The sequence below is a fragment of the Lyngbya sp. CCY1209 genome, assembly GCF_035615495.1.
In the GTDB taxonomy this organism is placed as follows: domain Bacteria; phylum Cyanobacteriota; class Cyanobacteriia; order Cyanobacteriales; family Microcoleaceae; genus Limnospira.
In genome coordinates this window covers 1-57671 of sequence record NZ_JAJENU010000638.1, presented here as the reverse complement: position 1 = coordinate 57671, position 57671 = coordinate 1, and the positions used below count along the sequence as shown (strand labels likewise).

Below are 57671 nucleotides of genomic sequence, written 5' to 3'. Positions count from 1 at the left end.
GGAGATTACGGGGGCTTAAATTCCGTCACCAATAAAGAAGCAGAAGAGCAAATCAATCGCGCCATACAGTTTTTAGAATTGGCGGAACAACAGCTCGGTTCTTTTGATATCGAAGATCGTTAAATAAAAAATAAATTAAAGTAAATTATCGTATAATATTCGATTATTTTACCGCATAATCTTTCCAATCCTCTTCAGAGGATTTTGGCTGGTAGGGGCCCCTGGCTTGCGCCCTCGGGGAATTGATTCACAAGCGGTGCGGATATATAACCAGCTTTCTCCGGGTATTTAATCAAATTTGATTCAACCCAACTGTGGGGGCAACCGTCTCTGGTTGCCAAAAAAACACATCACGCCCAAAAAAAAATCGATCAATCACTTTCGCTCATACCTCATCCCCGGAAGCTGCGTCACAAACCCCAACAATTCCAACTGTAATAAAAGACCCGAAACCGTCCCCGCATCCATCCCAGACTGTTCCACAATCAGATCGAAAGGCGTCGGTTCGGGCGCGATCGCATCCAATATCTTCAACAACTCCGGCGCCAAATTCGGCCGTTCCGGTTCCGATTTCGGCGGCGGTTCCGGTTCAAACAAAGGCAATTGGACGGGGACATCCAACTGCGGAATCGCCCCCAACTGTTCCAAAAGCTGGTCGAGATCCACCGGAATTACCCCCGCCCCGCCGTCAATTAACTTCAGACAGCCGTGGGATTTTTCATCGTCCAAACGTCCCGGCAAAACGTAGACATCCCGACAAAAATCGTTGGCGATGTGGGCGGTAATTAGAGCACCCGATCGCTGCGGGGCTTCCATTACAAATACCGCCCGACTCAACCCGGCGATGATGCGGTTGCGGCGGGGAAAATTGCGGGCGTTCGGTTTGGTTCCGCTGGGAAATTCACTGATTAATAAACCCGACTCCATCACCCGTTCGCAAAGGGGTCGATTTTCCTTGGGGTAGGCGATGTCAACCCCCGTCCCCAAAACGGCGAGGGTTCGCCCTCCCGCGTCCAAACAACTGCGGTGGGCTTCCGTGTCGATGCCCGCCGCCATGCCCGAGACGATCGCGAATCCGCTGCGGGTGAGGGTGGTGCTGATTTTGCGGGTCCAGCGGCGTCCGTATTCGGTGGGGTTGCGGGTGCCGACGATCGCAATTGTCGGTATTTTCCCTTGAATTTCGTCGGGGTTCGTGATGCCCCGGTAGTACACAATGGGCGGCGGGGAGGGAATTTCTAGCAGCAAACGGGGATAGTCGGCGTCGGCGGGAGTCCAGAATTTTGGGTTTTTTTCCAGGTGTTTCTCGAACAGTTGGGCAGGTTCGAGTTGCGATCGCTCTCCGGCGACTTTCTCCACCGTCTGTTTTCCGAACCCTTCCACGCGACGCAATTCGGCGGCGGGGGCTTCCCAGGCAGCTTTGAGTGTGCCGAACTGTTCCTGGAGTCGTTGCAGTGCGATCGGGCCGATTCCCGAAATTTGCGACCACGCCAGCCAGTAGACCCGTTCTTCGGACATTTTTCCCAGTTGATTCTGAACCCTTAGATTAATTTATCGCAATTTGATGGAATTGGGGAATGAACCACAGAGGCACAGAGGACACGGAGGATTGATGGGGAGAGTATAATAAATGGACGATCGCGATCGCATTTTACCATGACTCAAGCTAAACTCGAAAATCCTCCATCTTCCGATCAGCGGATCATCCATTCCGGTCTGAACTGGGAACAGTTTAAACTGATTCAGGCGGGTTTCGCAGAGTCGCGGCGGGTGAGGCTGTTTTACTCGGACAATACCATCGAAATTATTATGCCGGGGCGGGAACACGAGTTTTTTAAAACTATCATAGGGATGTTGATAGAGTTGTTTTGTTTGGAAACGGAAACGGAATTTTATCCCCTCGGTTCCACTACCCAAGAACGGGAGGGGGAAGTCGCCGTCGAACCGGATGAGTCCTACTGTTTTGGCGAATTGAAAAATAGACCGGATTTGGCGATCGAGGTCGTTTTGACCAGCGGCGGCCCCGACAAGTTGCACCGCTACCGATCGCTCGAAATTCCCGAAGTTTGGTTCTGGCGAGAGGGTACATTTCATCTCTATCACCTGCGGGGTTCGGATTACGAAGACATTGTCCGCAGCGAAATCCCGGAATTGATTAAGCTGGATTTGGAGTTATTCGGACGTTGTGTCTTGATGGCACAAACCTCTCGCCTGGAGGCGGCGAAAACCTTGCGAAATGGATTCAAATAAAATAGAATAGACAGAGATTCCTTGAAAATAACTGCAACCATGACCGCATCCGCCAACCCCCGCAACTGGGATGAATTTTGTGCCGAACTCGGCGATATCGAAACGATCCGCGATCGCGCCCAGGTGGCGAAACTGTCCCAGGACTACAACCATTTCAGCCCGATTTTACAATCAATTCTCCAGGAAAAAATTGGGGATGTCGTCGTCCGTCCCACCTCGGAGGCGGAAGTATTGAAAGTTGCCCAACTGTGTGTCAAACATCGAGTTACCCTCACGGTTCGTGGGGCGGGAACGGGCAATTATGGGCAGTGTGTCCCCCTGGAAGGTGGGGTAATTTTAGACCTGTCAAAAATGAATCAAATTCGCCGCATCGAACCGGGTGTTGCTTGGGTGGAACCGGGGGTTAAACTGGTGGCGATCGACAAACAAGCCCGGGATATGGGGTGGGAATTGCGGATGGTTCCTTCCACCTACCGCATGGCGACTATCGGCGGTTTTATCGGCGGTGGAAGCGGCGGCATCGGTTCGATTAATTACGGACAATTGCGCGATCGCGGCAACCTCCACGCTGTCCGCATCGTCACCCTGGAAGACGAACCGCAGATCGTCGAATTGCGGGGGGATGAGGTGCAAAATGTCAACCACGCCTACGGCACGAATGGGATTATCACCGAGTTAGAAATCCCCCTCGCACCGGCCTATCCCTGGGCGGAATTGATTGTCACCTTCGACGATTTTATGACATCGGCGAAATTCGGTCAAGCCCTGGGCCGGTCGGACGGAATTATCAAAAAATTGGTTTGTATTTGCGCCTGGCCGATTCCGTCTTATTTTGCCCCCTTTCGCGATATTCTTCCCCAGGGCAAACACGCGGCATTGTTGATGGTCGCCGAACCCAGTTGGGAGCCGTTTCAAGAATTGGTCAAAGAATTCGGGGGGGATATCTGCTATCACAAATCGGCTCAAGAAGCGACCAAAGGCACGGCGATCGCCGAGTTTACCTGGAATCATACCACGTTGCACGCCCGCAGCTCCGACTCGTCTCTGACCTATTTACAAACCGGATTTCCCGAGGACCCGGAGTTGAAACTGGTCGAACATTTTTACCATCATTTCGGGGACGAAGTGATCCCGCATTTGGAGTTTGTGAGGTCGGGGGGAAACCTGCGGCCGTCGGGGTTGCAAATTGTCCGCTTTACGGACGAAGCGAGACTGAATGAAATTATCCGCTACCACGAGGAACGGGGGGCGATAATTTTCAATCCCCACACCTATATTTTAGAAGATGGGGGGATGAAAGCGATCGACGTGCGACAATTGCAGTTCAAACAAAAGTACGACCCCCACGGGTTGTTGAATCCGGGTAAAATGCGAGGTTGGTGGGAATCTCAATCTTGATTGAGAAAAAACCAGCTATCCCGGTCTAGGTGGGGCGCGAATCGTTAATTTTTTTAAAACTTTCTGAACGGATACTGAAGCCATAGTAGGATTCTGTTATGCTTTCAGTGATAGAACGTTCATGGCTAAATCTCGCAATTCCCTTCGCTTACTTTCGTTCTTAACCCACACCTCCCTCCGCACTGTCCTGCTGTTGCTTCTGAGTCTGACCCTATCCGCCGCGGCGAAATCTCCCTCGGTTCGCGTCCCGATTTTCGGGTTTCACGACATTATCGATACCACCGATGCGGACAAACAGATGACCCGGCGTCCCCCGGTGAGTACGGATTACCAAAAACGGAATCTCTATCATTTTCTCAATTACCTGGTGGTGAACGATTATTGGTTCCTGTCCAGCCAGGATTTATTCGTCTATTTTATTCAAAAGTCAAAACCGATTCCGCCCGAGTATCGGGGGCGAAAGCCGGTGATGATCACCTTTGACGACGGTTATTCCGGAGTTCACGAAAATGTGCTGCCGATTTTGAAGGATTTGGAGTATATTTATCGAGAAAAAGTCAAAATTGTCGTCTTTGTCAATCCGGCTTACATGGGAGTCAATATCCCGGAATATGTCCCCCACATGAGTTGTGAGGATTTGCGGTACGGATTTAAAAATGGATTTTACGACATCCAATCCCACGGTTATTCTCACCAAAATTTGGCGCGGCTGAATGCCCAGACGTTGCAGTTGGAGTTGGAAAAAGGGAAGTCTAAATTGCGGGAATGTACCCGAGATCTCGATCGCAACCAACTCGTCGGCGCCCACATCGCCTATCCCTTCGGCGCCCTGACGCGACGGGTGGAACGCTACCTTCCCGGCTATCACCTGACGGGGTATCTTTACGATGATATCGTATCCAGACCCGCCCTTCTGAAAAATCCCTTCCGCATTTCCCGTATTCCCGTCAATCTCCGCACCACTCCCCGCGAATTGGTGAATCTCGCCGAAACGGCGACACCGGCGCGGTTCTAATGCATGAAGCGACAGATTTGTCAAATCCCGCAATATAAGTTTACAATCCCCCCTTCAAAATTCGTGTCTCCGGAAACGGGTTTTGCGACAAACTGATTCACCTGTTGACGAAGATATAGGGGTTTCGGGGGAGGGTTTGGAGCGATCGCACACCAAGCCTGAGACTATTATGTTATCAGAACCGCTGAAATGACGCAACTTCGTGGCTAATTGAGAATTATTTTTACACATTTCGTTTTGTTAAGGAGCCAGTTTGATAGAAATATTAAAACTTTAATGCCATAAGTTATTTTTAAAACTTATGGTATCCGATAGGGGATTGAGAACTCGGTTGAACACCTTTTATCTATCTCTAATTTTGACCAAAAATGGCTTTTGTTCGGGGATAATCGGATGGGACTGAACCATCCCTCTTCATCAAACCAGGATGCAATCTTTACGATCAAAATCCGGGATTAAAAAGAGGGATGTATCACAATGGAAGGATAGATGATTTTTTTCCTTATTTACCCGCACAGGGATTGGCACCCGCACAGGGATTGGCACCCGCACAGGGATTGGCATTGTTTGCGGTGCTGCCATCCATAGATGCGTAACCCATAGTCACATTAAATTCCCGACACCAAATCACCACTGAACCATAGTCGGCTGGGTTCACATCATCTGGGATGGCATAGCGTTGAGTTCCATTCAAACTCCAATCGCTTTGTATAATCGGGATCGACAAAAGCATAGACGATTACCCCATCCTGATTGACAACATAAGTTGCAGGTATGGGTAATTCAAAGGTTTGATTTCCGTTAGCCGCCTCCAGATCGATGCCCAACTTTTGATAAATGGGTCGGAGTTTTTCGGGGAGAGTAAACACCAAACCAAACTCCCGGGCGATCGCATTGCCAATATCACTGAGTATTTCAAAAGATAATTGTTTCTTTTCCAGGGTTGAAAGGGCATGACTTGGAGTTTCCGGAGTCAGGGCAACTAAAGTTGCCCCGAAAGTTTTAAACAGGGGAAGCGATCGCTGCAATGCACGCAATTCCAAACTACAGTAGGGACACCAACCGCCCCGATAAAAAGACAGAACCACGGGACCCGATTTCAAGATATCTTGAATTTTAATCGGTTGACCGATCGCATTAGGTAAAACAAAATCAGGGATGGTATCTCCGGGTTTCAAGGCGCGATCGACCCTGGCGTTGTCAGGCCCCTGTCATCGAGGGTTTGAGAATTTCTCAGCCAAAACTCAGGTGAGATCGAGCAATTGATCAGTTTCGGCGACGACGATCGCAGATCAGATCACCTTCTAGAACAGTTGACGGGGTAGAACAGTTATGGTAAACCGAGATCGGTTGGTCATGGATGACGGGCAATGTGTGGAAGTCGAGGCGGTCGAGAGCGATCGCCAGTGGGTGCGTCCCTATCGGCTGTATCGGTTTCTCACCGATTTAGAAGATCTGCTGATAGGAGTCGAAGACAACCCAACCCGACTGCACCTGATTCGTCCCCTGGTGCGGCAGTTGTTGAACAGTTCCGAGTGGCTGCACTATAATTTTTTACCACCCGATACGGCTACAGGCTGGTCTGTTTTGATGCTCTATAATGAACCCGAATTTCCAATCACAATTCAAACAGTCGTTTGGTCCCCCGATCGCGTTTCACCCATCCACAATCACGGCACCTGGGGAGTCGTGGCGATGTTGAGCGGGCAGGAAAAAAATACCTTCTGGCGGCGATCGCCGACCGCCGACCATCCCGATCGCATCGAATGGGTCGGAGAAGAACTTTTAACTCCGGGAGACATTCTCTGTTTGATGCCCGATGCAATTCATCAAGTCGAAGCGATCGGAACCGAACCGACCATCAGCTTTAATCTATATGGCGAAACCGACTTTCAACGACGATTTGAGTTCGATCGCGATCGCCACACCGCCAAAAACTTTTAAAAACCATGAAAAAACCCCAATTATTGCTTACCCTTCTGATACTATTATTGTGCCTCCTGTGGAGTCCGATCGCTCGGGCGGCGACGTCAGATTTGACCCTGGATGAACTCCTGAATCGCGCCTTTTCCACCAGTCAGGCGGGGCAGTTCGCCCGGGCTGAGGACTACTGGAGTCAAATCATCGATCGCTATCCAGACAACCCGGCAATGTGGAGCAACCGGGGCAACGTCCGGGTCAGCCAAAACCTGCTACAGGAGGCGATCGCAGATTTTAACCGAGCCATTGAATTAGCCCCCGATGCCCCCGACCCCTATTTAAATCGCGGCATCGCCTACGAAGGACTCGGACGCTGGGACGACGCGATCGCCGACTATAATCGAGTCTTAGAACTGACTCCCGACGACGCCATCGCCTACAACAACCGGGGCAACGCCGAAGCCGGACGGGGCCGGTGGGAAAATGCGATCGCGGACTATTCCAAAGCCACCGAACTCGATCCCGGTTATGCCTTCGCCCGGGCTAATTATGCCCTCGCCCTGTACGAAACCGGCCAAACCGAAAACGCCATTCGGACTATCAAAAATTTGATTCGGAAATATCCCAATTTCGCCGATATGCGGGCGGCATTAACTGCCTGTTTGTGGGAGAATGGAAAAGTAGGAGAAGCCGAAAGCAACTGGGTGGCCGTCGTGGGACTCGATCCCCGCTACAAAGATCTCGATTGGGTTGCCAACGTGCGGCGCTGGCCCCCGACGCTGGTCGTCGCCCTGGATCGGTTTCTGAATTTACGATCAATGGCGTTTTAATGCTTCCAAGCGGGTTTCAAGTTCGGTCAATAATTGTTCGAGACGGGCGTCCGAGCTCAGTTGGGGGGGCGTATTTTTGGCGATCTGCGACAAATTCTCGGCCACCGAATCCGAAACCGGAAATTGCAGCAGATGCTTGCCCCAGTGGCGACTCGCGGCGATGCCGGAACGGATGCCCCGTCCGTAGCGGGGATAGGGGCTCAGGGGGGGCAGATATCGGGGGCGGTAGGGAACCTCGACGGACCCACACCAGTCCCGCCATTTGAATTCCAAAATTCTGGGGCTGGTGACGACGGGTATCCACCGCACCCGCAGGGCGTCGGCAACGATCGCCCCGTGCATGGCCTCGGCTAAGAGCACCTCGGTTTCGGAAATGGCGGAAATGACGGTTTCCACGGGGTCGGTGGGGTCGATATACCGCCAACCGAGGCGATCGCAAATTTCCTGCCAAACCGGTTTGGCGAAGTTGGCGTGGTGGACGTGGGGCATGAAGGCGAAAGAGTCGCGTTTTTTGGGGGCCGGTTGAAACAGATGCCGGACCAATATTGCCCCGTCAGTGACGGCCATTTGGGGAGGTAAACCGAGCATCCCGGCGGAAAGGGGGCCGCGGACGCAGTGAATTTCCCAGTGGGGCGCGATCGCTTTCAGGGGTCTTTCGTAACCCGCCCCGGTGCTGAAAAAGATGACCCGTTTTGCAGTTTTAACCCGTTCGGGAAGCAAGTCATTTAATAAGGTTCCGAACCCCACAAATATTTCCGTTTCATCCCCGTCGAAAAAACCGGGGAGGAGGTGGGACCACAACTGGGCGTTGAGTTCGTCCCCGAAGTTGGGGAGGTTGTCCCGGCGTCGGTAGTAATAGAGTTTCATGGGTTCCCCACCAAACTGGGAATTTTCAGTTTCGATCGCCCCTTGTCGATGGCGAAGGATAAAAAGTCTGCGGTCAATTTTTTCTGCTGTTCCCAGAAGGATTGAACGCGCCAATTTTCCCAGGCGGGGACGGCGATGGTGGTCAGAAATTTGCGCCATTCTGAGGCGATCGCGTCGGTGCGGATGCGGTGGGTTTGGGCGCAGCCGTTTTGAACCAGTCGATGTCTCAATTCGCGATCGGCTTTCAACCGTTTTAAAGCGGCGATCAATTCCGATGGCGAAGTCACTTCCAAGTAATCCCGATCCGACCATCCCTCAGCGCGAAATGCCGATTCCCAACCCAAAATTGCGGGCACTCCCGCCAACCAACAATTATATAATTTTGTCGCCGGTTTGTAAAGGTAATAATTCTCGGTGCCGAAACTGCGGACGGCGACCACGGCATCGATTTGGGAGTAGTCGTTCCAGGGCACCGTGATGCCCCGGTAGTCGGACCAGTGGTTGCAGTTGATCGCCGGACGCCAGTTCAAACCCAGTTCCTTGAGCTGCCGCTCCCAAGTGGGGTCCAGCAGTTCGGGGGCGAGGTTATTTTGGTGTCCGAAAAAGCCGATATTTTCAAAGCGATCGCCCCGGTGGCGATCGCGGGAAATCAACCCCGGTTGGGTCCAGTGGGGGATGTAGTAGCTGTTGGGAACCGTCAGCATCTCTTGCAGGTTCTGCACGACGTGAAGTTGGGCGTAGGGGTACGGGTCGCCGTCCGCTTTGATGCAGATCAGCAACAAATTTTTCCCCGGTCGGAATCGATATTTGTACTGGTGGAGGGTGTTTCGGTGGGCGAGAACGATCCCTTCCGAGGGCATTTCCGTCACCAGTTGGCAGGGAAAACCGTCCGCTTTCAAACGCAAATAGGTTTGCAGCGTCCAGGCGTGAATGCCGAGTCCAAATCCCGGCCAATTACTTTCGACATCGGCGGGAATTTCTGCCGGCAAATAGCGGGCGGGAATGTAAAAAGAGATGGGCGGTAACATTCGATGATTAAATCAATTCATTGTTGTTTCGTAACTTAGACAGTTGCTGGGAGATTGAAACTGAGTCTTTGCCACGGTTAAAGCTTTTTCGATAATGATAAAAAGGGCTGACAATACTTCCCCGTAAAAGCTCGAACTGACATTGCTCGATGACATCCCGATTCAAAGATTTGTGGGTTTTAAAATAGTAGGCAATCAGCTTGCAGCTATCGACCATAAGATAGGCGAGAATGACGAGGAAATGTTGCCATCGGGGGCGGTAAACGGTGCGGGTGGCAAAGCGACTCAAGCCGACCCCATGACAGAGTTTTAACAAATAGGCTTTTTGAAAGCGACTGCTGGGAATGTGGTGCTCGATGATCAGGTCGGGATTGTGCCAAATTTGCCACCCCGCTTTTCTGAGGTAAGACAGGGTTTCGATATCCTCCCCTTTATTGGAGAGAGATTGACCCGAAACGCCGCTGAGTTGGGGACGGTCCGGGACGCATTCCAACCAAGCCCGACGGCGGACGACCATCCCCGCCCCCGCCGGGAACAGCCACCGGTCGAGGAGGTCGTAGCGAAAGGCTTCCGTCCCGCGATCGGAAACCGCCAACAAGCTGGCAATTCGTTCAAAATTTTTGGGGGGCTGCTCGTCGTACTTCCCGAGAATTCTGCCGCCATATCCTCCCGCTTGGGGGTGTTTTTTTCCGAAGTCACAGGCCGCCGCCACCCAGTTGGGATCGGGATAGTTATCGTCGTCGAGAAACCCGATCAATTCCCCAGGGACTTCTCGAATGGCACGACGGCGGGCGTAGGCTAATCCCTGGCGGGGTTCAAAGCAATATTTGAGGGGGACAATTTCGGAAAATCGAGCCTGATACTTTCGGATGATTTCGGCGGTCTGGTCGGTACTGTTATTATCGACGACGATAATTTCCCAACTCAAATTTTCGGTCTTTTCTTGGGTGAGTAAGCGTTCCAGAACGTTGGGCAGACGCGATGCACCGTTGTAGGTGCAAATGACCACTGTTAAATCGAGCATTTTAAGCAAACATCCCCGGTTATAATTTTTGAAAAATGAGACTTTTAGAATAGGCTTTAAGTTGGACGGAAATCCGCGATTCCCTTCGACGCCCATCCCTTCCCGAGGGGTCGAGTCCGAATCGCGACACCGCCGATCGCCGCACAGGCAATGTCTGTAAAATAACCCAAAATCAAGATATTCAATGCTGCTATCGATGATCATCCCGAAATTTTAACAAAATTTGATGCTTTTTCTAAATTCGCTTTAAAAAAGGGGGGGTAATGTAAAGATAAAAGCCGATCAGGTGCCGAGCATCTGCAATTGGTAGAGGCCGGCGTACAGTCCCCCCCGCTGCAGCAGTTCTTCGTGGGAACCGGACTCCACCAGGTGTCCCCGCTGCAAGACGAGGATGCGATCGACATTTTTGATGGTCGAAAGGCGGTGGGCGATGATGATGGCGGTTTTGCCCTCCAAAAGGCGATCGAGGGCCTCCTGAATCAGGGCTTCTGTCATCACGTCCAAATTCGCCGTGGCTTCGTCCAACACCAATATTTTCGGGTTGCGGATGGCGACCCTCGCGAACGCCAAAAGCTGTTTTTGACCGGTGGAAAGGTTGGTGCCCCGCTCCCGCAGTTCGGTATCGTAGCCTTGGGGCAAATTCTCGATAAATTGGGCGACATTCGTTTTTTCCGCCGCCGCCCGGATTTCCTCCATCGAGTAATTTTCACCCAAAGTGATATTACTTTTGACATCCCCGGCGAACAAAAATCCGTCCTGCAAAATCACGCCGACGTGGCGCCTCAACTCCGCCTGACGCAAATCGCGGATGTCGATGCCGTCCACCAAAATTCGCCCGTGGCTGGTTTCGTAGAGGCGACAGAGGAGGCGGATGATCGAACTTTTTCCGGCGCCCGTCGGCCCCACCAAAGCGATTTTTTCGCCGGGACGGATGGTGAAGTCTAAATTGTGGAGGACGTACTCATCCTTTTTGTAGGCGAAATTGACATTTTCAAAGCGAATTTCCCCCACCGCATCGGAGGTGTGAGTCGCCAAAACGCCGGCATTTTCGGCTTCCGGATCGCGGATTTCGATGGGTTCGCCGAGGATGCCTTCGATCCGCTCGATCGCCGTCAAACCCGCCTGAATTGCCGTGAATTTGTCGGCGAATTGTCGCAGGGGATCGAAGAGTCGCTGGGCGAATAAAATAAAGGTGGAAAGGACTCCGAAACTCAGGTCGCCGCCGAACACCTGCCGGCCCCCCACCCACAGCACCGCCGCGATCGCGACCAGGGCGATCCATTCCAGGGTCGCCGATACGGCGGAATCGTAAAAAATGGTGCGATCGACGGCCTGGACGTAGCGGTTATTCGTCGTCCGAAATAACTCGGTATTGTACCGTTCCCGCCGAAATAATTGCACGACTCCGATGCCGATCAAGTTCTCCTGAAGCTGGGCGTTTAAATCGGAGAGTTCCTCCCGGGCTTTATAATTTGCTTTGCGATATTGTTGTTGGAAATAGACGATCACCGCCGTGACCGGGAAGATCGACAGCACCAGCATCAACGCCAATTTCCACTGCATGGTAAACATGGTGACGGCGATGACCAGGATAGAAAATAAATCGCTGATAATCCCGATCGCCCCCGTGGAAAAGACATCCCCCAGCGCATCCACGTCGCTGGTCAGGCGGGTGATCAATTTCCCCACCGGAGTCCGGTCAAAAAATCGCACCGCCAAAGACGTGACGTGCTCGAATAAATCATTCCGAATGTCGGCGGTCATTTTCTGCCCCACCGTCTGCACGACGTACCCCTGCAACGCCTGCAAAATAAACCGCAGGGAAATGGTCAGCAACAATAAAAATGCCAGCAAGTTCAACCCCGCCGACAGGGACAATCCCTCCAAAAATTGATAGGTTGGTTCTTCCCGGATCAGCGAGATCGTCTGTCCGATCAAAATCGGTTGAATCGCCCCGCACAGCGACAGGGGGACGAGCAAAATTAGCGCGATCGCCAATAACTTTTTGTGGCGTTTCGCGTATTCTCGCAGCCGCCAAATCAGCCGCCAGTCCGCCTCCTGGGGACGGCGATCGTGCAATTGTTGGATGGGGGACGATGAAGGTGTCATTGACTGCAATCCGCTCTGAGTATTTCCGGGGTTGGGGATGCACCCCTTTTAATCCGTCCTATAATTTAGCACTTTTTTTGATAACCGGGCGATCGCCATCGCCTGCCCCACCGCCAAGCCGCCGTCGTTGGGGGGAACTTGAGAATGGCAATAAACCGCAACCCCGCCAGACCGCAACCGGGCGATCGTCCGTTCCGACAGATAACGATTTTGGAAACATCCCCCCGTCAACGCCACCGGAATTCCCGGAAATCTCCCCGCCATCGATACGATCGCCTCCGCCAAACTGTTGTGAAACTTCGCGGAAATAAAACCGGCATCTATTTGATTATCCAAATCGGCGATAATTCCCAAAACCATCGGTTTCCAATCCAAGATGAAACTGTCGAAATTTTCGATAACATCCACCGGGTAAAATTCATCCGTCTCGAAATCGGCGATCGCGAATTCCAACCCCATCGCCACCTGCCCTTCAAAGCTGATTGTCTCCCCCAGCCCCACCCAAGCCGCGATCGCATCGAACAGCCGTCCCGCACTCGACGTTTGCGGGGAATTGATATTCCGCCCCAGCATTTGCAGCATCAACTTGAGATCCCGCGATCGCCAAGATTTCAATAATTTTAAATTCCCCCTTTCCAAAAGCTCATCGCCCCACAATTCATACAGCAGCCCCACCGCCGCCCGTCGCGGTTCCAACACCGCCTTATCGCCCCCCGGAAGTCGGAACGTCCGCCAATGTCCGACCCGCTCAAAATCGGTATCCGAAATTAACAGAAACTCGCCCCCCCAAATCGTCCCGTCCAAGCCGTAGCCCGTCCCGTCCCAAGCCACCCCCAGCACCGGCGGCGACAGTTGATTTTCCGCCATTGCAGATAACACATGGGCGTAATGGTGTTGAACCGGAATCACCGGAACTTCCCGATTTTCACGATAAAAAATATCCGCCGATAACTGATATGCGAACTGCGTCGAATAATAATCAGGGTGGGCATCGCAGGCGATACAATCCGGGCGGAAATCGTAAATTTTACTCAAGCTTTCTATTGCTTCTTTAAATGCTTCTATCGCCCGGGGATTCTCCAAATTTCCGATATGTTGACTCAGGAAAACTTGCCCCTCCAACGCCACGGCGACCGTATTTTTTAAGTGTCCCCCGACCGCCAAAATTTTGGATAATTTGCAATCGGAAGCCCCTTGTGATAGAATAAAATCAGATAAGGTATTGTGGCTATTCTCCTGCCAAATGACGGCGGGGAGTGGCGCGTAGCCCCTAGCCCGACGGATGACCGTGACGCGATCGCCAATCACCCGAACCACCGAATCGTCCACCGGGCGGGCGATAGGGCGGTCGTGAACCAGGAAGCGATCGGCGATTTGCCCCAGCCGTTGCAACGCCTCCCCCTCCTCCGTGCAGATGGGTTCGTTGGAGAAATTGCCGCTAGTGGCGACCACCGGAAAACCCAATTCCGCCATCAGCAAATGGTGGAGGGGGGTGTAGGGCAGCATCACCCCCAAATTCGGGTTATTCGGGGCGACTTCCGCCGCCAAAATGGAAGATTCCCCGGATCGCCGCGACAGCAGAACCACGGGAGATTCGGGCGATCGCAACAACTCCTGCTCAGTATCCCACAGGCGGCACTCCCGGCGAACCTGTTCCCAACTCGGATACATCACCGCGAAGGGTTTGTCGGGTCTGTGCTTGCGAATCCGCAGTTGACGCAGCGCCGCCGCATTTCGGGCGTCCGCCAACAACTGAAAGCCGCCCAACCCCTTGAGGGCGACAATTTCGCCCCGGCGGAGGGCGTCCGCCGCCGCCGACACCGCCCGATCGCCCTCGGCCAGAATTTCCCCCCGACGGTCCCAAAACTGCAATTTCGGGCCGCAGACCGGGCAGGCGTTGGGCTGGGCGTGAAAGCGGCGATCGCGGGGGTCGCGGTACTCTGTCTCGCACTGCGGGCACATCCGAAATTTGCCCATCGTCGTGTTGCCGCGATCATAGGGCAGAGTTTTGATGATACTGTAGCGGGGTCCGCAGTTCGTGCAGTTAGTGAACGGGTAGCGGAAGCGGCGGTTTTGGGGGTCAAAAATGTCCCGCAGGCAGTCCGGGCAGGTGGCCAGATCCGGCAGCACCACAGCCGATTTTGAACGGCGATCGCCCGACTCCGAAACCTTGATTTCAAACTCGGAATAGCCGACAATAGGAAGCCAGACCGCCTCCAAAGACCGGATCTGCGATCGCGGCGGCTTTTCCGCTTCGATGCGATATCGGAACCGGTCCAGAACCTCGGCGGCGCCCTCGACTTCCACGAACACCCCCGCCGCGGAATTATTCACCCACCCCGCCAGGTGCAACTCCGTCGCCAGACGGTACACGAAGGGCCGGAACCCCACGCCCTGAACCGCACCCCGAATGGCGAGGCGGAGGCGGCGGGGGTCGGATGGAGAGGATGGGGCAGAAAAAGACATATCGATCGGCGCTTGACGAATGGCTCGGTTCTTCCTTAGTCTAAAGGCATTCCCAACTGATGTGTTCTCAAGAGACGGGATTTTCAATACTCAGGAATTTGCCATGAACTGGCTTCCCAAAAAGGCGGCACTCAACTCCAAATTTCCCATCAAAGGCGTGGCGGCGATCGCGAAAAATCTGCCCGTCCCCAATCCAACCGGCGGCGATCGCGACCCGGAGACACCGCAGCCGAGCCCCAACTTTACCACCCCCCTGGCGATCGCCATTGTAGCCAGTTTGACCCTCTTCGGCATCCTCCTGGGGGTGGCCGCGATAATGAAAAATAACCCATTGGGCGATCGCACCCAGACCGAGTCCGCCCCCGCCCCCGCCGCCGTCCCAGTTCCCACCGCCCTCCAAAAACAGAAATTGCAGCAAAAAACCCTGGAAACCCGCCAGTGTCCCGAGTGCGACCTGAGCAACAGCAATTTCAAGCAGGGCAACCTCGCCGGCGCCTACCTCTGGAAAGCCAACCTCAAAAACGCCGACCTGCGACAATCCTACCTCAAAAACGCCGACCTGCGCGGCGCCAACTTGATCGAAGCCGACCTCGGAAATGCCATCTTAGAACAGAGCAATTTGGGCTACGCCAACCTCTTCCAAGCCCGGTTGGGAAAAGCCAATTTGACCGGGGCGAATTTGTGGCATACAAACTTGAGAGAAGCCCATCTCGCCTACGCCCAACTCGAAGGTGCCGACCTGCGGGGAACCCACTTGGGAAAAGCCGATTTAGCCTCCGCCCAACTCCGAGATGTCAACCTGGGGCGGGCAGAATTGCAGGGGGCAAACCTGGTCTTTGCAGACCTGCGAAATGCCAATTTGAAACAGGCGAATTTGGAAAAAGCAAACCTGCAAGATGCCAACTTGGAAAACGCCAACTTGCAACAGGCGAATTTGGGGGACGCCAGCCTGGAACGGGCCGACCTCGGCGACGCCGATTTGCAGGAGGCGAAACTGTGGGTGACGAGATTAAATGAAGCCAATTTGGACGGGGCGAATTTGCAGAAGGCAACCCTAGGATACGCCAATTTGGAAGGGGCGAGTTTGCGGGAAGCCGACCTGACAGACGCGGTTATGGAAGGCGTCAACCTGGAAAATGCCGACCTCAAAGAAGCCGATTTGGAGGGGGCAAAATTGCAGCGATCGCGACTTTTGGGCGCCTATTTAGAAAAAGCCGATTTGGAAGGAGCAAACCTGGAACAAGCCGACCTGCGGGGGGCATTCCTAAAAAATGCCGACCTCAGAAACGCTTACCTCCAAGGGGCAAACCTGCGGGGTGCGAACCTGCGGGGGGCAAAAATAAAAGGCGCCAACCTCCGAGATGCAGACTTGAAAGGAGCGACATTACCCAACGGAAAAACCGTAGATTGAATGCCAGTCCGGTTGAATCATCTCTCCGCGTCCTCTGTGCCTCTGTGGTAAAATTTTCGGAATTTACGCATTACAAAATAATGATAGAATCTATAAACTCCAAAACGATTAAAAAACCCACCATGTCCTCCCAACTCCACCTCCGTCCCGCCACCCCCGCCGACGTCCCCGCCATCTTTTCCCTCATCCGAGCCCTGGCAGAATACGAAAAACTCTCCCACCAAGTCACCGGCGATGCCGACACCTTGAAACAACACCTCTTCGGAACCCGTCCCTACGCCGAAGTTATCCTCGCCGAATGGGAACAAAAGATAGTCGGATTCGCGTTATTTTTCCCCAACTATTCCACCTTCCTCACCCAACCGGGAATTTACCTCGAAGATCTCTTCGTGCTCCCCGACTACCGGGGACGGGGAATCGGCAAAGCGTTGTTGAGGGAAGTGGCGAAACTGGCGGTATCGAGAGGATGCGGACGCCTGGAGTGGAGTGTGTTGGATTGGAACGAACCCGCGATCGCATTTTACCAGTACATGGGGGCGGCGGTGTTGCCCGACTGGCGAATTTGCCGCGTCACCGGGGAGAGTTTGCGGCAGTTGGGGGATATTCGGGAAGGTTGAGAAATACTATTCCAAATATCAGCAACCTCGCAGTTTGCGAATAATCGCCAAAATTTCACCCCTGCCAGCAAAAGCACCGTAGTAAGCCAAAACGACTGAGTTATAGCTATCCTCAAAATTTTTGTCTTTGGGAACAGAACTGATGTATAGTGTTGTCCTCCCAGTGGATGGCTGAAGTGATACGAGAAAAGATCGTATCCCGCCGGGTTTCATCTTTTCGGGAAGCCGTTGTGGCGATCGCATTTGGCTAATCAGCCGATCGCGCCATCGATATAATATCCTCTATTATAGTATCAATCTCCAAATTATTCAAGAGATTCTGAGTCGGTGACGGCGAGGATGCCCAAACCTCTCCCGTCGGTGTTGCCAGGTGGAACGAACCCGCGATCGCATTTTATAAACAACCCATGCTAAATCAAGACACAACCACCCATCGGTTAATTGAAGGAGACGCGAGAAACCTAAGCTTTATATTGCGACTTGGCGGCAAATTTGGTTCAGGCAGAAGTTGGTATTTTTGCCGATACCAAAATTTCCCTTGAAAAAGCCGCGAATTTTTCGGCTTGATGCGGCGGCGAAAAAGTTGGGAATGGGGGTTGACAAAAACTGTGGAAATGGTAGAATGAGTTTGTCGGGGGCAACTCGCCTATTGACTTGACTTAAAATTCAACACCCCGACAATTAAAGATTGCCCTCACCCCCAGCCCCTCTCCCAATTTTGGGCGAGGGGAGTCAAAACCAAACCGAGGGCTATTATTTAAAAATCGATTTTAACCGATCGCAAAAATTCCGCACTTTCTTCCGGTAAAGAAGTATTGATAAACATCCCGCTGCCCAGTTCAAAACCGGCGGTGAGGGAGACGCGGGGGATGATGGCGATGTACCAGTGAAAATAATCGGTGCGCTGCTCGGCGGTGGGGATGGAGCGGATGGTATAGTTAAAATCCGGATTATTTAGACCGAAATAGAGTTGGGAAAGGACGGTTTTTAACGTGATCGCCAAATTCTCGATTTCCTCGTCGGTGATTTCGTCGAAGGACGAGGCGTGGCGGCGGGGAAAAATCCAGGTGTGGAAGGGGGAGAGGGCGGCGTAGGGGATGAAGGCGACGAAATGTTCTCCCTCGTAAATAATGCGATCGCCCGCTTTCAGTTCGTCCTTGAGGGTGCGGCAAAACAGACATTCCCCCGTATCGTCATAGTAGCGAACCGACTCTTTGCCGCGATCGCGCCACTGGTAGGGGACGATGGGGAGGGCGGCGATTTGGGAGTGGGGATGCTCCAGAGAGGTTCCGGCGCCGCGGCCGTGGTTTTTGAACAGGATGATCGTTTCCACCCGGGGATCGTCCCGCAATTCGCCGTAGCGTTGGCGGTAGATGCGGAGGATGTTGGCGATGTCTTCCGGCGGCATCAAAGCGGTGGTCAAATCGTGGCGGGGATGTTCGACGATCACCTCATGATAGCCGACGCCGGAGAGCGATCGAAAGATGCCGTCGGCTTGGCGGACCCGTTCCCCCACTTTCGAGAGGGCGGGATATTTGTTGCCCACCACCCGCACCCGCCAGCCGCGATCGTCAGCCAGCCGCAGGGTTTCGGCGGAACCCGTCAGGTGTTCGTTTCCGGGGCAGAAGGGGCAGTCTTCCCGGTATTTGGGCGGGCGGGTTCGCTTGCCGTCCGGGGGGGCAAATTCGTGGGGTCGTTTGGCCCGTTCCGTGGCGATGATCACCCAGTCTCGGGTGACTAAGTTTTGTCGCAGTTCAGTCATGGGTGTTTTGAGGATGGGATGGGGGGGGCACCTACCCGAATCGAAAAGGTGGCTCTAGCATACCATTTGGGGCGATCGGGGCGGGAATTTTTACCACAGAGGCACAGAGGACACGGAGGGAGTAGCCGCCTCAATCCTCAATTTTGGGGGTTCTGAGCTGACAAATTTTCACGAATGATTTCACACTGCTATAGCAACTGACAAGGCGATCGGAACACTCTATGTCCAACCGAGTCCACGCAAGCGTGGACTTTTGCTGTGAGCCTTGAAATTGATTTCAAGGCGGGTTCGTTCGGAGACGGTTCCTCGAAAAAAAACGGGTTGGATATCCGCACCGCTTGGGAATCAATTTCCGAGGGCGCAAGCCAGGGGCTCCGACTCGCTCAAATTATCTGAAAATGATGTGTATAACTGTTATAAACTCTGCAACGATTTAACTTTCATTAATCGTCGCATCCCAGAGCGCATCGATGCCATGTCCGATAGATTCCGAGTCCGAGTTGCGATCGAGCCATTCGAGGATTTGGTGGCGGACGGCATCAGAGTTTTTACCCCATTGACCCAGAGTCCCGGCAGCACTCCCCCGCACAGATGAGTCCTCATCTTTCAAGGATGGGAGCAGGGCCGTTACGACTCTCTCCGAACCTTGACCTACTCGACCCAGAACCCCAGCAGCGCTCCCCCGCACCAATGAGTCATCATCCTGCTGCAAGGATTGAAGCAGGGCCGTCACCACCGCCTCCGAACCTTGACCCAATTCACCCAGAGCCTCAGCAGCGCTCCCCCGCACAAATGAGTCATCATCCTGCCGCAAGGATTGGAGCAGGGCCGTCACCACCGCCTCCGAACCTTGACCCAATTCACCCAGAGCAAGAGCAGCCCTCCACCGCACAAATGAGTCTTCATCCTGCCGCAAGGATTGGAGCACGGCCGTCACCACCGCCTCCGAATCTTGACCCAATTCACCCAGAGCAAGAGCGGCGGCTCCCCGCACAGATGAGCCTTCATCCTGCTGCAAGGATTGGAGCACGGCCGTCACCACCGCCTCCGAACTTTGACCCAATTGACCCAGAGCAACAGCAGCGGACTTCCGCACATCTGAGTCTTCATCCCGCAAAGATTGGAGCACAGCCGTCACCACCACCTCCGAACCTGGACTCAATTCACCCAGAGCAAGAGCGGCGGCTCCCCGAACAGATGAGCCTTCATCCTGCTGCAAGGATTGGAGCAGGGCCGTCACCACTGTCTCCGAACTTTGACCCAATTCACCCAGAGCAAGAGCGGCGCGCTCCCGCACAGATGAGTCTTCATCCCGCAAGGATTGGAGCACGGCCGTCACCACTGTCTCCGAGCCTGGACTCAATTCACCCAGAGCAAGAGCAGCAGACATCCGCACATCTGAGTCTTCATCCTGCTGCCAAGATTGGAGCACGGCCGTCACTACCGCCTCCGAACCTTGACCCAACTTACCCAAAGCAAAAGCAGCAGACATCCGCACAGATGAGTCTTCATCCCGCAAGGATTGGAGCACGGTCCTCACCACCGCCTCCGAACCTTGACCCACTTCACCCAGAGCAGAAGCAGCGTTCCCCCGCATTAATGAGTCTTCATCCCGCAAAGATTGCAAGAGTTCGGCAATAACGACTTCTTTTTCTCCCAGTTCGGCTCGATATTTTCGCAATCGATCTTCTTCGATACTTTCCGATCGCGCCTTCAGCAGTTCCAATGCCTGCTCCTGAAAATCCGTTTCTGAGAAACTGCGAAGAACTTGAAACACCTGTTCGCGAACTTTCCGACCCACTCGCTCGTCCGTTTGAACCTCCAACGCCACCAACTGCGTCAAAATCTCCTCCCCCGAACGGCTATCGGCAGCGTCGAGATTTTGGGGATCTTCCGCCAGAGAGTACCCCGCAAGTAACAGATCTCGGTGCAACCATTTTTCGTATCTGTCGCCCCACTTTTGTCCGTTTGGCTTCGTCGGTAATTTCATCGAGTCCGTCCCATCAAATGAGCGATCGCCCGCAACCCGCCTCGTCTCGGCCGTTCCACGTCATTTTTCTGGAATGTCGCCGGGACGCGATCGCTGGCGCCTTTTCAAACTATATCCGCAACTTTACCAATTGCCAATTCTACCACCTGTCCCGTTGTTGGGCTTTGGCCCCAGCCAGAGGCGCTAAAGCGCAACACCGGAAAATGTGCGATCGTCCGATAGATTCCGAGTCCGAGTTGCGATCGTCGATGTGACTGATAGTCCGTAGACTTATCGTCAACAAAGAGTCATGATGAGTTGATGGAAAAGTCGAAAGCCAAAATTTTAAGAGCCTTTGGTTTACTGATGAGACAGCATAGAATAGCTGCTGGTTTCTCTCAAGAAGAACTGGGCTTACGTTGTCACCTCGATCGAACATATATATCGGGAATTGGCAGATAGAATTTTAGAATTTTATGATTATAAAGATGTGATTGAAAATCGAAAAAGACCGGCTCATGAATTGGTTATCGACCATCGTTTTCCGATGGAGCGTTGGGATAAAATCGAATCCAATCATGATGTCAACATGAACGAAGCAGAAATTAAAAGAAAGTTTCAGCTTCTCAAAAAAGATAGTTCTGGAAATCATAATTTACTAAAATCGAGAAGTTGTGAAAGATGTATTAAAACTGGCAAAAGAGGCGAACCGATGGGAATCCGCTTCTGGTATTCTGGTGGAGAGGACTGGCTCGAAAACATTCCGCAATTTGGAGCCGAAGCAGAAGCCGGTTGCGTCGGTTGCGGTTGGTATGATTTTGAGTCATGGCGTAACGCTCTCAATGCAACGTTAGCTGAACGTCAGTAAACAGCTTTTCAGAGACGACAAAACTGCGATCGTTTGTAACGATCGCATTTAAGCATGGGATGAGTGCATAAGCAATACATTCGGCCAGACGTGGAGGTACAGCATTTCCGATTTGCCACATTGCTTTTTTCATCGTTCCCTCAAAAATAAAAGAGTCCGGAAATGTCTGCAATCGAGCCATTTCGCGTGCCGAAATAACCCGATTTAGATGGGGATGAATGTGAGTGCCACCGTGATTTTCTTTGATGGTCATACTGGGTTTTCCCGGATACTGTCGCTTGAAGGCATCAACATAGGTTTGATACAAAGAGCCTCCCGGAGGGACTTTTGATATCCGTTCCATATATTCGGGAGAATGACGAGTCCATTCATGGTTGATACTTGGAATGGGTTCGTAAGCTGGCAGATCGGAAATTGCCGATTCAATCGGCTTATACTGTTCGGGCAGTAATTGAGGATTTGGATAAGGATTCTGCATTTCAAATCGATTGGCTATAAAAATAGTTCTCGGTCGAATTTGTGGAACGCCGTAGGCCGCAGATTCAAGTATTGCAACTGAAACGTTTGTGTAACCGATCGCTTCAAAAGCTTCAAAAATAGTCTGTTTAATTCGTCCTTTTTTCAGGGTCAAGATTCCCGGAACGTTTTCCATGACGACATACCAGGGACGAACTTCGGAAACAATGCGAATAAATTCTTTAAATAAATGATTGCGAGGATCGTTTGGATCGCGCTTTCCGGCAACAGAAAATCCTTGGCACGGCGGGCCGCCAACCACGAGATGAACAGAAGGAGAACCAATTTGGGAAAGCCACTCGCGAGTCTGGAACTCCTTTATATCTCCGCAGAAATGATGACTATTTGGAAAATTTCTCTTATGAGTTGCCGAGGCAATTGGGTTAATTTCTGCGCTGGCTACCGGATTAAAACCGGCCTGTGAAAAGCCTTGGGTAATCCCCCCTGCGCCACAAAATAAGTCGATAAAATTATAAGTTTTAATTGGCTTTATTTCGGCATTAATATCGACAGAGATCTGGTGGGGATCGCGCCTCGTTGTCGCGAGTTCACGCTGAATTTTTTCGTAACGCCCTAACTTGGCTTTTTTATGTTTCCTAACACTGTTATCTTTTGGCTCATCTGGGAATAAGGATAATTGTAAGTCCATCACTTGAAAAACAAACATCTACACGGCTATATCGTGACAGATAGCCTACAAAATGTCAAGGCTTAATCGACAATGTTGCAAAGTTCAAAGTCCCCCTTTCAAAGGGGGATAATGGTGGATTTTTATCAAATCAATCCGCAACCTGCCAAACTTCAATCGTCTTGTCCGGATTGCCGCTGGCTAAAAATCGTCCGTCCGGAGAAAAAGCGATCGCGTAAATTCCCGAGGAATGTCCCCGCAAAGTGGCGATCGCATCTCCGGTTTCCAGATCCCACAATTTCACCGCGTCGTCATCCCCGCCGCTGGCCAAAGTTCGCCCGTCCGGACTCACCGCCAACGCTTTGACGGACTCCGAATGTCCCCGCAAAGTCGCGATCGCTTCTTTTGTCTTCACGTCCCACAATTTCACCGTGCGATCGTCGCTGGCGGTGGCGAGGGTTTTTCCGTCCCGGCTGAAGGCGATCGCGTTGACGGTTTTATCGTGGGATAACAGCGTCGAAACCGCTTCCAGGCGCTCCAAATCCCACAGTTTGACCGTGTTATCCCCGGCACCGCTGGCGAGGGTGTTTCCATCCGGAGAAAAGGCGACGGTGAGCACGTCCCGTTTGTGTCCTTTCAGGGTCGTAATCGCCTCGTTGGTTTCCAGATCCCACAGCGTAATCGTATCGTCCTTGGAACTGCTGGCGAGGGTGTTTCCGTCGGGAGAAAAGGCGAGGCTGAGAACGTCCCCTTTGTGCCCTTCCAAGGTGGCGATAGTTTCCTTCGTTTCCACATCCCAAAGTTTGATGGTTTTGTCGGAACTGCCGCTGGCGATAACCGTCCCGTCGGGGGAGAAGGCGACGGAATAAACGACGGATTCATGTCCGGGTAAGGTGGCGAGGTGTTCAAAAGTTTCCATATTCCACAGCCGCACGGTGCGATCGCTGCTACCGCTGGCGAGGATTTTGCCGTCGGGACTCGCCGCCACCGTCATCACCCGGGAATCGTGTCCCGCCAGGGTTTCCCCCAACCGCGCCTGATTCCACGCCACGGCGGGGGCCAGCCAATTCGTCCCCGCCGGCGAGAAACGCTTCAGCAGCCAACTGCCGCCGAATCCCAACAGCAATAATGCCACCCCCGCGATCGCGATTTTTTTCAACGGTCGGCGGCGGGGTGACACCATGAACGGCGGTGCGGCGGGAGAGACGGCGGGGAGGGGGTGGGGGGAGGAGTTGAGGTCCCCCAAAACGGCAGCGGCGGCGGAATAGCGATTTTCGAGATCTTTTTGCAGGAGGCGATCGAGAATTTGCCCCAATTCCGGACTGACGGGGGTTTTCAGGTGGTCCCGCCAGTGCGTCGTCCAGCCGTAACCCCGTTCGGTCCACAATTCAAAAGGTTCGATTCCTGTTAACAGGTAAAAGCAGGTGACACCCAAACTGTAGAGGTCGCTGGCGGGGCACGCTTCGCCGCCGCGCATCTGTTCCAAAGCCGCGTAACCGTCGGAACCGACTCGGGTTCCTCGGCTATTGATTATTACGGTTTCCGAGAGTTGTTTGGAGACGCCGAAATCGATCAAAACCAGATCGCCGATGGTGGTGGTTTGGGTGGCGGTGCGATCTTGAATTAAAGTGTTTTGATTGGCGGCGGCGGTGTGGCGGTCGCGCAGCGGTTGCGGCAGGCGATCGCGGTGGATGATATTCTCGGGTTTGATATCCCGGTGGATGATGTCGCGACTGTGGATGAAGTCGAGGACGGGAAGTAAGTTTAATAGCAGTTGGCGAACTTGCATTTCGTTCCAAAGTCCCCGTTTTTCCACCCATGCGGCGAGGTTTTCTCCGTCGATATACTGCTGCACCAAATACAGGCTGTTATCCTCCTCGAAATAGCCGTAAAGTGCTGGGATTTGCGGGTTTCCGTCCAGTTGTCGCAGTCGTTTGGCTTCCGACTCAAACAGGTCGGCGGCTTTTTGCAGGGCCCAATTTCCCTTGGCGTCGGCGACCAGTTGTTTGACGACGCAGCGGCGATTGAGGTTGTCGGTATCTTCCGCCAAATAGGTGCGGCTGAACCCGCCTTTTCCGAGGGGTTCGAGGATGCGGTAACGTCCCCGCAGCAGGGGAATGAGGGGGGTGTTGCAGGTCCGGCAGGATTCGATCCCGTCCGGGTTGAGGGGGTGGGGACAGTTGGGGTTGAGGCAGCAAGTCATGGCGATCGCTCGTTCGGGACATTTTGTCTATTTTGCCTCAAATTTTCGGATTGTGAAGTGAGATGCGATCGCGATCGGATCTCGAAAAAATTCGCATCGAGGTGCTGATTTCCCGAATCCGTTCGATCCCCACCCCCATCGAATGCATCAAGTTGGGCAAATCCTCCAAGAGGTAGTCCAGGTCGATTTCCGCCGCATTGTGGATCAGGTTTTCCCCCGGTTCCGGATAGGTTTCTCGATACAGTTGCAAATGCCCGATCAAATCTTCCAGGTAGTCTTCGGCGGCATTCAAATTGCCGGCGATGAAGCCGAGGGGATTGTTAATTTCGTGGGTCATTACGGTCGCAGATAGAGGGCGGCGATTTTGGATTTCTTCCAGTCGATAAAAAACTCGGCTGCGAGTTCGTTGGCGAGGGCCGATTCGCGGATGTATCGATTTTTTTTTGCCTCGGCGATCGCCCGATCGTAAAGGTCGATCGCCTCGCCGAACTGTCCGGATATCCGGGCGAGTTCCGCTTTCACCAAAAAATATTGATGCCGATAATTTTCCGGGTCGTCCCCCGCCAAGTTTTCTAACTGTTTCAGATGAGCTTCAATCCGAACCTGTTTTTTGAGATGAGGGTGAGTTAACAACGCCAGGGACTCATAAAATATCGATGGATTTGATGTCATGGATTCTCCGAGGACTACCTGATATCGCACGGCCCGTCCCCGGAGTCGGGGAGGGCGACAGAAACGGTTTCTACCTTCTTTTATTATGCCGAAAAGCCGTGATTCCGGATCGATCGCCGCACCGCCGCGATCGCCGGATTGAGTTCCCAACCCCGCCGTCCGGGGTTTTTCTGATAGGCTTGCTGTTCTTCTTCGATCATTTTGACATCCTGTTCGACGAGCCCATCGAGGAGTTTTTGGGCGGAACCGAACAGGCGATTTTTGACGAACCGCCGAAAGGGAATCGGCAGTTTGTGCAGCCTCCGGAAGGCGTGCAGGGAGGTAAAATGGATCAAATAGGCGCGGGTTTCCGTCAGGCTGACCGGACAGATCAGGCAGTAAATTTTGAAGTCTTTGCCGAGGGTGGAAACCCAGTGGGGATAGATATAGCTGACGGTGAGGGGTTCCGGGTGCAGCCGCCGCAGGGCGGGGAAAAAGAGTTGGGAGATCGACCAAATTTTATCGATTTTATAATAGCTTTGGGCGTTATAGTGGGCATCGACGCGATCGCCCGTTTCCACAATATTCTCCAGTTTGGCATCCGTCCAAGCCTGCCAGTCCCGGTGCAAATGTCCGTGGTACATATCCATCAGGTTTTCGACTAAAAATGAATAGTGCGATCGCACCCGAATCGTCGAGACGGTGGCGATATAGTTCAGGTGCTCCCATTCGGGAATTGCCATCGGTTCGACCGCCGGTTCTTTCTCCCCCGGAAATAGCCAGATCAACCCGTCCGATTCCCGCACCGGATAGGTTTTGATTTGACAATCGGGCAGTTTTTGGTTATCCTGTAAATAAGGGATAAAAACACAATTTCCGTCGCGATCGAACCGCCACCCGTGATAGACACATTCGAGACTGTCCGCGATCGCGCTCCCGTGACTGAGTTTGACCTGGCGGTGGGGACAGCGATCTTCGAGGGCGTTAATTTTCCCCCCGCCATCCCGAAATAAAACAATGGGTTGATCCCACAAAACGACACCAACAGGGCGGGCTTTCACCTCCCCGCTGCGGGCGACGACATACCAGCGATGGGGGTCGATTCCCAATTGTCGGATATCGGCGGTTTCTTTAGATATTTCGGCCATGCGATCGCGTCTCAATTCTCAGTTCTTGATCTTAGGCGAATCCGGCTTATTCAAGAGGATTTAACCGTCGGTTTTCATCTCCACCCACTCGACAATCCCATCAGCCAACGCCGCCGCCAACTTCCGCTGTTCCGCCGGATCGACGATCCATTCAAACTCTTCGGGATTGATCATAAATCCCAATTCCAACAGCAAAGAAGGCGTCACCGACGGGCGGGTTAGGGCGAGATTATTCCAGAACACCCCGTAGGACGGGCGGTCCAATTTTTCCACCAAATAATTGTGGAGGAAAACCGCCAAACTGTGGGCTTGGGGGTGATACCAAAACATCCCGACTCCCTTGGTGGCGATCGCATCTCCATTATCCGGCAAAGCATTATAATGAACCGAAAGGGACAAATCCGGCTCCTGTTCTTCGATCATTTCCACGCGATCGTGGGGCCACAAATCCTCCTCGGCTTTGCGGGTCATAAACACCGTCGCCCCCCGCTGGATCAGTTCCGCCTGCAATAAATAAGACACGATCAAATTCACATCTTTTTCGGGATAACCCGTCGGCCCCCTCGCCCCCAAATCGTTCTCGCTGCCGTGTCCGGGGTCGATCAAAATCCTGATTCCATTTAACGGTTTATCCCGGCGAATGGGGGCGAGAAATCCGTCCGTTTCCGCATCGCTTCCCACCTCTGGGGGATGTTTGATAGACAACACCAAAGTCGTCCCCTCGTAGCGGACTTTATAACCCCACTGTTGGGGGGTTTTGAAGTGGAAGGTATATTGAACCGCTTCCCGGGGTTCTCCCATCGGCGACAGGACAGGTTTCCAATCCATCCGTTCGATCAGGGGACTGTCGTCGAAGCGGATCGTGTCAGTTTGGGCGATCGTATTGTACAGGGTGAGGGTGAGGGTGCGATCGCCCTGTTCGACTTCGATGGGTACGGGCACCTGGAGGGGAAAAGAAACCTCCGTCCACTCCCCGACCCGGCGGGCTCCGGCGCTGCGGATGACGGAATTGGGGGGGGCAGGTTCGGTGACGATGCGGGTTTCGTCAGCTTTAATCCAGCCGCCATAGTCCAGGCGGAGATAGTCCCCCTCCCGTCCGGTGATGCGGGCGCGGGTTCCCTTGGGCAGGGGGGTGAGGCGGGAATAGGTGGTGCTCGGTCCGGTTCTGGCGACGCCTGCCTCGGCGGTGACTTCGGCGACTTCAAATTGGGTGGGGGAGAGGACGGACACGGTGCCGGGGGCGGTTTGGGTGACGGTTTCCCCGCCGAGGGTGAGTCGATATTCCGGTTGTCCCCAGGCGATCGCTGTTTCGGCTAAATCACTATTGGGGGAAATCGTCGCGCACCCCCGATACCGTCCGGCGGGGGTGGCGATGGGTTGGTTGTTCCCGGTGAGGACGGCTTTGTTGTCGGGAAGTTCGGGAATGGCGGTTTCCGCAAATAGGGGGATGGTTTGGCCGGCCAATTGGACGGATACGGTAGCCCCGGGGGGTGCGATCGCGCCGAAACAGAGGATTTCCCCCGGCAGTCGGGCGATATCCGCCGCGGGTGTCAGGGATTCGGGGACGAAGGCCACGCCGTCGGGGACGGGGGGTTGGTTCGATAGGCGGGTGATGGTGCGGCGAATTTCGCCGTCCCCGTAGCGGATGATAAATTCATTTTCCCCCAATTCCAGGGGGAAGGTGGGGGCGAAATGTCCCCCCGGGCTGCGGTCGATCGCTTCCCCATTGATTAAAACTTCCCCTTCGGGGGCGGCACTGCCGATCAGAAAGATGCGATCGGACCGGGTTTTGTGTCCCTCGGGGGGATAGGCCAGAAATAACGGCTGTTGAGCCCATGCCGGGGCTGCGATCGCGATCCAACTCAACGCTGCCAATCCCAATATCCGTTTCATCACCGATCCCGAATTTCCTATCCTCACGAAATTAGATTATAAGTTAAAAATGAAAAGTTCCCTATTCCCCATGGATCATAGACCCTTCCCCATTCCCTTCCGCCACACCGTAAATCGCCGCCAACAGCAGCCACCCCAAAGCGTTCACCCGCAAATCGAAGATCGTCACATCCGCCAAATTGAACAGGATACAGGCGCCGAACGCCGCCAAATAACTGAAGAAAATTAAACGTTCCCACCCGTCTATTTTTCCCTCCGATAAACGCCGGACTCCGACCGCAAAAACCCACCCCACCCCGGCGAAAAATGCCAGAGTTGCCGGAATTCCCACTTCCGCCGACATCATCAACAAAAGATTGTGGGGGTGTCCCATCCAAACCCCCATTTCGGCCTCGTAGAGGGGGGTGAAATTTCGCAGTCCCCACCCGGTCATCGGGCGTTCCCGGGTCAGGTCCGCCGCGAATTTCCACTGGGTGATTCGCAGGGTTTCCACGGGGCGATCGAAATTTTGATCCGTCAACCGCTGCCAAAAATAGGCGGGCACCACCACCCGCAACCCCTCCCGAACCGGCGACGGGGCGAAGGCGGCGCCTCCGACGGCCGCGACAACGACTCCCACGATTCCCAACAGCCAATTCCAACCCAAATACACCGCATAGGCTAAACTGACGCAAACTGCCATTAGCCAAGCGTTGCGGGAGTTGGTGACGAGTAAACCCACCCCGGTGGCGAGGACGGCGGTGCCCGCGGCAGCTAGGCGGACGGTTTGGGGTACTTTTGCCAGCATTTCCGGTGGTTCGGGATTTTCGACCCACCCCAATTCCTGAATCAGCAACGCCGAGGCGAGGGCGAAAATAATGACCAGATAGGCGGCGAGGATGTTGGCGTACATGAATACTGAAGACATCCGGTCGGGGGGAGATCCTCCGGCTTCCAACACCCAACCCAGAATTCCGCGTAGGGCTTCGATGCCGGACCAGTTGAAAAATTGCTGTCCGAGGCCTAAGATCACCACGGGAATGGCCGGGATGGTTAATAGCCAAGACAGCCATTGCAGTTGGGCGGGAGTTCGGATCAGAACTGCCAATCCTGCAAATAGGCCGAAATAGGGGATAAAATTGCCTAATCCCAGGAAGGCATCGGCGCGATTTTCCGCGAAACAGGCGGTCAACAAAAATAGCCCCGCGACTCCCAGCAGTGCCCGGATGATGGGTCGGTTGAGGATTTGCGAGTATCGGCGTTTCCAGGTGAGCACCAGTGCCAGACCGATCGCGATCGCCCCGAACGTCGGCAGCAGGGGCAAAATGAGGACTCCCAACTGCGTCCAATTCCAGGGTTTGTGCAAATCGCGATCGCGGTGGGGTTGAAACAGCATCAGGCCATCTGCCAACTGTAGTCCGAACGGGTCAGCCGAATTTGGGCTAGGGCGAAAATGGTGGGGATGATGCGGGCGTAGTTGGTGGAAATCGCCCGCCAGCCGAGATCGGCCAGAAACCAGGTCCACAACACCGGACCCAAAAATCCCAAAACGCTGCGGGTGACGCCGTAGCGGGCGGCGGTGACGGCCATGCCCCGGTTGGCGGCCTGGACGGCGAGATGTCCCTGGATTTGGGTAGCCGCGGCCGCCCCGCCCCGGATCAGGGTTTGTCGGGCGACCTGATATTGGGCAAAATGGAGGGCGAACTGGCGGGCGATGTGTCCCAGCAGGAAGGGCCGGATCAGGGAGCTGACGGCCAGGGCGCTGCCAGCTTTGAACAGCAACCCCAGGGGATCTTTTTGAACGGAGATCGGCAGGGGTGTCATGGGTTCGGATTTGGCCAGGGCATCTTGAACGCGCCCGGTGAGGGCCTCTTGTTCCGAGGCGGGGAGGCGCTTCCAGGCCCGACCCAACAGGGACAGAAAGATTTCCGCTTCCAAATCGGTGGTGGAGAGTTGTTTGGAATAGGGGATTTTCAAATAGCGGCAGACCTGGATCAGGGCTTGGCGGTAGGTGACTTGGCCGGTTTTGCCCCGCAACACGGTGATGCCGTCCGCGGCCAGGTAGCGGAAACGCCGTTCCAGGGCGTCCAACCAGGCATCGCGATCGCGACTCTGCACGTCGATGGGTTGGGGCGTGTTTACATAATCTAACGGATTGAACCGGCGGCCGAACAGAAGTTCGGTGAGTTGCTGCAACTCCTCTTCTGTCGCCAATTCCAATGCTGCTCTCAGTTCATCCAAAATCGATGCCCTCCTCAGCCGCGGATGAGATTATACCCATATTCTAGTGCGAATTTGTCCGCCCAAAACCAATTGTCCGCCGCTCGGACTCGCCCGGTGTGGGGACGAGGGGATTTTAGATTTTAGATTTTGGATTTTAGATTTTTCCCGACTCCCTAATACCGACTCCCGACTCCCCATCAATCCCGACTCCCCCTCAAAACGGGCGAGATTCCGCTTTCAGGCGATCAACCACCCGACGCAGGACCCCGTTGATAAACCGGTAGCTGTCCTCGTCGCCGTAGCGTTTGGCCAGCTCCACCGCCTCGTTGACGGCGATCTGTTCCTTGGCGCCCAAATGGAGCAATTCGGCCGTGGCGATGCGGAGAATGTCGCGATCGATGCGGGGCAGGCGGTTCAACTGCCAGTCCACCATCGCCCCTTCCAGGGTGCCGTCGATCGCCTCCCGGTTGTTGTTGATTGTCATCAAAATTTCCACGGCATAGGAGCGGACGTCCTCCTGCTTCGCGAGTTGGATCAGTTCCGGCAACTCCACGGCGGTCCCCAAGCGGTTGATCGCCACCTGGGCCAGCGCGATCGCCTCCCCCACCATCGTCCGGGCACTGGGCAGATCCGCGGCCCGGGTTTGGCTGCTCAACAGGCGATCGTTCCCCCGCTGCAGTTCCGCCATCGCGGTTTCCAACGATTCCTGCCCCTCCAGGGTGAGGGTGCGGACGGCGGCGAGGACGATATCTTCGATTTCTTGGGTTTCGAGTCGTTCGGGGGCGGACGGGAGTTGGCTCATCCCCAACAGGGCGAGTTCTCTGGCGGTTCGGCGAGCTTGCATGGCGATCGGTGTAAGTGGTAACTGGAAAAAAGGCTAATCTCGGACGCTCAATTCTTGTTCTTCTCGGGCGACGGTTTGTTCCCGGTTTTCCTCGGAGAACACCGCATCGAGGGGAGTTTCGATGGACGGGGCGGTGCCGGGTTTCAGGGGGGTGGACGCATTGACGATACCGCCGGAGACGATAATTTTGAACGCTTCTTCGACGGAGATGGACAGGTCGATCGCTTCGTGGCGGGGGACGATCGCGTACCAACCGCTGGTGGGGTTGGGGGTGGTGGGCACGAAAACCCCGATCGTGTCTTCCGGAAGGTGGGATTGGATGGAACTGTCCGCCGCCCCGGTCACGAATGCCAGGGACCACACGCCCCGCCTCGGATATTCTATCAGAACCACCCGCCGAAATTTGTCGTTGGAGTCCCGCAGCAGGGTTTCGAGGAGCTGTTTGAGGGTTTTGTACACCGACCCGGCGAAGGGAATCCCCTGCAAAATCTGTTCGCTGAGGTTGAGCAACCACTGGCCGGCGATATTTCGGGCCATCAAGCCGATGAACAGGATGCCCAGCAGGGGGACGGCCAACCCGACCAACACGTTGAGCAGGTTGACGAGGATGGGGTGCAACCCGTCGAAGGGGTTGAGTTGTTTGGGGATGCGGGTCAAAAATTCGATCACCGCACTGGCGACGGTGATGCTCAACCAGATCGTGGTGGCCAGGGGTATCACCACCAGCAGACCGGCGATCAGATCGTTTTTTAAATCCTGCTTCAGGTTTTGAAACACGGGGTGTCCACTCTCCTCATTAAGACGACGGGTTGACTCCACGGATCGGGAGCTTCCGGGGAACTCGGGTTCGTTCTCCCCATCCTATTCTGAACGAACGTAAAGAAATGTTGCAAGGCGATAATGACTAGAATACCTCAAACTCCGACTTTGAGGAGCCTGTGAACCACCAAACTCGGCTTCCGGCGATCGCAACCGAGCCGCTACGCTCAAGCACAATTTGAGCTGTGTCAGTCCAGTAGGGTGGGTTAGGCGACTCAAACCCAGGCTGTGATGGCAATCTAGCAATCCGCCGTAACCCACCGTTTAAGGTGTGTCGGTCCACTACCTATGATGGTGTCGCCCCCGGTCGGGTGTGTTGCGGCTTCGATAAATCATGGGTTTTCACGATAAATGTTGACCTAGCCGCAACGCACCGCCAACTGTGGATGGTGCGATGATGATATCAGAAACGGTCGTGATGGTGGAAATGTGGGGGCGGTGTTGACGGCGATTGTTATTTTCTGGTGGCGCACGAAGGTTTATTGTCGCCGTAACACACCCTACCTATCATAATAATATTATCGCAAGTTTCGACTGATTACAATGGCAGAATATCGGCGAGAATATTGGCAGGGGGCAACCTATTTTTTTACACAGGTGACGTGCGATCGCCAGCCTTGGCTGTGCGACGATATTGCGAGGGTAGCGTTGCGACAGGCGATCGCAACAGTTCGCCGTAAACGTCCGTTTCAAATCGATGCTTTTGTCTTACTACCCGACCATTTTCATTGTTTGTGGACGCTACCAGAAAACGACGGGGATTTTTCAACCCGAATGCGTTTGGTCAAAAGCCATGTAACCAGAGCGATCGGCGATCGCTTGAATTTGGAGGCAACAATAACCGCATCGCGAAAAGCCCGTCGGGAACGGAATTTATGGCAACGGCGGTTTTGGGAACATCGGGTACGGGACGAACAAGAATTTGCCGCCTATTGTGATTATATTCATATTAACCCGGTGAAACATGGGTTATGTAAATCACCAACAGATTGGCCGTGGTCGAGCGTTCATCGGTTTATTCAACAAGGCATTTATCCCCCCAATTGGGGCAGGTAGCAGGTAGGGTGTGTTGCGGCATCGATAAATCATCGGTTTTCACGAAAATATTGACCTAGCCGCAACGCACCACCCCCACTGTGGATGGTGTCGCCCCCGGTAGGGTGTGTTGCGGCATCGATAAATCATGGGTTTTTACGACAAATATTAACCTAGCCGCAACGCACCACCCCCACCAAAAAACCCCATAAATAAATATGTGAATTCAACCCAAAATTGAATTCGGGGTTCCGTGGATGGTGCGTTATGCGGAAATATCATTGATTTGTCACCATTCACATTTTCTGACCGCATAACACACCCTACCTATGATGGGATCGCGCGATTTGGAATGGTGCGTTATGCGGAAATATAATTGATTTGTCACCCTTCGCATTTTCTGACCGCATAACACACCCTACCTATGATGGTATCGCCCCCGGTAGGGTGTGTTACGGCGGGGATAAATGATGGGTTTTGACGCAAATATTGACATCGCCGCAGGGCACCACCCCCACCGAAAAATTCCATTAATAAATATTGGTTTTACACAGACAAAACCGACCCAGAAAAACATATTATTTCTGGGTGTTTGTGAAATTGGGATGATGTGATGATGATTTTATAAATGACCGTAATGGTGGAAATGTTGAGGTGGTGCGTTACGGCGATTTCCATTTTCTCGTGGCGCACGAATGTTTATTGTCGCCGTAACGCACCCTACCTAACTTCCCTACTCATTTGGGTTGTGACAAGGTGGGCGTTCAAACAGTTAGGCTTTTGCCTTTTTTCTGCTTCCCAGCATAAAACCGCCCAGTGTAATCAAACCTAGTATTAGGCTAGGCTCTGGGACAGAGACCATCTCCGCCCCATCTCCTGACCCCACTCCGCTGATGGACTGCCCTAGCTCGTCTCCTGTGGGACTGTTCGCGGAGTTGTCTGGAGATTCAGAAATTTCATCTGACCCCTCTGCGCTGATGGACTGCCCTGACTCGTCCCCTGTGGAACTGTCCGCAGAGTTGTCTGAAGATTCGTCGAAATCAAGAAAATTTAAGCAAAAGGGAATAGGGCCAAAAACATTTCTGCATTCCTCATAGGAGCCGAAAGCCAGAGCAGAGGGTTGAGAGGCGATCGCCATTGTCATTCCCAAAGTCAAAGCCGCACACAATTTTTGAGCAGTCTTAACCAACATTATTTCTGACCTCATCAACAATTTTGAACAATTCAACAAAAAAGTAGGATTGACTTCATCGCTCCTTCTATTTAATAAGACAGTTTTGGGTGGCAGTTTGTGAACTTTTCTGCCTCAAAATAGAGAAAATTTCTTTCTTAAGGAGGACGACAGGGCCATTTTCCCGATAACAGGGTCATTTTTTCCGTAGGTAAGCTGCTGGGAACCGGAACCCAAGGCCCCCTGAAAGGCAAAGAAAGAAGCTGGGTTCCACCAAATACCGATCGCCCCTTGCCGATTAACCTTTTTTTCCCGCGTCCAATCTGGCCTGACGCAAAATAGCACCAGACCCATCTCCCGGGCAATTCAAATCTATTCTTAATCCGAAGCGATAACCTTGCATTGGCAAAGATAGCCCCGACTGCCTGGGGTCGAAGAATCAAGGCCAACTTACTCGATCGCAATTTAGATTTGAGCCAGGGTTCGGGACTTACGCACAAGGAACCAAATTTGGAACTTTGAGATTGCTCTCCCCTCGGCAACGACAGAAATGACCGTTGGAGTTCCTCTTTTGGCCTCAGTTCTGCTGGATTAAGCCTTGTTGGGTTCCGTTTCGCTTCATCCAACCTACCAGAGGCCGGTTCCCCCACCGACAACTCATCCGCACTCGTCTCTTCCACATCCGTTGCCAACGAAGAACCAGAGTCCTCTGTCACTCCCTCATACTCATTCCATCGCTCTCGCAAAATGGCCCTGGCATTAGAAACCCGCTTGCGGGCAGTCCCCTGAGAAATCGCCAACCGTTCCGCTATCTCCTTGTAAGACAGCTCCTCCTTCCAGTAGAGAAAAAAAGTCTCCCGCAACTTGGGAGATAAATTATTTATTTCTCCCTCAAAAAATAATTCGAGATCTTGCCGCATAGCGGCAAGATCTGGTTCTTCTTCCTGGCTAACCCATAGCTCGTCCTCAACGTCACAGGAAAATAGGCGATCGCGCTTTTTAAGCAGGTTCGTGCAAAGATTATTCACCAATCTGACCAACCACGCCTTCACATTATCAATAGGTTTGCTGCTGGTTCGCCAACCCTCCCTAGCCCTAAGCATAGTTTTGACGATAAATATTGACCTTGCCGCAACGCACCACCCCCACCAACAAACCCCATGAATAAATATGTGAATTTAACCCAAAATTGAATTCGGGGTTCCGTGGATGGTGCGTTATGCGGAAATATCATTGATTTGTCACCCTTCGCATTTTCTGACCGCATAACACACCCTACCTATTATGGTGTCGCCGCCGGTCGGGTGTGTTTAGGCATCGATAAATCATGGGTTTTGACGATAAATATTGACCTTGCCGCAACGCACCACCCTCACCAACAAACCTCATCAATAAATATGTGAATTTAACCGAAAATTGAATTCGGGGTTCCGTGGACGGTGCGTTATGCGGAAATACCATTGATTTGTAACCATTCGCATTTTCTGGTCGCATATAGCAGTGTGAAATGATTCGTGAAAAATCGATCGACTCAAAGCCCCCAGTATTGGGGGTTTGGGGGCAAGACAATTTTACAAATGGTTTCCGATTGCTATAACACACCCTACCTATGATGGTGTCGCCCCCGGTAGGGTGTGTTGCGGCTTCGATAAATCATGGGTTTTCACGATAAATGTTGACCTAGCCGCAACGCACCGCCGACAAACTTAGTCGCAGGACATGACTCTGTTGATTTCCATGTTTCCCGAGGCTGAAATTGCCGACCTGACGGCGGCAAGTGATATTAGCAATTTCGCCATTATTATTGACGCTGACGGTAGCGGAGAATGTCTTCATAAGCCCCAATCATCTGCTCGGCGATCGCACCCCAACTGTAATGTTCCAGAGCGTAATCGCGGGCGAGAGCCCCCCGCCGCCGCAACTCGTCGCGATCGCCGAGTGCCGTCTGAATCATTGTCGCAATTTCGTCGATCTCACAATTGCTCACCCATCCCCCTCCTGCCTGTTCCACCTGCGGCCAAATGTGGACGCCGTTGGAAATCGCCACCGCCGTCCCCGCCACCATCGCCTCCGCCACCGCGATGCCGAAATTTTCGTAGTAGGAGGGCAACACAAACAGGTCCGCCACCTGCAACAGGGCCGTTTTTGCCTTTCCCGTCACGAACCCGGTCAGCGTCGTCTGTCCGGCGAGGGGCGATCGCGCGATCCGCTCCCGAATCTGGCGATCGTAGTCCGGATCTTGGGGATTCGCCCCCGCCAGCACGAACCGGAACCGTCCCCCCCCGTCCCAAATCTTCTCCAACGCCGGAATCAACAATTCCAACCCCTTTTTGGGTTCGACACGGGACAAAAACAAAATCAGTGGCTCGGTTTCATCCCCCTTCACCTGCAATTGATTCAGATAATCCCCGACATCCGCCACCGGTTCCGGCGACTCGACCCCGAGGGGAATCACCAGATCCCGCGTCTCCGCCCCGAACCGCTCCGAAATTTCGGCTTCCCGTTCGCTGGTGAAATGCAACGCCGCCGCCCCCGCAATGTTCGCCCCTTCCAATAACTTCACATATACCTGTTTGAGTCGCTTTTTCTTGCGGAGATCGGCGGGATCGAGGGTTCCTAAAGGGCGCAGAATGTAGGGTAATTGTCGCGTCCGGGCCACCGTCGCCGTCGCCGTACTCAGGGGAGAAAAGAGGGCGTGAATGTGGGCTAGGTCGAATTCTCCGGCATTTTGCCACAGCCACCCCAGCAGTTTCGGGGAAAACTTGTAACGCCGGAAGGGGGAGCAGCGAAAATAGCGGACTTGGTAGCCATCTTGGGGGACGGGGCGATCGAGGGGTACGTCGAGGGGCGGCTGGCCGCTGTCGCCGTTGGAGTCGGTGGTAACAACGGTCAGGTCAACCCCCCGATCGGCCAAGGCTTTGGAGAGACTCCGCACCATTTGGCTCGGGCCGCCGTAGACGAGGGAAATGGAGGGAACGATCTGTAAGATCCGCATGGAGAATTTTAGATTTTAGATTGTAGGGGCGCAAGGCTTGCGCCCTAATTTCAGATTTCCCGTTGGAGGAGAAGTGCGGAGGTATCGGAATTAGAAATGAGAATTTTCCCTCTTCTCTTTTCTCCCTACCCCCTACCCCCTACACCCTACACCCTACACCCGACTCCCGACTCCCGATTCCCGACTCCCTAAAAAAATCGGCGTCGCTGCCGGAAGTTGGCGACGGACTCCACCAAACCGATCGCGATAAAATTGCTCAACAGCGCCGATCGCCCGTAACTGAGGAAGGGGAGGGGAATGCCCGTCACCGGGGCCAGTCCGATATTCATGCCGATGTTGACGAATACCTGAAAGATCAGCATCGAGAGCACCCCGATGGCGATCAGCGAGCCGAAACTGTCTCGGGCAGTCTGGGCGATCGTCACCAGTCGCAGGCAGATGAACCAAAATGCCACCAACACGATGATACAACCGATAAAGCCCAATTCTTCCCCGATCGCCGAAAAGATAAAGTCCGTGTGCTGTTCGGGAATAAAATTGAGCTGGGTTTGAGTCCCCTGATACAGTCCCCGGCCGTACAACTGTCCGGACCCGATGGCGATCCGGGATTGGATCAGGTGGTATCCCGCCCCCTGCGGGTCATTTTCGGGGTTTAAAAATCCGATCAACCGCTGCTTTTGATAGTCTTGCAGCAGGTCCCAGAACATATGTCCCACTTTCCCGGCTCCCAAATTCACCCCGAGGGCCATCGGGCCGGTCAGCCACCGCCAGGGCAGACTCCACCACCCCACGAACCCCATCGACACGGCCCAGACAATCCAGGCGGGTTCGTAGACGTTGGCGAAAATGGCCGCGAAAATCGGAGAAATCAGCAGCAGCAGCCAACCCGGATGCACGTCGCCCCAGTACAGCATCCCGAAGGTGATGGCGCCGAAGATCAGGGACGTCCCCAGGTTGGGTTCGATAAACACCAAGCCCCAAGGTACGGCGGCGATCAGCAGCATTTTCACCATGTCGGGGATGGCGGGGGTTTTCAGGTTGTTGAGGAGGGCCGCCAACACGACGATAATTCCCACCTTCGCGAACTCCGAGGGCTGGACGTGGAAGCCGCCGATGTTGATCCAGCGCTGCGCCCCCAGGGCGGTAGTGCCGATGAACTGCACGGCGATCAGCGGCAGGATGACACCGATGTAGATGACCCACTTCCACGCCAACAATTTTTCGTAGTTGCTGCGGGCGATCGCAAAGGCCAACACCAACCCCACGCCCCCCGTGACCCAGTGTTGCCACCAGTCAGTCAAGCCTTGGTTGAGTTCCACGCTGCGGATCATGATGCCCCCCAGTACGGTCAGGCCGACGCAGGTGAATAACAGCCACCAGTCCACTTCGGCCCAGGCTTGCAGGGGCGATCGCCGATAACTTCCCAATCGTACTCTTTGAAACATACAATTTTGATAATTGATAATTGATATAGCGCTGCTAGAAGAGGGTGTAGGGTGTAGGGTGTAGGGTGTAGGGATAGGAAATTCCCTTGGGATAAGGGTTTCGAGGTTTGTCCCCCTGGAGGGAACTGTAAACACGCCAGCGCGCACTGCTATAATTATCAATTGTCCCCACACCCCACACCCCACACCCCACACCCTAATTCGCGGGTTCGTACAGGTATTCAAAGGCGTTGCCGTCGGGGTCGCGGCCGTAGAAGGAGGCCGTCCCGTCCCGGTGGTCGTGGATCGAACTCACCTGTACCCCCCGTTCTTTCAATTCCCGGTAAGCCGCCTCCATTTCAGCGCGATCGTCGAAGATAAACCCGAAGTGGGGTCCGGCCTGGTCGTAACCGGGACTCAGCAGGGCCAGTCCGTCGGACCCGGCTTTCAAATAGGCCCAGTCGGTATCTTTCCAAACCAACTTCATCCCGAGATTTTTGTAAAATTTCGCGGCCGCCTCGATGTCTTGGACGCAGATGGCGACGTGCCCGAGTCGCTTCAACTTCATTTTCAATTCCTTCTCTCTATCAAGCCCAGCCCCGTTCGGGACTATCCTGAATAAAATCTAACAGGTAGTGGGCGAGTTGCAACTTGCTGCATCCGACGATATCGAGTTTTCGCCCGGTGGAGTCGAGTAAAATCGCCTGGTTGGTGTCGCTGCCGAAACCGGCATCCGCTTTGTCGATGGGGTTGGCGACGATCGCATCCAAGTTTTTCCGCCGCAATTTCTCCTCGGCCGGATGCAAGATATCCCCCGTCTGGGCCGCAAATCCGATCAATTGTTGATTCGCCCGCTTCCGCTGTGCCAATTCGCTGATAATATCGGTCACCGGTTCCAATTTCAGTTGTTCGGGGAGCGATCGCTTCGGCAATTTTTCCGGGTGGAAAGTGGCCGGCCGCACGTCGGCCACCGCCGCGGCCATGATCGTGATGTCGGCCGTGGGAAAGGCCTCCGACAGCGCCTCGTACATCTGTCCGGCGTCCGTCACCCCCACCAATTTCACCTCCGGCAGGGAACTCAGCGCCTCCACGTCCATCGGGCCGTGCACCAGCGTCACCTGGGCTCCCCGGTGGACGGCGGCTCGGGCGATCGCGATCCCCATTTTTCCCGTGGCGGGGTTGCCGATAAACCGCACCGGGTCGAAGTGCTCCCGGGTCCCCCCCGCCGAAACGAGCACCTGTTTGGTCGCCAGATCCCGCTTTCCATTGGTGTGCAGCAGGGAATTGATGTGGGCTACAATTTGCTCGGGTTCAGCCATCCGCCCCGCCCCGAACGCGGACATTTCTTGCGGGTCCGCCACCTCCGGCAGGTCACAGGCGAGGACGCCCGCCACCGGGGTAATACTATGGACGCGGCGATCGCTCAAAATTTGCTGCCAGTTGCGCTGTACGGCCCGCTGCTTCCACATTTCCCGGTTCATCGCCGGAACCAGCAGCAGGGGACAGGTGGAGGCGAGCACCGTGTTGGTCAATAAATTATCCGCCATCCCCGCCGCCAGTTTCGCCAGGGTGTTGGCCGTCAGCGGCGCGATGACGAACAGTTCGGCCCACTCCCCTAACTGGATGTGCAGGGGTCGGCCGTGGGTGGGTTCCCAAAAGTCGCGATCGCTGTAGGCCCGGTGGCGGGATAATGTCGCCAACGTCAGGGGTGTGATAAATTGTTGAGCCGAGTCCGTGACGACAATCCGGACTTCGGCTCCCAATTTGGCCAGGGTGGAAACCACTTCGCAGACTTTGTAAGCGGAAATTCCACCACCGACCCCGATCAAAATGCGCCGTTGCAGCGCACAAGGGTTGATTCGTCTCATCCTTTGATCTTACGCTTCGTCAAAGGCTTCGAGATCTAACAGGTGTATGTAAGGTTCCACCAACTCCGGACGCTGAAAGGCGATCGCTCTGAGCAAATGCCAGTCCTGCAACCCCTCGAAGGCATTGCTGTAATTATCTCCCTCCAAACGGGAGGCTAACTCTGCCACGTCATCTGCCGTGAGTGTGGAAATCTGGGGTGAGGATCGGGTTAACATTTCCATCTTGAATACCTCCAGTGCAGTTGCATTTGCATCGAGCCGTCGGGTTTCGGGCGACTCCCCCTCCTATACTAAGGGGTCAATCACTCTTCGACAGAATCTCCACAACAAAACTTTGTATTCGCTCCAGAGCCTCCGGGCAAATTTCGTGACCCATATTGTATTCGTGATACTGCACCGCCGCGCCCAAATTTTGGAAAGCGTCCCGCGCCTGGTGGGAGGCTTCCAGGGGGACGACCATATCCCGTTTTCCGTGGGCCATCAAAATCGGCGGCGGGGGTGTCTCTTGGGGTTCGGGCCGGAAGTGCAGATAACCGCTCAACACAACCAGACCCGCGAAGGGCATCGTCCGCCCCACGTCGAGCACCATCGCCCCCCCCTGGGAAAATCCCCCCAAAATGGTGCGGCTTGGCGGCACCCCGGTGCGTTCTTCCAGGGACCCCAACCACTCGGTCAGTTGTTCCCGACTTTCCGCAATTCCCCGGTAGTCCGGCGTTTCTAGGGCGTACCACGCCCGCCCGCCGGGGACTTGGGGGTGGGGAAAGGGCGCTTCGGGAAATTCGTACCAGTAGTTCGGCCGTTTCAACATCGGCGCCAGAAAGGTCAGATCTTCGCAGTTGGCGCCCCAGCCGTGCAGGAAGATCAGCAAACCCTCGGGCGCTTCCCCGCTTTTCGGTTCGACGGTGTATGAATGCAGGGTCATAATTGATAATTGATCATTGACAATTGATAATTATAATTTTTTAATTTTTTTTGAGGTGCGGCGGCGACTAAATTTTGCGGGGGGCTTGATTTTTGACTTGACTTGTGCTATCTTTTTTATATAATGGGAATATTTGGTAAATTTTTATTTTTGCAACCACTCCCATTATGAAGGATGATATTCCAAAATCTTATCAGCCGTCGCCCCTTCCTGTCAACCCCTTTTCGCCGAAAAATTCACAAAAATTTAAAAAATTAAAAAAAATCAATTGTGGGGGCGCGGGGTCTTGCGCCCCCGCCATCAGGGGGAAGTTGCGATCGCCCCCACGGCCGCCGCGATCGCGTCAAACTGGCGGGAAACGTGTCCTTCCGCCAACAATCTTTTCGCCTCAGAAATCCCCGCTTCCAGACTCTCCGCAACGCCAGACCGCCACAGATAAAAACCGCCGTTCCAAACCGCCGCCGGCATCAATTCTCCCGGTTCCCCCGCCAAAACGGCTTGGGTTTGGCCGACCAATTCCTCCGTCGAATTAAACGGCACTTCTTTGCCGTTGCAGCCGTAATCGCTCGGGTGCAACAGCAGGCGTTCAAACTCGCCGTCGGGGTGGTTGACGCCGATAATGCAAGTGCGATCGCGAGGCAAATCGCAACTGCCTTCGAGTCCCTTCACCGTCATAAACCGGATCTGATTTCGATAGCCAAGGGCGGTGCGGAACAGGCCCTCCGTGGGGGGGTGGACGTAGCCGCAGGCGATCAGGGCATCCCCCGCATAGGGGGACCACATCAACTCCAACGTGGCGATGGGGGGGCGCTTGCCGATGTCCCGGCGGGGTTCGACCAGAGTCATCGCCTCCGGAAAATGGGCAGGGAGGTAAACGAATCCCAAACCCGTTTTCTCGAAAATATCCTGGGTTCTTTGCAAGCTGACGCCCCGCCACTCGACGCCCAACCCCCGCCAAATTTCGGCGAGGGAAATGCCCTCCTTCGTCGGCATCCGATCGCCCCCGTGGAGGATGGCCGGAACCCCGGAGGCGGTGAGGATCAGGGCTGTCAGGATTGTAACGGGGGCCGTGCGCGATCGGCCGTCGTAGGGGTGAGAGAGCACCACGGGGGGGCGGTTCGCCCCGGTCAGGTGGGGTCCCAACTCGTCGTAAACGTCCAACATTCCCGCCAACTCTTCCCCCGTGGGCCGGCGGATGCGGTGGGCAATCAGGAAGGCGCCGACCTGGACGGGGGTGGCCTCCCGGTGCAGCATCATCCGCAGGGCGTCCGCCGCCTCCTCGCGACTCAGGAGTTGGTTGGTGTGGGTTCCGCTGCCCACTTTTTTCAATAACGTTCTAAATCGATCGCTCATAAACTCAACGGGGAATGGTGAGACTTCCCCAAATTTTAAGCCCAAAGCCACCCGGGCCGGGTTTGTAAATCAACACATCTTGATGGGGGACGGATCAAATTCGGTCGAGTTGGGGGTTGCGGGCGGATTTTCGCGTCCTGGGGATTGAAAAAGTGCGATCGCCCCCCCTCCATCCAAGATCGCCCCCGTCCGGGTACACTGAGAGGAAATTTCTGAAATTCCAGGAGCAACAACTATGGGACTCTTCGATCAAATCGTCGGCGCCCTCAACGACCCCCAAGCCCAGGCGAATGCGGGTCAACTCGGCAACCTGATAAACACCGCCCAACAATTGAGCACCCAGTTGGGGGCGTCCCCGGAAACCACCCAAACTCTGATGTCCGTGGCGGGGGGCTATGTGCGATCGGCTTTGCAGGAAAAACGCAGCCAGGAGGGGGACGAATCGGTGCAAACCTTCGTGAACGAACACGGTGGCACCAACCCCGACCCCGTAGCCGTCCAAGGTTTATTTTCCCCGCAACAACAAAATCAACTGATCGAAACCGTCTGCCAGCGGACGGGGCTCGACTCCCAAACCATCCAAAGTTTGCTTCCGATGGTGGTGCCGATGATCCTGAATTTCCTGCAAACCGGGACGAACACCCAAAACCCCCGACAGGCTCAAAATCCGGTTTTGAGCGGCTTCTTGGACGCGGATGGGGACGGCGATGTGGATATGGCGGATACCCTAAAAATGGCCAGCAAGTTTTTGAACCGCTAATATAGCGCTGTGCGCTGTGCGCCGGGTGTAGGGTGTAGGGTGTAGGGTGTAGGGAATGGGAGTGGGGAGTCGAGTGTTTCTTTTAACTCGCTCACCCTCCTTGGCCCGGAGTGGAGAATGAGATATGGTCGTCGAGTGGCTACAGTTCAAAGTGCCTCCCGACGAGTGGGAGGCGTTCATCCGGCGGGATGAGGAAGTCTGGACGGAGGGACTCAAACAGTTTCCCGGCTTTGTCGGCAAAGAAATTTGGGTCGATCCGGAGAAGGAGGAGGTGATTGCAGTGATCCGCTGGGAAACCCGGGAACAGTGGAAGTCCATCCCCCAAAGCGAGTTAGATCGACTCGATCGCCAAATGGGCGACCTGAAAATGCCGATCGTCAACAGCGGCGAATATCAGGTTCGCAAGTTCCTGCATTGAGTTTTCCGATGGGGACGAAGGCGATTCGCCCCGGTCTTTTAAGTCTCTAGCCGAACTTGTCGATCAGGGCGACAATCAGGTTGATGCTGAGAAATCCCACCCCGATCGCCAAGATGATGAAGGTGGCGATGCTGAGAATGGGGCGAATTTTTTCAAAACCGGGCTTGTCGTTCGGTTCCATAAAATAGGGCGGTTCGAGGTGGGAAGTTGAGAGACGGGGGCGATCCGGACCGCCGATCGGACTAAACTAGGATTGTAACACAATTATTTTTTTGCATCATCGCCCCGTTAAATTCTCATTTTGACAGACCAATGGCTATGTTTTCCCCCATTTCCCACCCGGATCGATCTACACTGAACTCTATTTCGAGTACCGCCATGCCCAAGTCCAACGGCTCCGAGTCTCGTGCCCTGATGCCAGATTTACCCCGGCGACACTGGTTAGAGTGGGCTGAGTATATTTCTTTGGCCAGTTCCGCGATCGGCTCGATTGTCGTGGCCCTGTCCAACCAGGCATTCTACGGCGTGGCACCGCTGACGGTGGCCCTGTCTTTGAATGTGGCTAACCGATATCGGCACGAACAGGAGGCAGTCCGGACTCAAGCCGAAGTCGTCGAGATGCGGGAGTCGGTGGAACAGTTGGAACAGAAGGCGGTGCAGGCGATTGTGGGGGTGCGGAAACAACTGCGGGGAGAGATGCAGACGCTACGGGAACAGTTGCAAACCCCCGGCGAAGGAGAACTGGCGGCGGCCCGCCAATCTCAACAGGTGGCGGCTTTAACGGAGTCTGTCATGTCATTTCAGGAGCAAATTTCCCGGGCGTTGGACGAGATCGAGGGGCAGTTTCGCCAGGAATTGATCCCGCTACAAGACAGTTTGAATGAGTTGCGAAATGCGATCGCCCAGTTGAAAGAAAATGCGGTGGCTCAAACGGAATTGCAACGGGCGATCACGGATGGGGAGGGCGAACCGGGGGCGGTTTCTCCGGCGGCGATCGCGGATCTGTGCCACCTGCAGGCGGAACTCGACCGCATTTCCAAAGAGAATGAAACGGTGATCAAACCCCACATCAAACGGTTGATTTTGATGGTCAAAGAACTTCAGAAAACCGGGGTCAAACCCTCTTTGCCACGCCCTCCTAAACCGCAGTCAGAGCCACAGAATTGAACCGGAGGCGATCGCGATGATATCCCCAGTTTCACCCCGTAAAATTTTGTTGGATACCGATCCGGGCGGGGACGATGTTTTTGCCCTGCTATGGTTGCAGAGTTTGATCCGCCAGGGATTCGCGGAGTTGGTGGCGGTGGCGACAGCGGACGGCAACGTGGCAGCGGGGCGAACTTTCACCACTGCCAGTCAGCTTCTCCAGTTGGGCGGAATGGAAAATATCCCCGTCGGCCGGGGGGTTTTGGTGGAGAATTCTGGGGTGGGAAATGCCGCCCACATCCACGGCGACGACGGTATCGGAAATTTGTCCGCAACGTTGCCGCCACCTGCCCACGAATGGGATGCGGCGCCGGGTTCCGATCGCCTGATTATCGAGTGTTTGGAACGCGATCCGGGGGCGGTGACAATTGTGGCGATCGGGCCGCTGACGAATTTGGCCGCGGCCGAACGACGGCGCCCGGGAATCCTCAAATTGGCGCGGGAAATTGTCATCATGGGCGGGGCGTTTAATTTGGGGGGAAATGTCACCCCCCACGGCGAATTTAACATCACCTATAATCCCGAAGCGGCGCGGACGGTGTTCGAGAGTCGGGGGGATCTGGTGATGATTTCGCTGGATGTCACCCAACATTTAATTTTAACCCGAAATGTGGGCGATCGCATCGCTGAGGTGAATCCAAATAGTGCGATCGTCAAGTTTATGCTGGGCCTGATCGATTTCATGATCCAAACCTGCCTAAAAAATCGCCGCACCCGTGGCATTCCGGGCTTTTTGGTTCACGATGCAGCCACCGTCGCCTATTTATTTTATCCCGAATTGTTCAAGTTTTATCGCGCCCGAGTGACGGTGGAAACTCAGGGGGAATCGACCCGGGGCATGACTTGGTTTGAACGCACCCACACAGCCAAACCTGATGCCAACACCTGGGTGATCTCCGATGTCGATCCGGAGATGTTTTTTGCAATATTAATCGAAGATTTTAAAGAACTCGTCCGCTCTGATTCTAGGGAGTAGGGAGTCGGGAGTCGGGAGTCGGGAGTAGAATTTTACTCTTTCCCCCAGCTTGTGGGGGCAACCTTATAGGGTTGCCCGTTCATATAGTCATCGGATACCATTTGTAAATGGTCGCGCCCCCAAACCCCCAATTCTGGGGGCTTTCAGCGGATTGATTTTTCACTGATCATTTCACAGGGCTATAAGGAGGGAGAAAGCTGTCAATTTTCCCGATCCGGATCGATTCCTGCAGACCGCAATAATTCCGCCAAGCGATCGGCCCGACGCCGTTCTTCTTCCAACTGTTCTGAGGTTTGTTTCAATTGTTCTGAAGTCTGTTCCAACTGTTGTTCCATTTCTTGGAGTCGTTGTCTGACTTCGATATAGCTGGCGAAGGGTTGATTGTCGGGGCCGTAAATTTTTAACTCATCCTCCGACAAATTAAAGCGAATTTGCAGGCGGGGACTCACCCAATTATTCATGTCGTCAATGACATCCAGGCGTTCCCCCGATCGCAACCAACCGCTGAGGTCGTTTTTTTGCGGATCGAAGAGATAATATTCTTCGACACCGTGGCGATCGTAAAAAACCTGTTTTTTATTCATTTCGGTGAGGGTATTTCCTGGAGAAAGAATTTCAAAGACCACCTGGGGGGCGATATTTGCTTCTTTCCATTGTTGATACGATCCGCGTTCCCCCTTGGGAACCCCGAACGCCACCATCACGTCCGGGGCTTGGCGGGTTTTGTTGTCCCCCTCGACGGGATACCACAGCAGATCGCCGGCGACAAATACCTCGGGATCGGGGGCGAACAGCCAGTCTAAGTTATACTGGATGACGGTAATCCAGCGAAATTGTAGGGTATTGTCTGACAGGGGATTCCCATCTCGTTCAGGATAAGTGATCTGAGTTTGGGTGTCGGATGAAAGTTGAGAAACCATGACGGGTTCCGAGATGCGATCGACACCAATGATTATACAATATAATTTGCAAATAAACGACTATTTTATTAACTTTTGGGATGAAAAATGCCGTTTCCGAATCCACCGATCGCTCCCCTCAAAACCGCACGTTATTGGGGGATATCTGGCGGCGGTTTCGCCGGGATAAAATGGCGGTTTTCGGCAGCGTTGTCTTGCTGATTATCGTCGTTTCAGTGGCGATCGCGCCCTTCTTTTACACCACTTCCCCCGATGCGATCGACTTCGGCAATTCTATCGCCCCCCCGAGTTGGAAACACCCCTTCGGAACCAACGATTTGGGACAGGATCAACTCGCCCGCATCCTGATCGGCGGACGCATTTCGTTGGCGGTGGGGGTGGCGGCAATGTTGGTGGCGATTAGTTTTGGGACATCCGTGGGCGCGATGGCGGGATTTTACGGCGGAATTGCGGACGGTTTGCTGATGCGAATGACGGATTTATTTTTATCCCTGCCGCAACTGCCGGTTTTGCTGTTGGTGATCTATTTATTTCGGGAATCCGCCCGGGCGATCGCGTCGGGGGAAGTGGGAATTTTCCTGTTAATTGTGTTGGTGGTGGGGGGACTCAATTGGATGTCCGTGGCGAGGTTGGTTCGGGCGAGTTTTCTATCAGTTCGCGAAATGGATTTCGTCACCGCAGCCCGGGCGATCGGGGCCAAACCGAGGCGTTTGATCTGGGTTCACATTCTCCCCAACGTCCTCACCCCCATCATCGTCGCCGCCACCCTCGCCGTCGGAACGGCGATCATTACCGAATCGACTCTCAGCTTTTTGGGACTGGGATTTCCCCCCGACGTTCCCACCTGGGGGCGGATGTTGTACGATGCCCAAAATTACATTCAAACCGCCCCCCACATGGTAATATTTCCGGGGGCTGCAATTTTTCTGACGGTTCTGAGTATCAACTACATCGGAGACGGTTTGCGAGATGCTTTAGACCCCCATTCCAAATCGTTTTAAAATGATTAAATATCCACCGCAATCATCCCCTTTTCGAGGGAAATAATTGCGGGACTTATTGACCGACATTTTAAATTATTTTATGGGGATTTTTATTCGAGTTAAAAATGGCGATCGCAAAATTTTAAGCCTCAATATTTGCCCAAATCAAAAAAATTATGAGAGAATGGAGACACCCATTCCCAGGAGAAATAACTGATGTTCATTTTTCGGGCTTTCACCCTCGCCGTGACGGTCGGTTTGCTGACTCCTCTGGTTCCCGGCGATCGCTTCAACATCCCCCCGGCGATCGCCCAATTGGAAAATACCCAAGACGGCGACTGGCAGGAATTCACCTCGGAAGTCGGCAATTTCTCGGTGATGATGCCCGGGACCCCCGAGGAAGATGCGGAATCCAATCAGAGGGGCGAGATGCGCCAGTATCTCATTTCGTTGGAGGATGAAACAATCGCCTATGGAGTCTTTTATTACGACGTGGGCGAACTGCCGAGAGAATTGAGTACGACGGAAATAGACGAGTTATTCGATGCGTCGGTCGCGGGTTTTTTGGAAGACTGGGAAGAGAAAAATATCCGCTCCGAAAATAACATTTATCTGGGAGACATCCCGGGGCGGGCGATCGAAGTCGAGGGTTCGGAAGGGATGTTTAAAATGCGACTGTATTGGGCCGCACCCCGCCTGTACATGATTTTAGTCGGTTCGGAACAGCCGGAAAAATTTCCGACGGAGAGCGATCGCTTTTTCGACTCCTTTGAATTTTTGTAACTGCAAATAGCGATCGGGACTGCTGAGAAACCCGGTTTCTGGCTCGCATCCCCAATTCTTCCCCCATCCGTCTCAAATGTTGCCGAATTTCCCAAAGCGATTACGATATACAAAATACCGAGACTGAAATCAACCGATAATTAATCCAATGGTACAAGCACCGATCCGCCAGCAGGCGCCGACAGAACTCGTCAACCTCGCCATTGACCTGATCCGCAAGGCCGGATGCGAGTACGGAGACATCCGCCTGTGTACCTACCGCCGACAGTCCCTCGCCGCCCGCGATCGCTCTTTGGGCAACCTCAGCGATAACGTCAGTTCCGGTTTCGGGGTGCGGGTCCTCCTCAACGGTTCCTGGGGGTTCGCCGCCAGCTACCGCAAAACCCCGGAGGAAGTCGCCCGCGTCGTGGCGTTGGCGGTGGACATCGCCCGGGGGAGTCGCCTCTGTCAGCGGGTTCCGGTGAAATTGGTTCCCGTGGACGCCTACCGGGACACCTACATCACCCCGGTCCAAATCGACCCCTTTTCCATCCCCATCGAAGAGAAGGCGGATTTGGTGCTGACGCTGACGGACAGACTCCTGGCCCACGGGGAAAAGGGCATCAAAAAAGCGAGCGCTTCCCTACAATTTCAACAGGAAAATAAACGCTTCGCCTCCACCGTCGGTTCCGACATCGAACAGACCATTTACCGCAGCTATGCCGGGTACGGGTGCACGGCGATCGCGGACGGAGACGCACAAAATCGGGGCTACGAGAGGCCTCCGCTGAATTTGGGGTATGAACACATCGACACCGCCGATTTGCTGTCTCAGGTCGATCGCGTGGCTTCCGAGGCGATCGAAAAGGTGAAGGCGCCCAAGGGGCCCTCGGGCATCAAATCCACCCTCATCCTCAAACCCACCCACCTCTACCTCACCATCCACGAATCCGTTGGCCACCCCACGGAACTTGATCGCGTCTACGGCTACGAGTCCAACTTCGCCGGGACCAGCTTCGCCACCACGGACCAACTGAAAAAATTGCAGTATGCGGCCCCCTGGGTGAACTTCAAATGCGATCGCACCCAACCGGGCGGACGGAGTACGATGGGCTACGATGACGAGGGGGTTCGAGCCCAGGAATGGTACGTCGTCAAAGACGGGATATTGAACGATTATCTCACCGACCGCGAAACCGCCCACCGCCTTGGACGGGGCAGCAGCAACGGCTGTGCCTACGCCGACAGTTGGTCTAGTGTCCCGATGGTGCGGATTCCCAATTTGGGCTTGGAACCTGGACCCGACGGCGGCGATCGCACCGCTACTTTGGAAGAGATGATTTCCGACACCGAAGACGGGATTTTGATCGACGGGATCGGCAGTTTTTCCATCGACCAACAGCGGCGGAATTTCCAGTTCGGCGGCGATGCGTTTTGGCAGGTCAAAAACGGCAAAGTTGTGGGGATGTTGAAGGATGTGACTTACCAGGCCATGACCACCGAATTTTGGAATCAAGTCGATGCGATCGGACCCGAGTCGGAATGGGAACAGCACGGGACGAGTTTCTGCGGCAAGGGTGAACCCATGCAACTCGCCCAAATGACCCACGCCTGCGTCCCCGTCAGGGTTCGCGACATTCACATTGGCGGCGCGTCTTGACGGAGATGTGGCGGTGGGAGAGCCTAGGCCCTAGGCCCCTACAAACAATGAAATTCCACTGTAGGGGCGCCAACCTTTGATATCATCTCTGATGGCACAACAGCGGGGAAACCGATAATGGATGCAGGCTTGAAGCAGGTGACGATTTACACGGATGGAGCCTGTAGTGGCAATCCGGGGAAGGGGGGATATGGGGCGGTTTTGATGTTCGGCCCGCACCGGCGGGAATTGAGTGGCGGGTTCCGGCGGACGACGAATAACCGGATGGAAATCATGGCCGCGATCGCCGCTTTGGAAGCCCTGAAATATCGCTGTGCGGTGACGTTGCACACGGATTCCAAATATTTGGTGGACGCCATCGCCAAAGGGTGGGCAAAAAAGTGGCGAAATAATGGCTGGCGACGCAATCCGAAAGAGTGGGCAAAAAACCCGGATTTGTGGGCGCAATTGTTGGATTTGTGCGATCGCCACCAGGTTCAATTTGTGTGGGTGAAAGGTCACGCGGGTGTGGAAGAAAACGAGCGGTGCGATCGGCTCGCCGTCGCCGCTTCCCGGGAAGAAAATCTCCCCCCCGACCCCGGATATGAAAATCCGCCGGAACCCCAAGAAATGAAAAGTGAAAAGTGAAAAGTGAAATCTTCCCGACTCCCTAATACCGACTCCCGACTCCCTATTTTTGAGACGGAGGGATGTGTTCGAGGGTGATCAGTCCCTCCATGATGGATTTGACAACAGGTGCCGCCACCAGGCCGCCGCTGCCCCCTTCCGGTTCGTCCACCACCGCCACGACCACGTAGCGGGGGGCATCAACCGGGATGATCCCGACGAAACTGGTGATGTAGGTGCCCCGATAGTAACCCCCGCTGGCACTGGCTTTCTCCGCCGTCCCGGTTTTTCCGCCGATTCGATATCCGGGAATGTGGGCATTTTTTCCGGTTCCGCCTTCAACGACCGTCTCCATCATTTCCACGACGGTTTGGGTGGTTTGTGGCGAAAAAACCTGCTGCGGTTCGGGTCGGGACATCTGCCAATACAACTGTCCTTCGCTGTTGAACAAACCTTCGACGACGTGGGGCGTGACGAGCTTGCCCCCGTTCGCCAAACTGGCGTTAATTTGGGCGAGTTGCAGGGGGGTAATTGAAAATCCCTGGCCGAAAGAACTCGTCGCCACTTCGATGGGGACGTTGACAAATTGTTCGGAACTTTTGAGAGTTCCGGTCGCCACGAAGGGCAGGTCGATGTCCAGCGGTTTGCCCAGTCCGAGACGCTGCAACCCCTCGTAGTAGACTTGGGGGTCCATCCGCTGCATGATGCGGACCATGCCGATGTTGCTGGAATATTTGATGATATCGGTGATCGACACCATCCCCCGGGCGCCGGCCGAGCTGAAATCCGCGTTGGAGATCGTCCACGGTCCCATCTGAATGCTGCCCTCGTCGTTGATGAAGGTATCTGGGGCGATCGCGCCGGCTTCCAGGGCCAGGGCGACGTTGATCGGCTTGAACGTCGAACCGGGTTCGTAAAGGTCGGTCAGGGCCCAATTCTTGAACAATTCCGGGTCGAATTTGAAGTATTCATTCGGGTTGTAGGACGGTTCGTTGACGAGGGTGAGGATGGACCCGTCCCGGGCGTCCATGACGATGGCGGTCCCCCGCTCCGCCTTGTAGGCTTGCACCTGTTCGGCGAGAGCTTTCCGGGCCAGTCGCTGCAGGCGGGAATCGATGGTCAGGCGCAGTTCCAGGTCGTCCATCTGGACGAAACCCGTGGCCAGCTTGGCCGGAACCCAGGCTCCGTTCACGGCCCGCTGGAACAGCAGGGAGGGCATGGTGCGCCGGAGTAGGTTTTCCTGGCTGTGTTCGACGCCGGCCTGGCCGTTGCCCTCGTCGTCCACGTAGCCGACCACGTCCGCACCCAGACCTTCTTGGGGGTAGAGGCGGTGGGGACGGCGGATCAGTTCCAGGCCGTCGAGCCGCAGGTCCAGGATGCGATCGCCCACCTCTTCGGCCAGGGCATCGGCTACCTTGATCCCGCTCTGGGCGAGGCCGAACAGGTCGAGTAAGTCTTCGGCGCTGGGGCTGCTGAGATCGTCGAAAACCAGCACCGAGGCCAGTTGTCGGGCTACCTCCTCCGGGGGATCTTTGAACAGCACCGGGTGGGCGTAGAGGGTGTAAACTTGGCGGTCGATCGCCAAAATATTGCCGTTGCGATCGGTGATGGGGCGGCGGGGGATGAAGGGCATCGATCGCTGCTGCTGCTGATATTCGGCCTGTTCCTTGAGGAATGGCCCCCGGGCAATTTGCAGGCGAAACAGATTGGCGCACAGACCCAATATCCCCGCCAACAGCACCGCCCACACCAAATAGAGGCGGACGGGGATGCATTTAGAGGTGGCGGGCTCGGGTCGAGGCGGTTGTCGCACCTCAAATTTGGGGATCGGAGCGGAGCGCAGTTGCCCCACCGGGCGGGGATTCCGGTGGCGCCGCCGACCCGGAGAACCGGACGAATAGTTAGAAGAAGCCATGAGCTATTTCACCCCCTGTCAGTGGTCGAGTTGATGCGATCGCCCCCCACGTCCGGCATTCCGGGGCGCAACCCTCAATAGGCCAGCGGCCGGTTCGTCTCCGAGGTCGGAGACCAGAGGGGATTCAAAGTCGCGGCGGGTTCGGGCGAAACCGCCGGGCGCAAGGGAGCCGGCCGAATGTAAATCATATCATCGGGATCGGGGACGGCCAAGCCCCCCTCCGGATCTTCGGCCGATTCCACGATGGTGTGCTTGAGGACTTCCTTGGCGGTGCGAAGCTGTTGTTCTTGGTGGCGCAGGTGTTCCAACTGTGGATATTCCCGCGTCCAGCGAGATTCGCTGTAAACCGTCATCCCGTAAAACGTCAGGGTCGTACCCACCAGCAAGCCCGTCACCACCGAGGAGAGTCGGTGCAGCGCCGAGAGGGATTTGAGCCACCCGGGCCGCTCCGGTCGGGGGGGCGGCAGCACCTCCACCCGCGTCGGCCTCACCTCGACCGTCGTCACGGGCGGTCTGGGGCCGTAGGGGTCGGGGATGACGATCGGCCTCTGGGGGGCGCGGCTGAAGGGAATGACATTGCTCGGTGTCCGGGACGGCACGAAGGGATTCGCCTCGACCCGTTTGGTGGGGCGGCGGGGCTTGAAGGCAACCGTCATCACTCATACCTCAACTCAACTTGAATGCTCCATCACTTGCCAGGGCGAAGCGATGGTGTCTGATTAAAAACTGTCAACCCTCGCGACAGGTGGCATTCTCACCGTGCATCGGGAAGTTCAGCCCGAAAACACCCCGAAATCGTTTCCGTTTGGGGCGACGATCTGGAGAAACTTTGACCTGGAGTCCGACGTTGATGAACCGACTGCAAAGGATTGACAGGGTGTTTGATCTCCCTCGAAAAGTCGTGCCTCTGGGTGAGGAGGATCTTCGTCCGTCCCTTGCCTTACTCGTCGAGTTGGCATGATTCTACCACAGATCGGATGGCTCCCCGACCCCCACCCCATCCGCCCCAGTGCGCGATGGGTGCGCTGCGCGGATCGCTTCTGGCCCCGAGTCCCTCTCAAAATCGATCGCCTCAGAATGCCCCAACTTTCACCGGGCTTTGTATACTTGTGTTAAATTACCCGACCTGAGATGCCCCATTCAACCGTGGCAAACCCGATAGATGCGCTGCGCGGATCGCGCCCGGGAGAGAGCCATCTCCAAGAACCGTCACAGAATTGATAGCAATCAGCAAAGGTTAACTGCCCGTCGTTGGCAAGTTTCGGGATTTTCGGATGTCCTAACCGTCATGGCGAGAGCTATAACTATTCTGACCGAAAATCTGGGTTTCAAGCGTCGCCCTTCTCGGGCGACTTTGTGCTAGAGTTTAGCCGAGGCGCGAGAAACCTCTTGAAAAACGCACGGATCTTAACAAGATACCGAAACACCGGCAAAGCTCAAAACTCAAGACTGACACTGTATGGCGGGGCACGCCAAAACAGTTCAAACTACGCTTGGGGACATCAATCCCGCTGGGTCGCACGGCTCAAACCAGACCATTTAGCCGATGGGTGCGGTGTCTGGGGAGAGGTTCTAGGCGAGTCCTTCCGATGTGATTTAAGGATGATGGTTGAACCAAGAATCCCCGTCCCTTTAGGGCGGAGAGTGTCAAACATTCGTTCTTTAGTAATCTCTTTGTTGTAGAGCGTTTGAGACCCATGACCATCGCATTAGATCAGATCGACCGAATCGTTTGGAACCACCACCACGATCCCTTTGAAGTTCTCGGCCCCCATCAAATTGAAAAAGATGGGCAGACCGTGTGGGCTCTCCGAGCTTATCTCCCAAACGCTGATGCGGCATGGGTCATTTTGCCGGAAGATCGCAAAGAATACCCCATGCACTCGGTTCACAACCCCCACTTCTTCGAGTGCATCCTCGACATCCCGGAACTGAGCAACTACCAACTCCGCTACAAGGAAGGGGAACACGAGCGCGTCACCTACGACCCCTACGCCTTCCGCTCCCCCAAACTGACGGACTTCGACATCCACCTGTTCAGCGAAGGCAACCACCACCGCATCTATGAGAAACTCGGCGCCCACACCATGAACCTCAACGGCGTCGATGGGGTCTACTTCGCCGTCTGGGCCCCGAGCGCCCGCAACGTCTCCGTTCTCGGGAACTTCAACCACTGGGACGGCCGCCAACACCAGATGCGGAAGTTCGGCAACGGCGTCTGGGAACTGTTCATCCCCGAAGTCGGGGTCGGGGAACCCTACAAATACGAGATCAAAAACTTCGACGGCCACATCTACGAAAAATCCGACCCCTACGGCTTCCAACAGGAAGTCCGCCCCAAAACCGCCTCCATCGTCGCCGAGTTGGACACCTACACCTGGAACGATGCGGACTGGATGGAACAACGGCGCCACAATGACCCCCTCCTCCACCCCATCTCCGTCTACGAGTGCCACCTGGGTTCTTGGAACCGCGCCCCCTTTTCCGAACCCCACCAACTGCCCGACGGCACCGTCGAACCCGCCGTCCAAGCGGTAGAACTCGACCCGGGCAGTCGCTTCCTCACCTACCGGGAACTGGCCGACCGTCTCATCCCCTACGTCAAAGAACTCGGCTTCACCCACATCGAACTGCTCCCCGTCGCCGAACACCCCTTCGATGGCTCCTGGGGCTACCAGGTGACGGGCTACTACGCCCCCACCTCCCGCTTCGGCACCCCCGAAGATTTCATGTACTTCGTGGACCAGTGCCACCTCAACGGCATCGGTGTCATCGTGGACTGGGTTCCCGGCCACTTCCCCAAAGACGGCCACGGCCTCGCCTTCTTCGACGGCACCCACCTCTATGAACACGCCGACCCCCGCAAGGGCGAACACAAGGGCTGGGGAACCCTGGTCTTCAACTACTCCCGCAATGAAGTCCGCAACTTCCTGGTTTCCAACGCCCTGTTCTGGTTCGACAAGTATCACATCGACGGCATCCGCGTGGATGCGGTAGCCTCCATCCTCTATCTTAACTACTGCCGGGAAGACGGGGAGTGGGTCGCCAACCAGTACGGCGGCTGCGAAAATATCGAGGGGGCCGACTTCATCCGCCAAACCAACCACGTCCTTTTCAGCTACTACCCCGGCATCCTCTCCATCGCGGAGGAGTCCACCTCCTGGCCGATGGTATCCTGGCCCACCTATGTGGGTGGCTTGGGCTTCAACCTGAAGTGGAACATGGGTTGGATGCACGATATGTTGGACTACTTCCACATGGACCCCTGGTTCCGCCAGTTCCACCAAAATAACGTCACGTTCAGCATCTGGTATCACCACAGCGAAAACTTCATGTTGGCCCTGTCCCACGACGAGGTGGTACACGGCAAGAGCAATATGCTGGGCAAAATGCCGGGGGATGACTGGCAGAAATTTGCCAACGTGCGGGCACTGTTCACCTATATGTTCGCCCATCCCGGCAAAAAGACCATTTTCATGGGCATGGAGTTCGCCCAGTGGAAGGAGTGGAACGCCTGGGGTACCCTGGAGTGGGAAATGCTGCAATTTCCGCCGCACCAGGGGATCAAGCGCTTTTTCCAGGATCTCAACACCCTCTACCGCAACGAGCCAACTCTGTACGAAAATGATTTTTCCGAGGAAGGGTTCCAGTGGATCGACTGTAGCGACAACCGCCACAGCGTGGTCTCTTTCATCCGCCGTGCGAAGGATACGGATGAATTTGTGGTGGTGGTGTGCAACTTCACGCCCCAGCCCCACAGCCACTACCGGGTGGGGGTTCCGGAACCCGGGTTTTATACGGAGCTGTTCAACAGCGACTCCGGGGAGTACGGCGGCAGCAACATGGGGAACTTGGGTGGCAAGTGGACGGACGAGTGGTGGTTCCACAACTATCCGCACTCCATCGATCTGTGCCTGCCACCCCTGGGGGTACTGATTCTCAAGTTGGACCGGGAGAAAACGGCCGAAGCCTATCAGCAGGTGGAAGCTGAGGAGGGTGCGGACAGTTAAATAAACCGCCGCCGGTCTGATGTCATGTCAAGTTCGGACCCTCATCGATCGCACCAATTTTTGACGGTCGAATTCTAGAAATCGTTGGCATCCGAACGATTTGAGCGGACATGAGATCAGACCGGGTTTCGGAGCAGACCGACTCCGATGGGGTGTCGGGTGTTGGCAAGGGGGAAGGGTAACCAATCCCCGCGAAGACAGCGACGGGGCTTTCTAGCCCTAACCTGTTACTCTGTCTCGCAGAGAGCAAGA

Annotated in this window: 53 protein-coding genes (1 of these 53 running past the window's edge); 20 read left to right on the top strand and 33 right to left on the bottom strand. The window is 54.6% G+C overall.

Annotated features, from left to right (window positions below; all coding sequences use genetic code 11):
- A protein-coding gene (locus tag LKE08_RS24665; protein WP_324706935.1) for a HEPN domain-containing protein crosses the window boundary here: on the top strand, window positions 1–123 show its 3' end. Its footprint begins 273 nt before the window's first position; 123 of the gene's 396 nt are visible here — the last part of the coding sequence; its start codon lies off the left edge, out of view; its stop codon occupies window positions 121–123.
- Between the two features lie 252 nt (window positions 124–375).
- On the opposite strand, the gene dprA is transcribed toward LKE08_RS24665, so the two are convergent.
- Complete coding sequence (gene dprA, locus LKE08_RS24660) at window positions 376–1515, bottom strand: DNA-processing protein DprA (protein ID WP_324706934.1); 1140 nt, start codon at window positions 1513–1515, stop codon at window positions 376–378.
- A 138-nt stretch (window positions 1516–1653) separates the two neighbouring features.
- On the opposite strand from dprA, the gene LKE08_RS24655 reads away from it, so the two are divergent.
- The 3 genes from LKE08_RS24655 (at window position 1654) to LKE08_RS24645 (ending at window position 4660) form a co-directional block, all read left to right on the top strand.
- A complete protein-coding gene (locus LKE08_RS24655; protein WP_324706933.1) occupies window positions 1654–2247 on the top strand; it encodes a Uma2 family endonuclease in 594 nt (197 codons plus the stop codon).
- A 39-nt stretch (window positions 2248–2286) separates the two neighbouring features.
- Complete coding sequence (locus LKE08_RS24650; RefSeq protein WP_324706932.1) at window positions 2287–3645, top strand: FAD-binding oxidoreductase; 1359 nt, start codon at window positions 2287–2289, stop codon at window positions 3643–3645.
- A 121-nt stretch (window positions 3646–3766) separates the two neighbouring features.
- On the top strand, window positions 3767–4660 hold the full coding sequence (locus LKE08_RS24645; protein WP_324706931.1) for a polysaccharide deacetylase family protein: 894 nt from the start codon (window positions 3767–3769) through the stop codon (window positions 4658–4660).
- Window positions 4661–5162: 502 nt separating this feature from the next.
- Here LKE08_RS24645 and LKE08_RS24640 read toward each other — a convergent pair.
- Both LKE08_RS24640 and LKE08_RS24635 read right to left on the bottom strand, forming a co-directional pair.
- On the bottom strand, window positions 5163–5393 hold the full coding sequence (locus tag LKE08_RS24640; RefSeq protein WP_324706930.1) for a DM13 domain-containing protein: 231 nt from the start codon (window positions 5391–5393) through the stop codon (window positions 5163–5165).
- Complete coding sequence (locus tag LKE08_RS24635) at window positions 5320–5838, bottom strand: peroxiredoxin-like family protein (protein WP_324706928.1); 519 nt, start codon at window positions 5836–5838, stop codon at window positions 5320–5322. The genes LKE08_RS24640 and LKE08_RS24635 overlap by 74 nt, the downstream gene beginning before the upstream one ends.
- A 154-nt stretch (window positions 5839–5992) precedes the next feature.
- On the opposite strand from LKE08_RS24635, the gene LKE08_RS24630 reads away from it, so the two are divergent.
- The gene (locus LKE08_RS24630) at window positions 5993–6604 is read left to right on the top strand and encodes a cupin (RefSeq protein ID WP_324706927.1); all 612 of its coding nucleotides are present in this window, start codon (window positions 5993–5995) and stop codon (window positions 6602–6604) included.
- 5 nt (window positions 6605–6609) lie between these two features.
- Window positions 6610–7410: a tetratricopeptide repeat protein gene (locus tag LKE08_RS24625; protein ID WP_324706926.1), complete on the top strand. Its 801-nt coding sequence runs from the start codon at window positions 6610–6612 to the stop codon at window positions 7408–7410.
- Here LKE08_RS24625 and LKE08_RS24620 read toward each other — a convergent pair.
- The 5 genes from LKE08_RS24620 to hypF all read right to left on the bottom strand — a co-directional run bounded on the left by LKE08_RS24620 (window position 7396) and on the right by hypF (window position 14904).
- The gene (locus tag LKE08_RS24620; protein ID WP_324706925.1) at window positions 7396–8277 is read right to left on the bottom strand and encodes a polysaccharide pyruvyl transferase family protein; all 882 of its coding nucleotides are present in this window, start codon (window positions 8275–8277) and stop codon (window positions 7396–7398) included. The two genes, LKE08_RS24625 and LKE08_RS24620, sit on opposite strands and share 15 nt — an antisense overlap.
- Window positions 8274–9305 (bottom strand): hypothetical protein, encoded by a 1032-nt coding sequence (locus LKE08_RS24615; protein ID WP_324706924.1) that lies wholly within the window; start codon window positions 9303–9305, stop codon window positions 8274–8276. The genes LKE08_RS24620 and LKE08_RS24615 overlap by 4 nt, the downstream gene beginning before the upstream one ends.
- A 7-nt stretch (window positions 9306–9312) precedes the next feature.
- Window positions 9313–10329, bottom strand: a complete 1017-nt coding sequence (hpsE, locus tag LKE08_RS24610) for a hormogonium polysaccharide biosynthesis glycosyltransferase HpsE (protein ID WP_324706923.1) — start codon at window positions 10327–10329, stop codon at window positions 9313–9315.
- Window positions 10330–10611: 282 nt separating this feature from the next.
- On the bottom strand, window positions 10612–12438 hold the full coding sequence (locus LKE08_RS24605) for an ABC transporter ATP-binding protein (protein ID WP_324706922.1): 1827 nt from the start codon (window positions 12436–12438) through the stop codon (window positions 10612–10614).
- A gap of 48 nt (window positions 12439–12486) precedes the next feature.
- Window positions 12487–14904, bottom strand: coding sequence for a carbamoyltransferase HypF (hypF, locus tag LKE08_RS24600; RefSeq protein WP_324706921.1), 2418 nt, complete (start codon window positions 14902–14904; stop codon window positions 12487–12489).
- Between the two features lie 103 nt (window positions 14905–15007).
- Here hypF and LKE08_RS24595 point away from each other — a divergent pair, with 103 nt between their 5' ends.
- Both LKE08_RS24595 and LKE08_RS24590 read left to right on the top strand, forming a co-directional pair.
- A complete protein-coding gene (locus LKE08_RS24595) occupies window positions 15008–16315 on the top strand; it encodes a pentapeptide repeat-containing protein (RefSeq protein WP_324706920.1) in 1308 nt (435 codons plus the stop codon).
- A gap of 122 nt (window positions 16316–16437) precedes the next feature.
- Window positions 16438–16932, top strand: coding sequence for a GNAT family N-acetyltransferase (locus tag LKE08_RS24590; protein WP_324706953.1), 495 nt, complete (start codon window positions 16438–16440; stop codon window positions 16930–16932).
- A gap of 757 nt (window positions 16933–17689) precedes the next feature.
- Here LKE08_RS24590 and galT read toward each other — a convergent pair.
- Both galT and LKE08_RS24580 read right to left on the bottom strand, forming a co-directional pair.
- Window positions 17690–18694 carry a galactose-1-phosphate uridylyltransferase gene (gene galT / locus LKE08_RS24585; RefSeq protein ID WP_324706919.1) on the bottom strand — a complete coding sequence of 335 codons (1005 nt, stop codon included), beginning with the start codon at window positions 18692–18694 and terminating at the stop codon, window positions 17690–17692.
- Window positions 18695–19127: 433 nt separating this feature from the next.
- Window positions 19128–20684: a HEAT repeat domain-containing protein gene (locus LKE08_RS24580; RefSeq protein WP_324706918.1), complete on the bottom strand. Its 1557-nt coding sequence runs from the start codon at window positions 20682–20684 to the stop codon at window positions 19128–19130.
- A 17-nt stretch (window positions 20685–20701) separates the two neighbouring features.
- Between LKE08_RS24580 and LKE08_RS24575 the strand changes: the two genes are divergently transcribed.
- Window positions 20702–20938: a hypothetical protein gene (locus LKE08_RS24575; RefSeq protein WP_324706917.1), complete on the top strand. Its 237-nt coding sequence runs from the start codon at window positions 20702–20704 to the stop codon at window positions 20936–20938.
- A gap of 176 nt (window positions 20939–21114) precedes the next feature.
- The gene (locus LKE08_RS24570) at window positions 21115–21531 is read left to right on the top strand and encodes a hypothetical protein (protein WP_324706916.1); all 417 of its coding nucleotides are present in this window, start codon (window positions 21115–21117) and stop codon (window positions 21529–21531) included.
- On the opposite strand, the gene LKE08_RS24565 is transcribed toward LKE08_RS24570, so the two are convergent.
- From LKE08_RS24565 to LKE08_RS24520, 10 genes are all read right to left on the bottom strand, one after another.
- A complete protein-coding gene (locus tag LKE08_RS24565; protein ID WP_324706915.1) occupies window positions 21503–22714 on the bottom strand; it encodes a DNA cytosine methyltransferase in 1212 nt (403 codons plus the stop codon). The two genes, LKE08_RS24570 and LKE08_RS24565, sit on opposite strands and share 29 nt — an antisense overlap.
- 112 nt (window positions 22715–22826) lie before the next feature.
- Window positions 22827–24878, bottom strand: coding sequence for a serine/threonine-protein kinase (locus tag LKE08_RS24560; RefSeq protein WP_324706914.1), 2052 nt, complete (start codon window positions 24876–24878; stop codon window positions 22827–22829).
- 37 nt (window positions 24879–24915) lie between these two features.
- The gene (locus LKE08_RS24555) at window positions 24916–25215 is read right to left on the bottom strand and encodes a hypothetical protein (protein ID WP_324706913.1); all 300 of its coding nucleotides are present in this window, start codon (window positions 25213–25215) and stop codon (window positions 24916–24918) included.
- A complete protein-coding gene (locus tag LKE08_RS24550) occupies window positions 25215–25550 on the bottom strand; it encodes a hypothetical protein (protein WP_324706912.1) in 336 nt (111 codons plus the stop codon). Before LKE08_RS24550 ends, LKE08_RS24555 begins: the two co-directional genes overlap by 1 nt.
- Before the next feature lie 83 nt (window positions 25551–25633).
- Window positions 25634–26677, bottom strand: coding sequence for an aromatic ring-hydroxylating dioxygenase subunit alpha (locus LKE08_RS24545; RefSeq protein ID WP_324706911.1), 1044 nt, complete (start codon window positions 26675–26677; stop codon window positions 25634–25636).
- Between the two features lie 60 nt (window positions 26678–26737).
- Window positions 26738–28570, bottom strand: coding sequence for an N-acetylmuramoyl-L-alanine amidase (locus LKE08_RS24540; protein ID WP_324706910.1), 1833 nt, complete (start codon window positions 28568–28570; stop codon window positions 26738–26740).
- Window positions 28571–28631: 61 nt separating this feature from the next.
- Window positions 28632–29945 carry an O-antigen ligase family protein gene (locus LKE08_RS24535; RefSeq protein ID WP_324706909.1) on the bottom strand — a complete coding sequence of 438 codons (1314 nt, stop codon included), beginning with the start codon at window positions 29943–29945 and terminating at the stop codon, window positions 28632–28634.
- Window positions 29945–30790, bottom strand: coding sequence for a hypothetical protein (locus LKE08_RS24530; protein WP_324706908.1), 846 nt, complete (start codon window positions 30788–30790; stop codon window positions 29945–29947). The genes LKE08_RS24535 and LKE08_RS24530 overlap by 1 nt, the downstream gene beginning before the upstream one ends.
- A gap of 196 nt (window positions 30791–30986) precedes the next feature.
- The gene (gene nusB, locus LKE08_RS24525; protein ID WP_324706907.1) at window positions 30987–31616 is read right to left on the bottom strand and encodes a transcription antitermination factor NusB; all 630 of its coding nucleotides are present in this window, start codon (window positions 31614–31616) and stop codon (window positions 30987–30989) included.
- A 33-nt stretch (window positions 31617–31649) separates the two neighbouring features.
- Window positions 31650–32393, bottom strand: a complete 744-nt coding sequence (locus tag LKE08_RS24520; RefSeq protein ID WP_324706906.1) for a DUF502 domain-containing protein — start codon at window positions 32391–32393, stop codon at window positions 31650–31652.
- 585 nt (window positions 32394–32978) lie between these two features.
- Between LKE08_RS24520 and LKE08_RS24515 the strand changes: the two genes are divergently transcribed.
- The gene (locus tag LKE08_RS24515; RefSeq protein ID WP_324706905.1) at window positions 32979–33491 is read left to right on the top strand and encodes a transposase; all 513 of its coding nucleotides are present in this window, start codon (window positions 32979–32981) and stop codon (window positions 33489–33491) included.
- A gap of 751 nt (window positions 33492–34242) precedes the next feature.
- Here the strand turns inward: LKE08_RS24515 and LKE08_RS24510 are convergent.
- From LKE08_RS24510 to LKE08_RS24470, 9 genes are all read right to left on the bottom strand, one after another.
- Window positions 34243–34662 carry a PEP-CTERM sorting domain-containing protein gene (locus LKE08_RS24510; RefSeq protein ID WP_324706904.1) on the bottom strand — a complete coding sequence of 140 codons (420 nt, stop codon included), beginning with the start codon at window positions 34660–34662 and terminating at the stop codon, window positions 34243–34245.
- Between the two features lie 137 nt (window positions 34663–34799).
- On the bottom strand, window positions 34800–35744 hold the full coding sequence (locus tag LKE08_RS24505; RefSeq protein ID WP_324706903.1) for a sigma-70 family RNA polymerase sigma factor: 945 nt from the start codon (window positions 35742–35744) through the stop codon (window positions 34800–34802).
- A gap of 698 nt (window positions 35745–36442) precedes the next feature.
- A complete protein-coding gene (gene hpsP / locus LKE08_RS24500) occupies window positions 36443–37636 on the bottom strand; it encodes a hormogonium polysaccharide biosynthesis glycosyltransferase HpsP (RefSeq protein WP_324706902.1) in 1194 nt (397 codons plus the stop codon).
- Between the two features lie 188 nt (window positions 37637–37824).
- On the bottom strand, window positions 37825–39081 hold the full coding sequence (gene rodA / locus LKE08_RS24495) for a rod shape-determining protein RodA (protein ID WP_324706901.1): 1257 nt from the start codon (window positions 39079–39081) through the stop codon (window positions 37825–37827).
- A gap of 196 nt (window positions 39082–39277) precedes the next feature.
- Window positions 39278–39628 carry a VOC family protein gene (locus tag LKE08_RS24490; RefSeq protein ID WP_324706900.1) on the bottom strand — a complete coding sequence of 117 codons (351 nt, stop codon included), beginning with the start codon at window positions 39626–39628 and terminating at the stop codon, window positions 39278–39280.
- Between the two features lie 19 nt (window positions 39629–39647).
- Window positions 39648–40928 (bottom strand): bifunctional phosphopantothenoylcysteine decarboxylase/phosphopantothenate--cysteine ligase CoaBC, encoded by a 1281-nt coding sequence (gene coaBC, locus LKE08_RS24485; protein ID WP_324706899.1) that lies wholly within the window; start codon window positions 40926–40928, stop codon window positions 39648–39650.
- A gap of 9 nt (window positions 40929–40937) precedes the next feature.
- Window positions 40938–41150 (bottom strand): DUF2555 domain-containing protein, encoded by a 213-nt coding sequence (locus LKE08_RS24480; protein WP_324706898.1) that lies wholly within the window; start codon window positions 41148–41150, stop codon window positions 40938–40940.
- 76 nt (window positions 41151–41226) lie between these two features.
- Entirely contained in the window at window positions 41227–41850 is a 624-nt protein-coding gene (locus tag LKE08_RS24475; protein WP_324706897.1) for an alpha/beta hydrolase, read from the bottom strand.
- A gap of 300 nt (window positions 41851–42150) precedes the next feature.
- Complete coding sequence (locus tag LKE08_RS24470) at window positions 42151–43203, bottom strand: anthranilate phosphoribosyltransferase family protein (protein ID WP_324706896.1); 1053 nt, start codon at window positions 43201–43203, stop codon at window positions 42151–42153.
- A gap of 235 nt (window positions 43204–43438) precedes the next feature.
- Between LKE08_RS24470 and LKE08_RS24465 the strand changes: the two genes are divergently transcribed.
- Together LKE08_RS24465 and LKE08_RS24460 are read left to right on the top strand one after the other, a co-directional pair.
- Window positions 43439–43963, top strand: coding sequence for a DUF937 domain-containing protein (locus LKE08_RS24465; protein WP_324706895.1), 525 nt, complete (start codon window positions 43439–43441; stop codon window positions 43961–43963).
- 124 nt (window positions 43964–44087) lie between these two features.
- The gene (locus LKE08_RS24460) at window positions 44088–44381 is read left to right on the top strand and encodes a TIGR03792 family protein (RefSeq protein WP_324706894.1); all 294 of its coding nucleotides are present in this window, start codon (window positions 44088–44090) and stop codon (window positions 44379–44381) included.
- 46 nt (window positions 44382–44427) lie between these two features.
- On the opposite strand, the gene LKE08_RS24455 is transcribed toward LKE08_RS24460, so the two are convergent.
- A complete protein-coding gene (locus LKE08_RS24455) occupies window positions 44428–44562 on the bottom strand; it encodes a hypothetical protein (RefSeq protein WP_324706893.1) in 135 nt (44 codons plus the stop codon).
- A 197-nt stretch (window positions 44563–44759) separates the two neighbouring features.
- Here LKE08_RS24455 and LKE08_RS24450 point away from each other — a divergent pair, with 197 nt between their 5' ends.
- Both LKE08_RS24450 and LKE08_RS24445 read left to right on the top strand, forming a co-directional pair.
- Entirely contained in the window at window positions 44760–45548 is a 789-nt protein-coding gene (locus LKE08_RS24450) for a hypothetical protein (RefSeq protein WP_324706892.1), read from the top strand.
- Window positions 45549–45564: 16 nt separating this feature from the next.
- The gene (locus LKE08_RS24445) at window positions 45565–46563 is read left to right on the top strand and encodes a nucleoside hydrolase (RefSeq protein WP_324706891.1); all 999 of its coding nucleotides are present in this window, start codon (window positions 45565–45567) and stop codon (window positions 46561–46563) included.
- A gap of 200 nt (window positions 46564–46763) precedes the next feature.
- Here LKE08_RS24445 and LKE08_RS24440 read toward each other — a convergent pair whose 3' ends face one another.
- Window positions 46764–47483 carry a Uma2 family endonuclease gene (locus tag LKE08_RS24440; RefSeq protein WP_324706890.1) on the bottom strand — a complete coding sequence of 240 codons (720 nt, stop codon included), beginning with the start codon at window positions 47481–47483 and terminating at the stop codon, window positions 46764–46766.
- Between the two features lie 80 nt (window positions 47484–47563).
- On the opposite strand from LKE08_RS24440, the gene LKE08_RS24435 reads away from it, so the two are divergent.
- The 4 genes from LKE08_RS24435 (at window position 47564) to rnhA (ending at window position 51515) form a co-directional block, all read left to right on the top strand.
- Window positions 47564–48484, top strand: coding sequence for an ABC transporter permease (locus tag LKE08_RS24435; RefSeq protein WP_324706889.1), 921 nt, complete (start codon window positions 47564–47566; stop codon window positions 48482–48484).
- 198 nt (window positions 48485–48682) lie between these two features.
- Window positions 48683–49249, top strand: coding sequence for a hypothetical protein (locus LKE08_RS24430; protein ID WP_324706888.1), 567 nt, complete (start codon window positions 48683–48685; stop codon window positions 49247–49249).
- Between the two features lie 148 nt (window positions 49250–49397).
- Entirely contained in the window at window positions 49398–50888 is a 1491-nt protein-coding gene (locus tag LKE08_RS24425; RefSeq protein ID WP_324706887.1) for a TldD/PmbA family protein, read from the top strand.
- A gap of 117 nt (window positions 50889–51005) precedes the next feature.
- Window positions 51006–51515, top strand: coding sequence for a ribonuclease HI (rnhA, locus tag LKE08_RS24420; protein WP_324706886.1), 510 nt, complete (start codon window positions 51006–51008; stop codon window positions 51513–51515).
- Between the two features lie 43 nt (window positions 51516–51558).
- Here the strand turns inward: rnhA and LKE08_RS24415 are convergent, their stop codons facing one another.
- Together LKE08_RS24415 and LKE08_RS24410 are read right to left on the bottom strand one after the other, a co-directional pair.
- Window positions 51559–53409, bottom strand: a complete 1851-nt coding sequence (locus tag LKE08_RS24415; RefSeq protein ID WP_324706885.1) for a penicillin-binding protein 2 — start codon at window positions 53407–53409, stop codon at window positions 51559–51561.
- Window positions 53410–53483: 74 nt separating this feature from the next.
- Complete coding sequence (locus LKE08_RS24410) at window positions 53484–54065, bottom strand: hypothetical protein (protein ID WP_324706884.1); 582 nt, start codon at window positions 54063–54065, stop codon at window positions 53484–53486.
- Window positions 54066–55106: 1041 nt separating this feature from the next.
- Between LKE08_RS24410 and glgB the strand changes: the two genes are divergently transcribed.
- The gene (gene glgB / locus LKE08_RS24405; RefSeq protein WP_324706883.1) at window positions 55107–57419 is read left to right on the top strand and encodes a 1,4-alpha-glucan branching enzyme; all 2313 of its coding nucleotides are present in this window, start codon (window positions 55107–55109) and stop codon (window positions 57417–57419) included.
- The last annotated feature ends 252 nt before the right edge of the window (window positions 57420–57671 follow it).

Excerpts from the sequence above, each read along its gene's own strand:
- hpsP (WP_324706902.1), bottom strand. The coding sequence starts at position 37,636 with ATGCGGATCTTACAGATCGTTCCCTCCATTTCCCTCGTCTACGGCGGC.
- LKE08_RS24625 (WP_324706926.1), top strand. The coding sequence starts at position 6,610 with ATGAAAAAACCCCAATTATTGCTTACCCTTCTGATACTATTATTGTGC.
- LKE08_RS24445 (WP_324706891.1), top strand. The coding sequence starts at position 45,565 with ATGATATCCCCAGTTTCACCCCGTAAAATTTTGTTGGATACCGATCCG.
- galT (WP_324706919.1), bottom strand. The coding sequence starts at position 18,694 with ATGACTGAACTGCGACAAAACTTAGTCACCCGAGACTGGGTGATCATC.
- LKE08_RS24480 (WP_324706898.1), bottom strand. The coding sequence starts at position 41,150 with ATGGAAATGTTAACCCGATCCTCACCCCAGATTTCCACACTCACGGCA.
- LKE08_RS24470 (WP_324706896.1), bottom strand. The coding sequence starts at position 43,203 with ATGAGCGATCGATTTAGAACGTTATTGAAAAAAGTGGGCAGCGGAACC.
- LKE08_RS24490 (WP_324706900.1), bottom strand. The coding sequence starts at position 39,628 with ATGAAGTTGAAGCGACTCGGGCACGTCGCCATCTGCGTCCAAGACATC.
- LKE08_RS24510 (WP_324706904.1), bottom strand. The coding sequence starts at position 34,662 with ATGTTGGTTAAGACTGCTCAAAAATTGTGTGCGGCTTTGACTTTGGGA.
- hypF (WP_324706921.1), bottom strand. The coding sequence starts at position 14,904 with ATGTCTTTTTCTGCCCCATCCTCTCCATCCGACCCCCGCCGCCTCCGC.
- LKE08_RS24535 (WP_324706909.1), bottom strand. The coding sequence starts at position 29,945 with ATGCTGTTTCAACCCCACCGCGATCGCGATTTGCACAAACCCTGGAAT.
- LKE08_RS24575 (WP_324706917.1), top strand. The coding sequence starts at position 20,702 with ATGAGCGATCGCCCGCAACCCGCCTCGTCTCGGCCGTTCCACGTCATT.
- LKE08_RS24540 (WP_324706910.1), bottom strand. The coding sequence starts at position 28,570 with ATGAAACGGATATTGGGATTGGCAGCGTTGAGTTGGATCGCGATCGCA.
- LKE08_RS24565 (WP_324706915.1), bottom strand. The coding sequence starts at position 22,714 with ATGTTTGTTTTTCAAGTGATGGACTTACAATTATCCTTATTCCCAGAT.
- LKE08_RS24475 (WP_324706897.1), bottom strand. The coding sequence starts at position 41,850 with ATGACCCTGCATTCATACACCGTCGAACCGAAAAGCGGGGAAGCGCCC.
- LKE08_RS24545 (WP_324706911.1), bottom strand. The coding sequence starts at position 26,677 with ATGGCCGAAATATCTAAAGAAACCGCCGATATCCGACAATTGGGAATC.
- LKE08_RS24590 (WP_324706953.1), top strand. The coding sequence starts at position 16,438 with ATGTCCTCCCAACTCCACCTCCGTCCCGCCACCCCCGCCGACGTCCCC.
- LKE08_RS24560 (WP_324706914.1), bottom strand. The coding sequence starts at position 24,878 with ATGACTTGCTGCCTCAACCCCAACTGTCCCCACCCCCTCAACCCGGAC.
- LKE08_RS24440 (WP_324706890.1), bottom strand. The coding sequence starts at position 47,483 with ATGGTTTCTCAACTTTCATCCGACACCCAAACTCAGATCACTTATCCT.
- rodA (WP_324706901.1), bottom strand. The coding sequence starts at position 39,081 with ATGTTTCAAAGAGTACGATTGGGAAGTTATCGGCGATCGCCCCTGCAA.
- LKE08_RS24465 (WP_324706895.1), top strand. The coding sequence starts at position 43,439 with ATGGGACTCTTCGATCAAATCGTCGGCGCCCTCAACGACCCCCAAGCC.
- LKE08_RS24430 (WP_324706888.1), top strand. The coding sequence starts at position 48,683 with ATGTTCATTTTTCGGGCTTTCACCCTCGCCGTGACGGTCGGTTTGCTG.
- LKE08_RS24650 (WP_324706932.1), top strand. The coding sequence starts at position 2,287 with ATGACCGCATCCGCCAACCCCCGCAACTGGGATGAATTTTGTGCCGAA.
- LKE08_RS24460 (WP_324706894.1), top strand. The coding sequence starts at position 44,088 with ATGGTCGTCGAGTGGCTACAGTTCAAAGTGCCTCCCGACGAGTGGGAG.
- LKE08_RS24505 (WP_324706903.1), bottom strand. The coding sequence starts at position 35,744 with ATGCTTAGGGCTAGGGAGGGTTGGCGAACCAGCAGCAAACCTATTGAT.
- LKE08_RS24640 (WP_324706930.1), bottom strand. The coding sequence starts at position 5,393 with ATGCTTTTGTCGATCCCGATTATACAAAGCGATTGGAGTTTGAATGGA.
- LKE08_RS24655 (WP_324706933.1), top strand. The coding sequence starts at position 1,654 with ATGACTCAAGCTAAACTCGAAAATCCTCCATCTTCCGATCAGCGGATC.
- coaBC (WP_324706899.1), bottom strand. The coding sequence starts at position 40,928 with ATGAGACGAATCAACCCTTGTGCGCTGCAACGGCGCATTTTGATCGGG.
- LKE08_RS24555 (WP_324706913.1), bottom strand. The coding sequence starts at position 25,215 with ATGACCCACGAAATTAACAATCCCCTCGGCTTCATCGCCGGCAATTTG.
- LKE08_RS24435 (WP_324706889.1), top strand. The coding sequence starts at position 47,564 with ATGAAAAATGCCGTTTCCGAATCCACCGATCGCTCCCCTCAAAACCGC.
- LKE08_RS24410 (WP_324706884.1), bottom strand. The coding sequence starts at position 54,065 with ATGACGGTTGCCTTCAAGCCCCGCCGCCCCACCAAACGGGTCGAGGCG.
- LKE08_RS24515 (WP_324706905.1), top strand. The coding sequence starts at position 32,979 with ATGGCAGAATATCGGCGAGAATATTGGCAGGGGGCAACCTATTTTTTT.
- glgB (WP_324706883.1), top strand. The coding sequence starts at position 55,107 with ATGACCATCGCATTAGATCAGATCGACCGAATCGTTTGGAACCACCAC.
- LKE08_RS24605 (WP_324706922.1), bottom strand. The coding sequence starts at position 12,438 with ATGACACCTTCATCGTCCCCCATCCAACAATTGCACGATCGCCGTCCC.
- LKE08_RS24645 (WP_324706931.1), top strand. The coding sequence starts at position 3,767 with ATGGCTAAATCTCGCAATTCCCTTCGCTTACTTTCGTTCTTAACCCAC.
- LKE08_RS24425 (WP_324706887.1), top strand. The coding sequence starts at position 49,398 with ATGGTACAAGCACCGATCCGCCAGCAGGCGCCGACAGAACTCGTCAAC.
- dprA (WP_324706934.1), bottom strand. The coding sequence starts at position 1,515 with ATGTCCGAAGAACGGGTCTACTGGCTGGCGTGGTCGCAAATTTCGGGA.
- LKE08_RS24580 (WP_324706918.1), bottom strand. The coding sequence starts at position 20,684 with ATGAAATTACCGACGAAGCCAAACGGACAAAAGTGGGGCGACAGATAC.
- hpsE (WP_324706923.1), bottom strand. The coding sequence starts at position 10,329 with ATGCTCGATTTAACAGTGGTCATTTGCACCTACAACGGTGCATCGCGT.
- rnhA (WP_324706886.1), top strand. The coding sequence starts at position 51,006 with ATGGATGCAGGCTTGAAGCAGGTGACGATTTACACGGATGGAGCCTGT.
- LKE08_RS24450 (WP_324706892.1), top strand. The coding sequence starts at position 44,760 with ATGCCCAAGTCCAACGGCTCCGAGTCTCGTGCCCTGATGCCAGATTTA.
- LKE08_RS24630 (WP_324706927.1), top strand. The coding sequence starts at position 5,993 with ATGGTAAACCGAGATCGGTTGGTCATGGATGACGGGCAATGTGTGGAA.
- LKE08_RS24455 (WP_324706893.1), bottom strand. The coding sequence starts at position 44,562 with ATGGAACCGAACGACAAGCCCGGTTTTGAAAAAATTCGCCCCATTCTC.
- LKE08_RS24415 (WP_324706885.1), bottom strand. The coding sequence starts at position 53,409 with ATGGCTTCTTCTAACTATTCGTCCGGTTCTCCGGGTCGGCGGCGCCAC.
- LKE08_RS24620 (WP_324706925.1), bottom strand. The coding sequence starts at position 8,277 with ATGAAACTCTATTACTACCGACGCCGGGACAACCTCCCCAACTTCGGG.
- LKE08_RS24595 (WP_324706920.1), top strand. The coding sequence starts at position 15,008 with ATGAACTGGCTTCCCAAAAAGGCGGCACTCAACTCCAAATTTCCCATC.
- LKE08_RS24550 (WP_324706912.1), bottom strand. The coding sequence starts at position 25,550 with ATGACATCAAATCCATCGATATTTTATGAGTCCCTGGCGTTGTTAACT.
- LKE08_RS24615 (WP_324706924.1), bottom strand. The coding sequence starts at position 9,305 with ATGTTACCGCCCATCTCTTTTTACATTCCCGCCCGCTATTTGCCGGCA.
- nusB (WP_324706907.1), bottom strand. The coding sequence starts at position 31,616 with ATGCAAGCTCGCCGAACCGCCAGAGAACTCGCCCTGTTGGGGATGAGC.